The organism is Pantoea eucrina, from assembly GCF_002095385.1.
GTDB lineage: Bacteria > Pseudomonadota > Gammaproteobacteria > Enterobacterales > Enterobacteriaceae > Pantoea > Pantoea eucrina.
This window is the reverse complement of sequence record NZ_MIPP01000021.1, coordinates 1-57,671: the sequence shown is the minus strand read 5'-3', so window position 1 is coordinate 57,671 and position 57,671 is coordinate 1. Positions and strand designations below refer to the sequence as shown.

General features: G+C 55.9%; 52 protein-coding genes, 7 tRNA genes and 1 pseudogene (1 of these 60 running past the window's edge). 36 read left to right on the top strand and 24 right to left on the bottom strand.

Annotation, left to right across the window (positions count from 1 at the left end; all coding sequences use genetic code 11):
• The 6 genes from odhB to sdhC all read right to left on the bottom strand — a co-directional run.
• A protein-coding gene (gene odhB, locus HA43_RS10970; protein WP_039383234.1) for a 2-oxoglutarate dehydrogenase complex dihydrolipoyllysine-residue succinyltransferase crosses the window boundary here: on the bottom strand, positions 1-1,083 show its 5' portion. 132 nt of this gene lie to the left of the window's left edge; only the first 1,083 of its 1,215 coding nucleotides appear in the window; the start codon lies at positions 1,081-1,083; its stop codon lies beyond the left edge, outside the window.
• Between the two features lie 15 nt (positions 1,084-1,098).
• The gene (sucA, locus tag HA43_RS10965; RefSeq protein ID WP_039383231.1) at positions 1,099-3,906 is read right to left on the bottom strand and encodes a 2-oxoglutarate dehydrogenase E1 component; all 2,808 of its coding nucleotides are present in this window, start codon (positions 3,904-3,906) and stop codon (positions 1,099-1,101) included.
• A gap of 206 nt (positions 3,907-4,112) precedes the next feature.
• Positions 4,113-4,829, bottom strand: coding sequence for a succinate dehydrogenase iron-sulfur subunit (locus HA43_RS10960; protein WP_039383229.1), 717 nt, complete (start codon positions 4,827-4,829; stop codon positions 4,113-4,115).
• Between the two features lie 14 nt (positions 4,830-4,843).
• On the bottom strand, positions 4,844-6,610 hold the full coding sequence (sdhA, locus tag HA43_RS10955; RefSeq protein ID WP_039383226.1) for a succinate dehydrogenase flavoprotein subunit: 1,767 nt from the start codon (positions 6,608-6,610) through the stop codon (positions 4,844-4,846).
• A complete protein-coding gene (sdhD, locus tag HA43_RS10950) occupies positions 6,611-6,958 on the bottom strand; it encodes a succinate dehydrogenase membrane anchor subunit (RefSeq protein ID WP_071668989.1) in 348 nt (115 codons plus the stop codon).
• Positions 6,952-7,341, bottom strand: a complete 390-nt coding sequence (gene sdhC / locus HA43_RS10945; RefSeq protein ID WP_039383221.1) for a succinate dehydrogenase cytochrome b556 subunit — start codon at positions 7,339-7,341, stop codon at positions 6,952-6,954. The genes sdhD and sdhC overlap by 7 nt, the downstream gene beginning before the upstream one ends.
• Before the next feature lie 632 nt (positions 7,342-7,973).
• Between sdhC and HA43_RS10940 the strand changes: the two genes are divergently transcribed.
• Complete coding sequence (locus HA43_RS10940; protein WP_039383219.1) at positions 7,974-9,257, top strand: citrate synthase; 1,284 nt, start codon at positions 7,974-7,976, stop codon at positions 9,255-9,257.
• A gap of 71 nt (positions 9,258-9,328) precedes the next feature.
• Here the strand turns inward: HA43_RS10940 and nei are convergent, their stop codons facing one another.
• The 11 genes from nei to HA43_RS10885 form a co-directional block, all read right to left on the bottom strand.
• Positions 9,329-10,117 carry an endonuclease VIII gene (nei, locus tag HA43_RS10935; RefSeq protein WP_094111658.1) on the bottom strand — a complete coding sequence of 263 codons (789 nt, stop codon included), beginning with the start codon at positions 10,115-10,117 and terminating at the stop codon, positions 9,329-9,331.
• A 12-nt stretch (positions 10,118-10,129) separates the two neighbouring features.
• Positions 10,130-10,777, bottom strand: coding sequence for a pyroglutamyl-peptidase I (gene pcp, locus HA43_RS10930; RefSeq protein ID WP_094111657.1), 648 nt, complete (start codon positions 10,775-10,777; stop codon positions 10,130-10,132).
• A 7-nt stretch (positions 10,778-10,784) separates the two neighbouring features.
• Positions 10,785-11,801: a DUF979 domain-containing protein gene (locus tag HA43_RS10925; protein WP_094111656.1), complete on the bottom strand. Its 1,017-nt coding sequence runs from the start codon at positions 11,799-11,801 to the stop codon at positions 10,785-10,787.
• Positions 11,801-12,529 carry a DUF969 domain-containing protein gene (locus HA43_RS10920; protein ID WP_039383210.1) on the bottom strand — a complete coding sequence of 243 codons (729 nt, stop codon included), beginning with the start codon at positions 12,527-12,529 and terminating at the stop codon, positions 11,801-11,803. Before HA43_RS10920 ends, HA43_RS10925 begins: the two co-directional genes overlap by 1 nt.
• A 59-nt stretch (positions 12,530-12,588) precedes the next feature.
• A complete protein-coding gene (pxpA, locus tag HA43_RS10915; protein WP_094111655.1) occupies positions 12,589-13,326 on the bottom strand; it encodes a 5-oxoprolinase subunit PxpA in 738 nt (245 codons plus the stop codon).
• The gene (gene pxpC, locus HA43_RS10910; RefSeq protein ID WP_039383205.1) at positions 13,316-14,248 is read right to left on the bottom strand and encodes a 5-oxoprolinase subunit PxpC; all 933 of its coding nucleotides are present in this window, start codon (positions 14,246-14,248) and stop codon (positions 13,316-13,318) included. Before pxpC ends, pxpA begins: the two co-directional genes overlap by 11 nt.
• On the bottom strand, positions 14,242-14,901 hold the full coding sequence (gene pxpB, locus HA43_RS10905; RefSeq protein ID WP_094111654.1) for a 5-oxoprolinase subunit PxpB: 660 nt from the start codon (positions 14,899-14,901) through the stop codon (positions 14,242-14,244). Before pxpB ends, pxpC begins: the two co-directional genes overlap by 7 nt.
• Before the next feature lie 154 nt (positions 14,902-15,055).
• Positions 15,056-15,799 (bottom strand): type 2 GTP cyclohydrolase I, encoded by a 744-nt coding sequence (locus HA43_RS10900; protein ID WP_039383201.1) that lies wholly within the window; start codon positions 15,797-15,799, stop codon positions 15,056-15,058.
• 18 nt (positions 15,800-15,817) lie between these two features.
• Positions 15,818-17,245, bottom strand: coding sequence for a deoxyribodipyrimidine photo-lyase (gene phrB / locus HA43_RS10895; protein WP_094111653.1), 1,428 nt, complete (start codon positions 17,243-17,245; stop codon positions 15,818-15,820).
• Positions 17,246-17,257: 12 nt separating this feature from the next.
• Entirely contained in the window at positions 17,258-18,214 is a 957-nt protein-coding gene (locus HA43_RS10890) for a YbgA family protein (RefSeq protein WP_039383196.1), read from the bottom strand.
• A 149-nt stretch (positions 18,215-18,363) separates the two neighbouring features.
• Positions 18,364-18,564: a YbfA family protein gene (locus tag HA43_RS10885; protein WP_094111652.1), complete on the bottom strand. Its 201-nt coding sequence runs from the start codon at positions 18,562-18,564 to the stop codon at positions 18,364-18,366.
• A gap of 237 nt (positions 18,565-18,801) precedes the next feature.
• Between HA43_RS10885 and kdpE the strand changes: the two genes are divergently transcribed.
• The gene (gene kdpE, locus HA43_RS10880) at positions 18,802-19,476 is read left to right on the top strand and encodes a two-component system response regulator KdpE (protein WP_039383191.1); all 675 of its coding nucleotides are present in this window, start codon (positions 18,802-18,804) and stop codon (positions 19,474-19,476) included.
• A 39-nt stretch (positions 19,477-19,515) separates the two neighbouring features.
• Here the strand turns inward: kdpE and pgm are convergent, their stop codons facing one another.
• Positions 19,516-21,156, bottom strand: coding sequence for a phosphoglucomutase (alpha-D-glucose-1,6-bisphosphate-dependent) (gene pgm, locus HA43_RS10875; protein WP_039383189.1), 1,641 nt, complete (start codon positions 21,154-21,156; stop codon positions 19,516-19,518).
• Positions 21,157-21,181: 25 nt separating this feature from the next.
• Entirely contained in the window at positions 21,182-21,724 is a 543-nt protein-coding gene (gene seqA, locus HA43_RS10870; protein WP_039383187.1) for a replication initiation negative regulator SeqA, read from the bottom strand.
• 243 nt (positions 21,725-21,967) lie between these two features.
• Here seqA and ybfF point away from each other — a divergent pair, with 243 nt between their 5' ends.
• The 4 genes from ybfF (at position 21,968) to fur (ending at position 24,637) form a co-directional block, all read left to right on the top strand.
• A complete protein-coding gene (ybfF, locus tag HA43_RS10865) occupies positions 21,968-22,732 on the top strand; it encodes an esterase (protein ID WP_094111651.1) in 765 nt (254 codons plus the stop codon).
• 158 nt (positions 22,733-22,890) lie between these two features.
• Positions 22,891-23,166 (top strand): LexA regulated protein, encoded by a 276-nt coding sequence (gene ybfE / locus HA43_RS10860; protein WP_039383184.1) that lies wholly within the window; start codon positions 22,891-22,893, stop codon positions 23,164-23,166.
• A gap of 137 nt (positions 23,167-23,303) precedes the next feature.
• Positions 23,304-23,834, top strand: coding sequence for a flavodoxin FldA (gene fldA, locus HA43_RS10855; protein ID WP_039383182.1), 531 nt, complete (start codon positions 23,304-23,306; stop codon positions 23,832-23,834).
• A gap of 356 nt (positions 23,835-24,190) precedes the next feature.
• The gene (fur, locus tag HA43_RS10850; protein ID WP_094111650.1) at positions 24,191-24,637 is read left to right on the top strand and encodes a ferric iron uptake transcriptional regulator; all 447 of its coding nucleotides are present in this window, start codon (positions 24,191-24,193) and stop codon (positions 24,635-24,637) included.
• Positions 24,638-24,698: 61 nt separating this feature from the next.
• Here fur and HA43_RS10845 read toward each other — a convergent pair whose 3' ends face one another.
• The 3 genes from HA43_RS10845 to nagE form a co-directional block, all read right to left on the bottom strand.
• On the bottom strand, positions 24,699-25,094 hold the full coding sequence (locus HA43_RS10845) for a hypothetical protein (protein WP_094111649.1): 396 nt from the start codon (positions 25,092-25,094) through the stop codon (positions 24,699-24,701).
• A gap of 235 nt (positions 25,095-25,329) precedes the next feature.
• A complete protein-coding gene (glnS, locus tag HA43_RS10840) occupies positions 25,330-27,000 on the bottom strand; it encodes a glutamine--tRNA ligase (protein WP_039383178.1) in 1,671 nt (556 codons plus the stop codon).
• A 149-nt stretch (positions 27,001-27,149) separates the two neighbouring features.
• Positions 27,150-29,174, bottom strand: coding sequence for an N-acetylglucosamine-specific PTS transporter subunit IIBC (gene nagE / locus HA43_RS10835; protein WP_039385758.1), 2,025 nt, complete (start codon positions 29,172-29,174; stop codon positions 27,150-27,152).
• A gap of 340 nt (positions 29,175-29,514) precedes the next feature.
• Here nagE and nagB point away from each other — a divergent pair, with 340 nt between their 5' ends.
• From nagB to HA43_RS10775, 12 genes are all read left to right on the top strand, one after another.
• The gene (gene nagB / locus HA43_RS10830; RefSeq protein ID WP_071668986.1) at positions 29,515-30,315 is read left to right on the top strand and encodes a glucosamine-6-phosphate deaminase; all 801 of its coding nucleotides are present in this window, start codon (positions 29,515-29,517) and stop codon (positions 30,313-30,315) included.
• Positions 30,316-30,371: 56 nt separating this feature from the next.
• The gene (nagA, locus tag HA43_RS10825) at positions 30,372-31,520 is read left to right on the top strand and encodes an N-acetylglucosamine-6-phosphate deacetylase (RefSeq protein ID WP_039383172.1); all 1,149 of its coding nucleotides are present in this window, start codon (positions 30,372-30,374) and stop codon (positions 31,518-31,520) included.
• 7 nt (positions 31,521-31,527) lie between these two features.
• Positions 31,528-32,748, top strand: coding sequence for a DNA-binding transcriptional regulator NagC (nagC, locus tag HA43_RS10820; RefSeq protein WP_039383170.1), 1,221 nt, complete (start codon positions 31,528-31,530; stop codon positions 32,746-32,748).
• Positions 32,749-32,784: 36 nt separating this feature from the next.
• The gene (locus HA43_RS10815; RefSeq protein ID WP_039383168.1) at positions 32,785-33,537 is read left to right on the top strand and encodes an HAD-IIA family hydrolase; all 753 of its coding nucleotides are present in this window, start codon (positions 32,785-32,787) and stop codon (positions 33,535-33,537) included.
• 298 nt (positions 33,538-33,835) lie between these two features.
• On the top strand, positions 33,836-35,503 hold the full coding sequence (gene asnB / locus HA43_RS10810; RefSeq protein WP_039383166.1) for an asparagine synthase B: 1,668 nt from the start codon (positions 33,836-33,838) through the stop codon (positions 35,501-35,503).
• Positions 35,504-35,720: 217 nt separating this feature from the next.
• Positions 35,721-35,797, top strand: a tRNA-Met gene (locus HA43_RS10805).
• Between the two features lie 7 nt (positions 35,798-35,804).
• Positions 35,805-35,889: transfer RNA gene (locus tag HA43_RS10800), tRNA-Leu, on the top strand.
• Between the two features lie 21 nt (positions 35,890-35,910).
• Positions 35,911-35,985: transfer RNA gene (locus HA43_RS10795), tRNA-Gln, on the top strand.
• Positions 35,986-36,019: 34 nt separating this feature from the next.
• Positions 36,020-36,094, top strand: a tRNA-Gln gene (locus HA43_RS10790).
• 30 nt (positions 36,095-36,124) lie between these two features.
• Positions 36,125-36,201, top strand: a tRNA-Met gene (locus HA43_RS10785).
• Positions 36,202-36,207: 6 nt separating this feature from the next.
• Positions 36,208-36,282 (top strand) — tRNA-Gln (locus HA43_RS10780).
• Positions 36,283-36,310: 28 nt separating this feature from the next.
• A tRNA-Gln gene (locus HA43_RS10775) sits at positions 36,311-36,385 on the top strand.
• A gap of 103 nt (positions 36,386-36,488) precedes the next feature.
• Here HA43_RS10775 and ubiF read toward each other — a convergent pair.
• A complete protein-coding gene (gene ubiF, locus HA43_RS10770; RefSeq protein ID WP_039383164.1) occupies positions 36,489-37,661 on the bottom strand; it encodes a 3-demethoxyubiquinol 3-hydroxylase in 1,173 nt (390 codons plus the stop codon).
• Between the two features lie 238 nt (positions 37,662-37,899).
• On the opposite strand from ubiF, the gene miaB reads away from it, so the two are divergent.
• From miaB to HA43_RS18700, 9 genes are all read left to right on the top strand, one after another.
• The gene (gene miaB, locus HA43_RS10765) at positions 37,900-39,324 is read left to right on the top strand and encodes a tRNA (N6-isopentenyl adenosine(37)-C2)-methylthiotransferase MiaB (protein WP_071668984.1); all 1,425 of its coding nucleotides are present in this window, start codon (positions 37,900-37,902) and stop codon (positions 39,322-39,324) included.
• Positions 39,325-39,529: 205 nt separating this feature from the next.
• Complete coding sequence (locus tag HA43_RS10760) at positions 39,530-40,603, top strand: PhoH family protein (RefSeq protein ID WP_094111648.1); 1,074 nt, start codon at positions 39,530-39,532, stop codon at positions 40,601-40,603.
• Positions 40,600-41,073 carry an rRNA maturation RNase YbeY gene (gene ybeY, locus HA43_RS10755; protein ID WP_071668982.1) on the top strand — a complete coding sequence of 158 codons (474 nt, stop codon included), beginning with the start codon at positions 40,600-40,602 and terminating at the stop codon, positions 41,071-41,073. Before HA43_RS10760 ends, ybeY begins: the two co-directional genes overlap by 4 nt.
• Before the next feature lie 81 nt (positions 41,074-41,154).
• Positions 41,155-42,036, top strand: coding sequence for a CNNM family magnesium/cobalt transport protein CorC (gene corC, locus HA43_RS10750; protein WP_094111647.1), 882 nt, complete (start codon positions 41,155-41,157; stop codon positions 42,034-42,036).
• Positions 42,037-42,040: 4 nt separating this feature from the next.
• Positions 42,041-43,567, top strand: coding sequence for an apolipoprotein N-acyltransferase (lnt, locus tag HA43_RS10745; protein WP_039383154.1), 1,527 nt, complete (start codon positions 42,041-42,043; stop codon positions 43,565-43,567).
• A 404-nt stretch (positions 43,568-43,971) separates the two neighbouring features.
• Positions 43,972-44,865, top strand: coding sequence for a glutamate/aspartate ABC transporter substrate-binding protein (locus HA43_RS10740; RefSeq protein ID WP_039383153.1), 894 nt, complete (start codon positions 43,972-43,974; stop codon positions 44,863-44,865).
• Between the two features lie 160 nt (positions 44,866-45,025).
• Positions 45,026-45,766, top strand: coding sequence for an amino acid ABC transporter permease (locus HA43_RS10735; RefSeq protein ID WP_039383152.1), 741 nt, complete (start codon positions 45,026-45,028; stop codon positions 45,764-45,766).
• A complete protein-coding gene (gltK, locus tag HA43_RS18705; RefSeq protein WP_039383151.1) occupies positions 45,766-46,443 on the top strand; it encodes a glutamate/aspartate ABC transporter permease GltK in 678 nt (225 codons plus the stop codon). The genes HA43_RS10735 and gltK overlap by 1 nt, the downstream gene beginning before the upstream one ends.
• Positions 46,444-47,169, top strand: a complete 726-nt coding sequence (locus HA43_RS18700) for an amino acid ABC transporter ATP-binding protein (protein WP_039383149.1) — start codon at positions 46,444-46,446, stop codon at positions 47,167-47,169.
• Positions 47,170-47,227: 58 nt separating this feature from the next.
• Here HA43_RS18700 and HA43_RS10725 read toward each other — a convergent pair whose 3' ends face one another.
• The gene (locus HA43_RS10725) at positions 47,228-47,710 is read right to left on the bottom strand and encodes a zinc ribbon-containing protein (RefSeq protein WP_039383147.1); all 483 of its coding nucleotides are present in this window, start codon (positions 47,708-47,710) and stop codon (positions 47,228-47,230) included.
• 301 nt (positions 47,711-48,011) lie between these two features.
• On the opposite strand from HA43_RS10725, the gene leuS reads away from it, so the two are divergent.
• The 9 genes and pseudogenes from leuS to rlpA form a co-directional block, all read left to right on the top strand.
• Complete coding sequence (leuS, locus tag HA43_RS10720) at positions 48,012-50,594, top strand: leucine--tRNA ligase (protein WP_094111646.1); 2,583 nt, start codon at positions 48,012-48,014, stop codon at positions 50,592-50,594.
• Between the two features lie 14 nt (positions 50,595-50,608).
• Complete coding sequence (gene lptE, locus HA43_RS10715; RefSeq protein WP_039383142.1) at positions 50,609-51,208, top strand: LPS assembly lipoprotein LptE; 600 nt, start codon at positions 50,609-50,611, stop codon at positions 51,206-51,208.
• Positions 51,205-52,236: a DNA polymerase III subunit delta gene (gene holA / locus HA43_RS10710; protein WP_039383140.1), complete on the top strand. Its 1,032-nt coding sequence runs from the start codon at positions 51,205-51,207 to the stop codon at positions 52,234-52,236. Before lptE ends, holA begins: the two co-directional genes overlap by 4 nt.
• Entirely contained in the window at positions 52,229-52,897 is a 669-nt protein-coding gene (gene nadD, locus HA43_RS10705; RefSeq protein WP_094111645.1) for a nicotinate-nucleotide adenylyltransferase, read from the top strand. Before holA ends, nadD begins: the two co-directional genes overlap by 8 nt.
• Positions 52,898-53,008: 111 nt before the next feature.
• A complete protein-coding gene (gene rsfS / locus HA43_RS10700; protein ID WP_071668979.1) occupies positions 53,009-53,326 on the top strand; it encodes a ribosome silencing factor in 318 nt (105 codons plus the stop codon).
• A 3-nt stretch (positions 53,327-53,329) separates the two neighbouring features.
• A complete protein-coding gene (gene rlmH / locus HA43_RS10695) occupies positions 53,330-53,800 on the top strand; it encodes a 23S rRNA (pseudouridine(1915)-N(3))-methyltransferase RlmH (RefSeq protein ID WP_071668978.1) in 471 nt (156 codons plus the stop codon).
• 33 nt (positions 53,801-53,833) lie between these two features.
• Entirely contained in the window at positions 53,834-55,738 is a 1,905-nt protein-coding gene (gene mrdA / locus HA43_RS10690; protein ID WP_094111644.1) for a peptidoglycan DD-transpeptidase MrdA, read from the top strand.
• A gap of 8 nt (positions 55,739-55,746) precedes the next feature.
• Positions 55,747-56,859: a peptidoglycan glycosyltransferase MrdB gene (mrdB, locus tag HA43_RS10685; protein ID WP_039385756.1), complete on the top strand. Its 1,113-nt coding sequence runs from the start codon at positions 55,747-55,749 to the stop codon at positions 56,857-56,859.
• Positions 56,860-56,869: 10 nt separating this feature from the next.
• Positions 56,870-57,648, top strand: a pseudogene (gene rlpA, locus HA43_RS10680) (endolytic peptidoglycan transglycosylase RlpA); the annotation flags it as partial.
• Positions 57,649-57,671: the final 23 nt, after the last annotated feature.

Here is a 57,671-nt window from a genome sequence, read left to right as displayed (position 1 = left end):
CACCTGACCATTGACCGCCATTGGACGATCTTTAATGGCGTGCATGCCCAGAATGGCGCTCTGCGGCGGGTTAATGATTGGCGTTGACATCAGCGAACCAAACACGCCGCCGTTGGTGATGGTGAAGTTACCGCCGGTCAGCTCTTCAACTGTCAGCTTGCCATCACGGCCTTTCACCGCCAGCTCTTTAATTTTCTTCTCGATATCCGCCATGCTCAGCGCATCCACATCTTTCAGCACTGGCGTCACCAGACCGCGCGGCGTAGAAACGGCGATGCTGACATCGAAGTAGTTGTGGTACACCACATCTTCGCCATCGATAGAGGCGTTCACTTCCGGGAAGCGCTTCAGGGCTTCAACGACCGCTTTGATGTAGAAGGACATAAAGCCCAGGCGTACACCGTGACGTTTTTCAAACGCCTCACCATACTGCTTGCGCAGATCCATGATGGGCTTCATGTTGATTTCGTTGAACGTGGTCAGCATGGCGGTGCTGTTTTTCGCTTCCAGCAGACGCTCAGCCACGCGTTTGCGCAGGCGGGTCATCGGCACGCGCTTCTCGCTGCGGTTAGCAACCGGAGCCGGAGCCGCCGCTTCAGCAGCCGGAGCCGCTTTCGCTTCCGGCTTTTTCGCCAGGTGCTTTTCAATATCTTCGCGCGTCAGTCGGCCACCCACGCCGGTGCCTTTGATCTGGCTGGCGTCGAGATTGTTTTCCGCGATCAGACGGCGTACAGCAGGGCTCAGCGCGTCGCTGCTCTCTTCTTCCAGCGACGCGGACTGGCGCTGTGCCGGTGCAGATTCATTGCTCTCAACTTTCGCTGAGGTCTCTTTCCCGCCGCTGTTGCCCTCTTTCAGGCGACCAAGCAGCTGGCGCGAGGTGACGGTAGCACCCTCTTCTTCCAGCACGGCTTCCAGAATACCATCAGCAGCAGCAGGAACTTCCAGCACCACTTTATCGGTTTCAATTTCGACCAGCACTTCATCACGGCTGACTGCATCGCCAGGTTTTTTGTGCCAGGTTGCAACCGTTGCGTCCGCTACGGATTCAGGTAAATCGGGAACGAGAATTTCTACGCTACTCATTTTCTTTCCTTTTTATTAACCAAGGTTCAGCGCGTCGTTGACCAGGTCTTGCTGCTGTTGTTGATGTACGGACATATAGCCCACGGCCGGTGAAGCAGATGCCGGACGGCCTGCGTAACGCAGCGACGCACCAAAGGGAACCACTTCGCGGAAATGATGCTGACTGCAATACCATGCGCCCTGATTGAGCGGCTCTTCCTGACACCAGACGAAATCCTGGACATGGGCGTAATCTTTTAACGCTTCCTGTACCGCTTTGTGCGGGAAAGGATAGAGCTGCTCGATGCGCACAATGGCAACATCGCTCTGCTCGTTTTTGCGACGCTGTTCCAGCAGATCGTAGTAGACCTTACCTGAACAGAGCACCACGCGTTTAACCTGCTGCGGATCGAGCGCATCGATCTCGCCAATCGCCGGCTGGAAGCTGCCGTTTGCCAGATCGTCCAGGCTGGAGATCGCCAGCGGATGACGCAGCAGCGACTTCGGCGACATCACAATCAGCGGACGGCGCATACCGCGCAGCGCCTGACGACGCAGCATGTGGTAAACCTGAGCCGGGGTAGATGGCACGCAAACCTGCATATTCTGCTCAGCGCAGAGCTGCAGATAACGCTCCAGGCGCGCTGAGGAGTGCTCCGGACCCTGACCTTCATAGCCGTGCGGCAGCAGCATCACCAGGCCACACATGCGGCCCCACTTCTGCTCGCCCGAGCTGATGAACTGATCGATAACCACCTGTGCGCCGTTGGCAAAGTCACCAAACTGCGCTTCCCAGATGGTCAGCACGCGCGGCTCTGCGGTGGCGTAGCCATATTCAAACGCCAGTACCGCCTCTTCCGACAGCACGGAGTCCCAGACTTTGAACTCTCCCTGACCATTATGAATATGGTGCAGCGGCGTATAGGTAGAGCCATTCAGCTGGTTGTGGATCACCGCATGGCGGTGGAAGAAGGTGCCGCGTCCGGAATCTTCGCCAGAGAGACGCACCGGAATGCCTTCATCCACCAGCGTGGCGTAGGCCAGATTCTCTGCCCCGCCCCAGTCAAACGGTTTGTTGCCTTCCGCCATCTCTTTGCGGTCGTTGTAAATTTTGGCCACGCGCGACTGCACTTCAACCGCTTCCGGAACCGTGCTGATACGGCGCGCCAGCTCCTGCAGGCGTTTCAGCTCAACCGTTTCCGGGTAGCTCTCATCCCACTCGTGGTTGAGATAAGGGGACCAGGTAAACGAGTGCAGGCTCATCGGGCGCCATTCCGGCACCACGCACTCACCGGCATCCAGCGCATCGCGATAGAGGTTAACCAGTTCAGTGGCATCTTCCTGCGAGGCTACGCCCTGGCTCTGCAGGCGGTCGGCGTAAAGTTTACGCGGCGTCGGATGCTTTTTAATCTTCTGATACATCAGCGGCTGCGTTGCACTTGGCTCATCCGCTTCGTTATGGCCATGACGGCGATAGCAGACCAGATCGATAAAGACATCACGCTTAAAGGTGTTGCGGTAGTCGAGCGCCAGACGGGTAACAAAAGCAACGGCTTCCGGATCGTCCGCGTTCACGTGGAAAATAGGTGCCAGCACCATCTTACCGATATCAGTACAATAAGGCGTGGAGCGCGCATCTCTTGGATTTGACGTGGTAAAGCCAACCTGGTTATTGATCACGATACGCACCGTACCGCCAACTTCATAACCACGCGCCTGCGACATGTTCAGGGTTTCCTGCACCACACCCTGACCAATTACCGCTGCGTCACCGTGAATGGTGATAGGCAGAACTTTGTTACTGCCCGGCTCAGAGAGACGATCGAGGCGGGCGCGTACGGAGCCCATGACAACCGGGCTGACAATCTCCAGATGCGACGGGTTAAACGCCAGTGCCAGATGCACCAGGCCCCCTTCGGTTTCAACATCGGAAGAGAAGCCCATGTGGTATTTCACATCACCGGTACCCAGATGCTCTTTGTGCTTGCCGGCGAACTCATCAAACAGATCCTGCGGCTTTTTGCCCAGTACGTTGATCAGCACGTTCAGACGTCCGCGGTGCGCCATACCCAGCACCACTTCGCGCGTGCCGCTTTTCCCTGCGTGGCGAATCATTTCGCGCAGCATAGGCACCAGCGCATCGCCACCTTCCAGTGAGAAGCGTTTGGCGCCGGGGAATTTCGCCCCAAGATATTTTTCCAGACCTTCGGCTGCGGTCAGCTCTTTCAGGAAGCCTTTTTTCTCTTCCGCGCTGAATGAAGCCTGTCCAGCCACTGATTCAAGACGCTGCTGGATCCAGCGCTTCTCTTCAGTGTTGTTGATGTGCATATACTCTGCGCCAATCGACCCGCAGTAGGTCTGCTGCAGGGCGGCGTAGAGATCGGCCAGCTTCATCGTCTCTTTGCCAATCGCAAATGAGCCTACGTTGAAGCTTTCCTGAAAATCGGCGTCGGTCAGATCGTGAAAGGCCGGGTCGAGATCGGCCACGATATCCTGTTTCCACAGGCCAAGCGGATCAAGATTAGCGTGCTGATGGCCGCGGAAACGGAACGCGTTAATCAGCTGCAGGACTTTAACCTGTTTGGAGTTAGTAGCCGGATCGGTAACGGTAGAGGTGTAGCGGGTAGCATCCTTCGCCAGGCGGCGGAAATAGTCACGCGTCGTGGAGTGAAACTGCTCTGGTTTTACGCCGGTACCTGGCAACTGCTGGAACAGGTCGCGCCACACTTCATCAACAGAGTCAGGATCGGTCAGGAAATCCTCATAGAGTTGCTCTATGTAAGACTGGTTCGCGCCGGCCAGCCAGGAGGAGTCCAGCCAGGGTTTCATCGCGCTGTTCTGCATTGTGATCCCTTAAGCATTAAGCTGCTTTTTATGAGGTTTCATTTGTTGCCGCTTTCACGGCTTGCCGTAGTGAGTTCAGCGATACGAACCTGTGCGCTACCGGCGCCGGGCCCGTAAGGGAACCTTTATAAGCGTGGTCAGCACCGCGCTTATAGAGGCTTCCATACGCTGCCGGGAACCTGAGTTCCCGGCAGGACTTCTTAGCTTTACGCCCCGCGCTGCAGCAGCATCGACTTGATATGGCCGATGGCGCGCGTCGGGTTCAGCCCTTTCGGACATACGCTCACACAGTTCATGATGCTGTGACAGCGGAATACGCTGAAAGCATCACTCAGATTGTCGAGACGCGCATCCGTTTCCGTGTCGCGGCTGTCAATCAGGAAGCGATAGGCAGCCAGCAGACCGGCCGGACCGATAAACTTATCCGGGTTCCACCAGAACGACGGGCAGGAGGTTGAGCAGCAGGCGCAGAGAATACACTCATACAGGCCATCAAGGTGCTCACGCTCCGACGGGCTCTGCAGATGCTCACGCGCCGGCGGATTCTCACCGTTGTTCAGCAGGAACGGTTTGATTTTCTCATACTGCGTATAGAACTGGCTCATGTCGACCACCAGATCGCGCACAACCGGCAAACCTGGCAGCGGGCGAATCACGATCTTTTTACTGCCGTTACCCAGTGCTGAGACCGGAGTAATGCAGGCCAGACCATTTTTGCCGTTCATGTTCAGACCATCTGAGCCGCAGACACCCTCGCGGCACGAGCGACGAAACGCCAGCGTTGGATCCTGCTCTTTCAGCCGAATCAGCGCATCCAGCAGCATCATGTCGCGCCCGTCTTCCGACTCCAGGGTGTAATCCTGCATGCGCGGCTTGTCATCGACGTCCGGGTTATAACGGTAGATTGAAAATTCGAGTTTCATCATGACCTCCGCAATTAATAGGTACGCGCTTTCGGCGGGAAGGCCGCGCGCAGTTTCGGCTGCATGTTCACCTCACGGCGCGTCATGCTTTCCGTTTGCGGAACATAGAGACTGTGACACAGCCAGTTTGCATCATCACGCTCCGGATAGTCGAAGCGGCTATGTGCGCCACGGCTTTCAGTGCGGAAGTTTGCGGCAACCGCGGTTGCATAAGCGGTTTCCATCAGGTTATCCAGCTCCAGACATTCGATACGCTGCGTATTGAAATCGGGTGAGCGGTCATCCAGACGCGCACTCTTCAGACGCTCGCGAATCGCTTTCAGCTCGGCCAGGCCTTCACGCATGGCGTCACCTTCGCGGAACACCGAGAAGTTGTTCTGCATGCAGCGCTGCAGCGCTTTGCGGATTTCCACCGGATCTTCACCCGTGGTGTTATTTTCCCAGCGATTGAAGCGCGCCATCGCCGCATCGATCTCTTCCGCGGTAGCATCGCGCAGCTCGCCCTGCTCAGCGATACACTCCATCAGGTGCACCCCTGCCGCGCGACCAAATACCACCAGATCCAGCAGTGAGTTACCGCCCAGACGGTTAGCACCGTGCACCGATACGCAGGCGATCTCGCCAACCGCAAACAGGCCCGGGATCACTTCATCTTCGCCCTGTTCATTCACGCGCAGCGCCTGTCCGGTGACGCGGGTCGGAATACCGCCCATCATGTAGTGACAGGTTGGAATAACCGGAATTGGCTCTTTAACCGGATCGACATGCGCAAAGGTGCGCGACAGCTCAAGAATGCCAGGCAGGCGCGACTCAAGCACCTCAGCCCCAAGATGATCGAGCTTCAGTTTGATATGCGGACCCCACGGGCCATCGCAGCCGCGACCTTCACGGATCTCAACCATCATTGAACGCGCAACAACGTCACGGCCCGCCAGATCTTTGGCGTTAGGCGCATAGCGCTCCATGAAGCGTTCGCCATGTTTGTTCAGCAGATAGCCGCCTTCACCACGGCAGCCCTCGGTGACGAGTACGCCCGCGCCAGCAATGCCGGTCGGGTGGAACTGCCACATCTCCATATCCTGCATCGGAACACCCGCACGAATTGCCATGCCGACGCCGTCGCCGGTATTGATGTGCGCGTTGGTGGTGGACTGGTAGATACGTCCCGCGCCGCCGGTTGCCAGAATAGTCGCTTTGGCTTTGAAGTAGACGGTTTCACCGGTTTCAATGCAGATAGCGGTACAACCCACAATCGCACCATCTGCGTTTTTCACCAGATCCAGCGCATACCATTCGGAGAAGATGGTGGTTTTGTTTTTCAGGTTCTGCTGATACAGCGTATGCAGCAGCGCGTGACCGGTACGGTCAGCGGCCGCAGCGGTACGTGCGGCCTGCTCGCCGCCAAAGTTTTTGGACTGGCCACCAAACGGACGCTGATAAACGCGGCCATCTTCTAAACGGGAGAACGGCAGTCCCATATGCTCCAGTTCCAGAATCGCTTCCGGACCGGTTTTACACATGTATTCGATCGCGTCCTGGTCCCCGATGTAGTCGGAACCTTTTACGGTATCGTACATATGCCATTCCCAGTTATCGTCATGGGTGTTACCCAGCGCAACGGTAATGCCGCCCTGCGCCGATACGGTATGGGAACGGGTTGGAAAAACTTTCGATAACAGGGCACAGCTCTGGCCCGACTGGGAGATTTGCAGTGCCGCGCGCATACCCGCGCCACCTGCGCCGATCACCACGGCATCAAATTCTCTGACTGGCAAATTCATTTACACACCCCACACAACAACAGTGCCATAAACGGCATACGACAACAGCGCGACCACAATAACCAGCTGCAGCAACAAACGCGGCGCCAGCGCTTTCACGTAGTCAGTCAGTACCTGCCACATACCGATCCAGCCGTGAACCAGAATGGAGAACAGGGTCAGCAGCGTAAACACTTTGGTGAAGGAGGAGGCGAAAAAGCCGCGCCAGACATCATAGGTCAGCGTATCGGTCATGACGACGAAACCGAGCAGATAGATGATGTAGAGCGTAATCAGGATTGCGGAAGCACGGACCAGAAGCCAGTCGTGGATACCGTTGCGTCCTAAAGCAGAAGCATTGCTTACCATACGAGGACTCCAGCCAGAATTGAGAGCACGACAGTGATAACAAAAACCGCCTGCGCGGTACGGGTTCCCACCTGCAGGGTCTCTGCGGTAAAGCCAAAATCTGCCAGCATATGACGGATACCGCTTGCCGCATGATAGGCCAGCGCGGTCAGAATGCCCCACATAATGAATTTGGCAAAGAAGCTATCCATGATGGATGCCGCTTGCTGAAAACCTTCGGGAGAGGAGAGAGAGAGACCCAGCAACCAGAGCAGAATTCCGAGAGCGACAAACGTAATCACGCCGGAGACGCGGTGGAGAATGGACGATATTGCAGTAACGGGAAACCGGATCGTCGTGAGATCCAAGTTAACAGGTCTTTGTTTTTTCACGGTTTTGCCCACACAGCTCTTTTTTATTTTGCTTCCTCCGGTCCTGAGTTGCAGCAGAGCACTGAGCGTGTTCAGACAACAACCGCCACCAAAATAGCAACATCCAGTGTTAAATGAAGCGGGTAAAACGCTGGGTGGCTCCTGGTGTCAGGGTATTCCGGAGACCTGGCGGCAGTATAGGACGATCACATTCTGATTACAATTCCCCTACAATCTGTTTGGTCACATTTAAGCTGAACAGTGATCAGGGTCACGATTTTCACAAAATATACATTTTTAATTATCTGATTTGACAATAGATCAACATTTCAGTTACAAACAATCGCACTAAAGCCCTATGATGCACAAAAGTTATGGGGATACACTTTCCCCTAAGCTCAAGTTATGTAACATTGCCCTAACGAGCAACATAAACCGTCAGGTTATTGGTTACCAAGAAGTTATGTCGTGACAGGATCTTTAACATCTGCGATGAGCGCCATGTCATGTCCGAATATCCTTGCCCCGGATGCCTTAGTACTGCGTAACCTCATTACGTGCAGGTTATTGCCAGGTGATAATCTGAAGCGAGTGGTGTTACGCAACATGCGAACTATTCTGGTGTCTAAAGATCCTTACTTACCCAGGCGCTATGGAGACGAAAAATGACAGATAAAAAAGTGACGCTGACCCTACAAGACAACAACACGCTTGAACTGGATGTGATGCAAGGCACGCTGGGACAGGATGTTGTTGACGTCCGCGCCCTTGGCTCACAAGGCCTGTTTACATTTGACCCCGGCTTTACCTCTACCGCGTCGTGTGAATCCAAAATAACGTTTATTGATGGTGATGAAGGCATTCTGCTGCATCGCGGTTTCCCGATTGACCAGCTGGCGACCCACTCAAATTATCTGGAAGTCTGTTATATCCTGCTGTACGGCGAAGCGCCTACTCAGGAGCAGTTCAAAGAGTTCTGCACGACCGTTACCCGTCACACCATGATTCACGAGCAGATCACCCGTCTGTTCCACGGTTTCCGTCGTGACTCACACCCGATGGCCGTTATGTGCGGCGTAACCGGTGCGCTGGCCGCGTTCTATCACGACTCGCTGGATGTAAACATTGAGCGCCATCGCGAAATCGCTGCGTTCCGCCTGCTGTCGAAAATGCCTACCATGGCAGCCATGTGTTACAAATATTCTATCGGTCAGCCTTTTGTTTATCCGCGTAACGACCTCTCCTATGCCGGCAACTTCCTGCATATGATGTTTGCCACACCGTGTGAAGAGTACAAAGTGAATCCGGTGCTTGAGCGCGCGATGGATCGTATTCTGATCCTGCACGCCGATCACGAACAGAACGCCTCCACCTCTACCGTACGTACCGCAGGGTCATCCGGGGCTAACCCGTTTGCCTGTATCGCGGCCGGTATCGCTTCACTCTGGGGGCCGGCACATGGCGGCGCCAACGAAGCTACCCTGCGTATGCTGGAAGAGATCAGCACCGTAGAGCACATTCCGGAGTTTGTGCGCCGTGCTAAAGATAAGAATGACTCGTTCCGCCTGATGGGCTTTGGTCACCGCGTTTACAAGAACTACGATCCGCGCGCCACCGTGATGCGTGAGACCTGCCATGAAGTGCTCAATGAGCTGGGTATGAAAGATGACCTGCTGGAAGTGGCGATGGAGCTGGAACACATTGCGCTGAACGACCCCTACTTTATCGAGCGTAAACTCTATCCAAACGTCGATTTCTACTCCGGCATCATTCTGAAAGCGATGGGCATCCCTTCTTCAATGTTTACCGTAATCTTTGCGATGGCGCGTACCGTTGGCTGGATTGCACACTGGAAAGAGATGCACGATGAAGGCATGAAAATTGCCCGTCCGCGTCAGCTCTATACCGGTTATACCGAGCGTCCGTTTGAGTCAGCGCTGAAAAAATAAGCGCCGTCACGCCATAAAAAAGGGCAGATTCTTCTGCCCTTTTCTTTTGCCCGCAATCTGCCCACGTCTGGCTACAGCTGGCACCCCGGACACCAGTAAAAAGGACGTGATGAGAGCACGCCTTTCTCAATCAGCGTACCGCAGCGCCGGCACTTTTTGCCCTGCCGGTGAAAGACTTCAAAGCGAAACGCCGCCTCTTCATGATACTTCTTCATGCTGCCACGCATTTTGTAAGAGAGACGCGGGATCGCCAGCAGCGCGTCACTGAGCCTGTCGAGCTGAGCGTCATCCAGATCCTGCGCCCGGTGCTGCGCGCGCAGTCCGGCGTGCCACAGGATCTCCACCCGCAGATAGTTACCCAGCCCGGCCAGAAAAGCCTGATCCAGCAGCAGGCCGCTGAACTGCCGGCGCCGGAACCGCGGCGAAAGCAGGCGTTCGCGCACCTCCGCGACGGTCAGCGTGGCATCCAGCACATCCGGCCCGACGCGCTGCAGAAACGGGTGTGCACCGAGCGTGTCCGCATTCAGCAGTTCAATATCAGACGCGCTGTAAAGCAGAATGGCTTTATCGGCGCTCTCCAGCCGCACCCGCAGCTGCCGGGTGGTCGCGGGCTGCGTGCCTGCGGCAACGACCCGCCAGACGCCGTAGAGCTGATTGTGACTGTAAAGCGTCAGGCCATTAGAGAAGTGGGTCAGCAGCGCTTTACCGCGCGTTTCAATAGCGTTAACCGTTTCGCCCAGCAAGGCGGGCTCATAGGTTTTCAGCGATGGAAAAGCAAACCACACATCGGTAAGGGGCTTGCCCACGATAGCGGCTTCCAGCTGATCCGCCGCCCGGCGGATCTCCGGTCCCTCTGGCATACAGACTCCTGATTAGTGTGTTGCGCCACCCGCAACACGGATGTCGTCATGGGTGTTCATCATGACCTGAATGGCGATCTCCAGCGCCTGCGTCACGCTGCTAACGGACATGCTCGGCGCGCCAGGATGATTCACCGCCTGCTGCGGCATCCAGGGAATGTGCATAAATCCGCCGCGTGCCGGACTGCCGTGGGTGTGCAGCCAGTGCAGCAGAGAGTACATCACGCTGTTGCAGGTAAAGGTGCCGGCCGTTTGCGAAACCGAGGCGGGAATGCCTGCCTCCCGCAGCGAGGCGACTATCGCTTTAATGGGCAGCGTGGCAAAGTAGGCCGCCGGGCCTCCCGCTACGACCGGCTCATCCACCGGCTGCTGCTGCTGGTTATCGGGGATACGCGCATCGTGAATATTGATCGCTATCCGCTCCAGCGTAATATCGCAGCGACCGCCCGCCTGCCCCACGCAGAGAATGCCATCGGGCTGCAGCGTAGTCAGCGCGTCAGTCAGCACCGCACCGCAGGTTGCAAACACCACCGGCAGCTGGCGTACCACTACCCGCACGCCAGCCAGCATTTTACCGTCAAAGTCGCGCACCGCCTCCCAGGAAGGATTGAGACGCTCACCGCCAAACGGCTCAAAAGCCGTTAACAACACCGTTTTCATTACTGCCTCACAAAAACATCAGGAAGTAGAGCAGGAAAATATTCACTAACAAGAGTAGTACACCGGTAGGAACCTGAGCCTTGATCACCGCATTCCGATCCGGCAGCTCCAGCAGGCGCGCGGGCACGATGTTGAAGTTTGCTGCCATCGGTGTCATCAGCGTCCCGCAGTAGCCGGAAAACATGCCGATCGCCGCCATGACGGCCGGGTTTCCGCCATGCTGTAGCACCAGAATCGGGATGCCGACGCCGGCCGTCACAATCGGGAACGCGGCAAAGGCGTTGCCCATTACCATCGTCAGCAGCGCCATTCCTCCGGCATAGACCGCCACCGCAATCAGCCGGTTATCCACCGCCAGATAGTGTTCAGTGAGATGCGAAATCGCGCTGCCGACGCCGGCGCTGGTAAACAGCAACCCCAGCGTGGCGAGGATCTGCGGCAGAATAAACGCCCAGCCTACCGCATCCAGCAGGCGCCGTGTCTCCTGCATCGACTGCAGCGGCTTTTCCCGCGTAAACGCCAGTGCAATCAGCCAGCCCAGAATACAGCCCACCATCATTGAAAACAGCGTCACCAGCGTAGCGTGGTTGCCCGCGCCAAACACCTGCTCCTGCAGTCCGGGAATATGATTAAACGCCAGTACGCCAATCACCGTAACCAGCGGTATCGCCAGGGCGGGTAAGAACAGCTTATTGCCCAGCCGTCTGGCGCTGGCCTGTTTCTCTTCATCAGTACGCTGATGATAGCGCCCGAAGCGCACCCCACCACAGCCGGCGATCAGCGCCATTACAACCACGACCACCCCGGTGGCAATATGCAGCCAGCGGCGGCCCAGCTCAGCGTCGCCGGCCCACTGCCCTGCCAGCTGATAAGCGCCATCACCAATCAGAAAAATCAGGCCATAGAGCGCCCAGAAGAGACCGGTTGTCAGACGGCGCGGATTGGCGCGGTCTCCCCAGGAGAGCAGCGCAACCACCAGCAGAATCGCCCCTGCCAGCCACATCAGATATTGTTGCTGAAACATTACTTCTCCTCCCTGGCGTGCAGCGCCTGCTGATTCAGCGCACCCAGCTCGCGCGACAGCTGGCGATCCAGCCGCACCAGCCGGGCCGAGTGGATAAGAAAGGCGCACAGCGCGGTCGGGATGCCCCACAGCGCAATATGCAGCGGCTCGGTGGTAATGCCGGCTGATTCCTGCATAAAGTTATGCATAAAGATAATCGCGCCGAACGCGACAAAGATATCCTCACCAAAGAAAAGGCCGACGTTATCCGTTGCGGCAGACATGGCGCGCAGCCGGTGACGTATCTCCGGCGAAACCTCACCGTAGCGGTTTTCCGTCGCCCCTTCCGCCATCGGTGCCAGCAGCGGACGCACCATCTGCGGATGGCCGCCCAGGCTGGTCAGTCCCAGCGCAGCGGTTGCTTCGCGCACAAACAGGTAAACGATAAGCAGACGGCCGGCGGTGGCAGTTTTGATCTGCGCAATCCAGCTCTGGGCACGCTCTTTCAGCCCGTGGCGTTCCAGCAATCCGATTACCGCCAGCGGCAGCAGCAGGATCAGCGGCAGATTGCGCGTATTGAGAAAGCCGGAACCGAGTTTTTCCAGAATGTCGCCGAGCGGCATCTGCGCCGCGAGGCCAGTAACAAAGCCCGCGACGATCACCACCAGCACCGGATTAAAGCGTAATAAAAAGCCAATAATGATGGCCAGGATCCCCAGCAGGGGCCAGAGGTTGACAACGTTTTCCATGATTTTCCTCACTGAAAACAAAAAAGCCCGGCCGTAGCAGGCCGGGCGAAAAAGGGACGTTATGCGCTGCTGACGGCAATCTGCTCAGCAGCAAACGCGGCACGCAGCGTACGGGCAAACTGCAGCGCGTGTGCGCCATCACCGTGCAGGCAGACCGTCTCCGCGTTGACGGCGACCCACTCACCGCTCACGCTTTGCACCTGCTGCTGCTTTACCATAGCCAGCGTCTGCGCCAGCGCCTGGCCGGCATCCTCAATCAGCGCGCCTGGCTGGCTGCGCGGCACCAGCGCCCCGCTCGCCAGATAGCCGCGATCGGCAAACACCTCTTCGCGGGTGCGCAGGCCATACCGGGCACCTGCCGCAATCAGCTCGCTGCCCGCCAGGCCAACCAGAATAAGCTGAGCATCCACCGCCCGTACTGCCCGGGCAATCGCGTCAGCGAGCTGCGGATCGGCGGCGGCCTGGTTATAGAGCATGCCGTGCGGCTTAACGTGAAACAGCCGCGCGCCTTCACTTTCCGTCATGCTTTTCAGCGCGCCAATCTGATAGATCATCTGGGCATAGACTGTTTCCGGCGGCAGCTGCATCGCCGTGCGGCCGAAGTTCTCGCGGTCGGGAAAGCCGGGATGAGCGCCAATCGCCACCCCTGACGCATTGGCCCAGCGCACCGATTGCAGCATAGTCTGCGCATCACCGGCGTGAAAACCGCAGGCGATATTGGCAGAGCTTACCAGCGTCAGCAGTTCCCGATCGCTGCTGCTGCCTTCGCCGAGATCGGCATTCAGATCAATTTTCATGCGTAAGCCCCCAGGCTATCTGATCCAGCGCGCGCTGCTGCTGCTGTTTCGCCAGCAGCGCCTCCTCCAGCGTACACGGAATAAAGTGAATCGGTTCGCCGAGCCGGATTTGCGCCAGCTGATAAATATCCGCCTCGATGATGCAGGCGATCCGCGGATAGCCGCCGGTGGTCTGTGCATCCGCCATCAGCACAATAGGCTGGCCGTTTGGCGGCACCTGTACCACGCCAGGCACCAGACCATGTGAGAGCAGATCGCGCGTGGCGGTCCGCTGCAGGCTGTCGCCCTGCAGGCGATATCCCATGCGGTTACTCTGCGGGCTCAGTTTCCACGGGTTACGCCAGAATGCCTCCTGCGCCTCCTGGGTAAATTCGCTATATTCCGGACCCGGCAGCGCACGAATGCGGTTCCCCCACAGCAGCTGGCGCACACCCGCCGGCTGGCTGAAGCGGCGGGTTGGCTCGCCCAGCGGCAGACGATCGCCATCCTGCAGCCTGCGGCCCTGCCAGCCGCCAAATGCAGCTTTCAGATCGGTGCTGTGCGAGCCCAGCATTTCTGCTACCGCAAACCCGCCGTTTACCGCCAGATAACTGCGCATGCCGCTGGTTGGCATGGATAGCGTAAGAACCTGACCACGCCGCACCGGCAGGCGCCATCCGGTCCAGACCGGCTTGCCATCCAGCTCAGCGTTACAGGCGGCTCCCGTCAGCGCAAACCAGCCGTCGCGCTGAAACTCCGCCCTGAACTGACCCAGCACAATCTCCAGTACCGCGCTGTTCTCGCTGTTACCCACCAGCATATTTGCGGTACGCATGGAGGGCTCATCCAGCGCACCGCTCAGGCTGACGCCCAGCTGACGCCAGCCGTGCCGCCCGCGATCCTGTACCGAGGTCATTAACCCGGCGCGTAAAATATTCAGCATATGCCCTCCTTCTGCGGCATAAACCGAACGCGATCGCCGGGGCGCATCAGCGTGGGCGGCTGCTTAAGCGGATCAAACAGGCTGAGTGGCGTATGGCCAATCAGCTGCCAGCCGCCGGGGGCAGCCAGCGGATAGATACCGGTCTGACTGCCGCCAATCCCCACTGAACCAGCCGGGACGGCCACGCGCGGCTCGGCGCGACGCGGCGTATGCAGTCGCGTATCCAGGCCGCCCAGATAGGGGAAACCAGGCTGGAAGCCAAGAAAATAGACAATGTAGTCTGCGCTGCTGTGCAGCTCTACCACCTGCGGCGGCGTCAGCCCGGCGCGATCTGCCACTTCTGACAGATCGGGTCCGGCACTGCCACCATACACCACCGGGATCTCAATCAGCCGGGGATTATTCTGCAGCTGCTCTTCACCCTCTTCCCACCAGCGCTGCAGACGCTCAATGGCGTCCTGCGCATCAATTTGTGACTCGCGCAGTATCAGCGTGAGGTTGTTCATACCGGGGATCACCTCCTGCACCTGCTCATCCTGCTGCAGTCGTTCACATAATCCCCAGATGCGCTGCTGACTGGCGAGCGAAACCGGCGGCGCCAGTTCCAGTACAACCGCCCGCTCTCCCAGTAAATAACAACGTGCCTGTTGCAAAACCCACCTCCCGATCGTGAATAACGCGCGCCGGCAGACGTGCTGCGGCACGATAAACCTTTCACATAGCTGCTCAGGTTCAATAGGTTATGCAAAAGTGGCGGAGATGTGTCAACCAGTTTGCGCCCGGCGAGCGGACGCAGAGAGAGAAAAATCAGGCAGGATTGTCGATATCGATAAAGGTAACATCGAGGTGGTAATGCTGCGCCAGCCACTCACCCAGCGCTTTGATACCGTCGCGCTCGGTCGCGTGATGGCCCGCGGCGAAAAAGTGCAGCCCCTGTTCGCGCGCGCTGTGAATGGTCTGCTCAGAGACTTCGCCCGTAATAAAGGCGTCAACGCCGGCCGCGGCCGCGTTGTCGATAAAGCCCTGACCACCGCCGCTGCACCAGGCCACGCGTTTGATCAGCGCGGGTGCGTTATCACCGCAGTGCAGCGGCGTGCGTCCCAGACGCTGCGCGATTTTTTCTGCCAGGTCGCTGCCGCTGAGCGGCGTGCGCAGCTCACCCCAGGGCAGCAGCGGCTCGATTTCACCCCTGACGTCGATATCAAACAGGCGCGCCAGCTGCGCGTTATTCCCCAGCTGCGGATGCGCATCCAGCGGCAGATGCCAGCCATAGAGATTAATATCGTTAGCCAGCAGCGTGCGCAGACGCTGTCGTTTCATGCCTTTTATTGCCGGGGCTTCGTTTTTCCAGAAATAGCCGTGGTGTACCAGAACGGCATCGGCATTCCGCTTTACCGCTTCATCCAGCAGCGCCTGGCAGGCCGTAACGCCGGTAACCACTCTTCTGACTTCACTGCGTCCCTCAACCTGCAGTCCGTTAGGTGCATAGTCGCTAAACGCGCTGCTGTTTAGCTGCTGGTTAACGATCTTTTCCAGCTCAATGTTATTCATAAAGGCTCCGTCATCGCCTCAGGCCGCGCCGCGTGCGCGTTCAAAGGCGTCTAATGTCTTTTTGCGTGCCGCCTTATGTTCCACGATTGGCAGGGGATAATCGAGTTTCTTGTTATTTTTCTTCGCCCAGACGTGCGGCTGATGAATATCGCTGTCGGGCACATCTTTCAGCTCCGGCAGCCACTGCCGGATAAATGCGCCCTGCTTATCGAACCGTTCACCCTGGGTTGTCGGGTTGAAGATACGGAAATAGGGAACGGGATCGGTGCCGGTAGAGGCTGCCCACTGCCAGCCGCCGTTGTTAGCAGCGAAATCACCGTCAATCAGCTGTTCCATAAAGTAGCGCTCGCCCTGCCGCCAGTCGATAAGCAGATCTTTTACCAGAAAGCTGGCGGTGATCATGCGCAGCCGGTTGTGCATCCAGCCAATGCTGTTCATCTGGCGCATACCTGCATCAACGATGGGATAGCCGGTTTTGCCCGCTTTCCAGGCGTCAAAATGGGCGCTGTCTTTCTGCCAGCTGACGTGATGGGTCCAGTCGATAAACGGCTGATGTTTACAGAGCGCCGGATAGGCCACGATCAGATGGCGATAGAATTCCCGCCAGATCAGCTCACTGATCCAGGTAAAGGCTTTTCCTCCTTTCAGCGCATCAGCATGCTCTTTCACAATCCGATGCAGACACTGCCGGGGTGAGAGTACGCCGGTTGAGAGATAGGCTGACAGCTGGCTGGTCCCGTCGCTGGCAGGTGTATCGCGCTCTAAGGGATAATCCACTACCGGCTGTCTGGCGAAGGCGCGCAGGCGTTTTAACGCCGCCTGTTCGCCGGCCGGAAACAGCTTTTCATCGGGTTTTTCAGTCGGATAATCAAATGCGGGGATCTTTTTCAGGCTGTTCAGCGGCGCATCACCGCGCGCGGCAGGAGCGTTATGGCACTCCGGCATCCCCTGCTGCAGCCGTTTTACAAACGCTTTGCTGAACGGCGTGAAGACTTTGAACGTCGTATTATTGCCGGTCTGCACGCTGCCCGGCGGCAGCAGCAGGCTGTCATCAAATCCCTGACAGGTAATACCCTGCTCATCCAGCTGTTTTTCGACGGCAGCGTCGCGCTCGCGCTCGTTAATTTCATACTGATAGTTGTAAAACAGCGCATCCACCCGATGCGTTTTGCAGAAGTCGCTCAGGTAATTAACCGAAGCAGCAAAATCATCGCACTGATGAAAATGCAGCGGAATGCCGCGTTCCGCCAGCGCCTGCTGCAGCTCACACAGGTTCTGATGAATAAAGGTCGCCTGTTTTGCTGACATGCTATGCTGCCGCCACTGTTTCGGCGTGGCGATAAACAGCGCCATGACGTCAGCCTTTTTATCATGACACGCTGCCGCCAGCGCGCTGTTATCGTTAATACGCAGATCGTTGCGCAGCCAGAGCAGGTGTGTGGTCATGGGGCCTTGTCCTTATTGTCCGTAACGCAGGCGCAGTGCTTCCGGGTAGGGATCGAAATAGCGCTGCTGCGCCAGCCAGGGATGCGGATACTCAGCCATGTAGTGTTTCAGCATAGTAATAGGGGCCAGCAGCGGCTGAACGCCACAGCGATAGCGATCGATCAGCTGCGCCAGTTCCTGACGCTGAGGAGAGCTGAGTTTTGGCCGGAAATAGCCCTGTACATGCATCAGCACATTAGTGTGATTGCGGCGCGATGCGCGATGCGACATTAGCTGCATCAGCCGGTTACGGTACTCAAACGCATACTCTTCCAGCGACGCCCATTTATCCATAGCGGCCACAAAGCGTCCCAGTTCGCGATAGGCATCCTGCGCGTGCGACAGCAGCAGCAGTTTGTACCGGCTGTGAAAGGCGATCAGTTTGTGCCGCGTCAGTCCGCTGCGCCACATTTCGTTGAACTCATGCAGCGCAAATACGCGCCCGGTGAAGTTTTCGCGCAGAACCGGATCGTGCAGGCGGCCATCCTCTTCCAGCGGCAGCCAGGGCATCTCCTGCTGTAAAAAAGAGGTAAAGATGCCGATGCCCGATTTGCGATTATTGTTTGTGGCAGGATCGTAAACGCGCACCCGCTCCAGACCGCAGCTGGGTGATTTGGCGCAGAGAATATAGCCGCAAAGATGGTGCAGCGATTTGACGCGCTCCGCTGACCAGCTGCGCATTTCGCTGGTGACTTCCTGATTGTCATCTTTGCTGAAACAGATATGGATCTGATCGTCGCCCTGCTTCACCAGCCTCAATGCCGGACGCGGTGTGGGCAGGCCGATAGCCATTTCAGGACAGACGGGCTCATAGCGCACAAATTGCGCGAGTTCGTCCGTTGCAAAGGCAAAACGCTTGTGGCCGCCATCAAATCGGACGCTATCCCCGAGCAGGCAGGCACTGATGCCGACAGGAATTTTCTCGCTCATACTTGTACAACCTCCAGAATCTTGTAGAGGTTTAAGTGTAGCGCAAATGGTGATGAATGGCAGGATGTAGCAGGCGCTATAAGGAAAATTTTGTCAAAAAAAGCGGGCGCTTTGGGTAAAAGCGTCCGCCTCAGTCATAAAAAACTCTGTTACCAGTAAATACCGCCTGCCACCTCGGACTGCGCCAGCCATACCGGCTTAGTACTGGTTTTGCACCAGATACGGTGCAGGTAGCTATAAAAACGCGCACGATCGCGGCGAAATAGCATAAAAGGAAGCGCCGCAACGCCTGCAATCAGCACCAGCGTGCGCCGTATAACGATTTTTGGCAGTGAATAGCGTTTATCCATTGCGTTCCTCCTGAGCAATCTGTTGTAAAGTGTGATCTGCCGCAAATATTACTCCTGGCTGCTCACTTTTGCTACTCATCAGACCACTTATTCTGAACTTTTTTTGACCATTTTCCCGCTCCACAGAATGGCGTTACAACGGTGTGAATAACGGGTTATTTTATTGGGGTAAATCGCTGCGCGGACGCCGCTGCGGTTTATTGCTAAAGTAGAGAAAACCGTGTCGCAGGAGCCCACGTGACAACCATTTTGATTGTGGAAGATGAAAAAGAGATCCGCCGTTTTGTACGTCTGGCGTTAGAGAGTGAAGGCGTAAAAATTGTTGAAGCTGAACAGCTGCAGCGTGGTCTGATTGAAGCGGCAACGCGCAAGCCCGATCTGGCGATCCTCGATCTCGGCCTGCCTGACGGTGATGGCATCGCGTTTATTCGTGAAGTACGCCAGTGGAGCACTATGCCGGTTATTGTGCTTTCAGCCCGCAGTGACGAGCAGGATAAGATCGCAGCGCTGGACGCGGGTGCGGATGATTATCTGACAAAACCGTTTGGCATTGGCGAACTGCTGGCCAGGGTGCGGGTGGCTTTACGTCGTCATCAGGGCAGTCAGCCCGATGCGCGCGTGCTGTTTGGTGAAGTCTGCGTTGACCTGGCTGCACGCCGTATCACCCGCAGCGGTCAGGAAGTGCATCTGACGCCAACCGAGTTTCGCCTGCTCAGTCTGCTGCTGAATAACGCCGGCAAGGTGCTGACGCAGCGCCAGCTGCTGAATCAGGTCTGGGGCCCCAATGCGGTGGAACACAGCCACTATCTGCGCATCTATATGGGCCACCTGCGTCAGAAGCTCGAAGAAAACCCGACGCAGCCTGCTCACCTGCTGACGGAAACCGGTATCGGCTACCGTTTTATGCCATAAAAAAAGGCCGCAGCAGCGGCCCTTTTCACGGTATCACCCTCAGGCGTTCTTCAGAACTTCGCTGACAATTTCCACCGCTTCTTTCTCAATCAGCTCGCGATGCTCAGCGCCAAGGAAGCTTTCGCAGTAAATCTTGTAAGCATCTTCAGTGCCGGACGGACGCGCGGCAAACCAGCCGTTCTCCGTCATGACTTTCAGTCCGCCAATAGATGCGCCGTTACCCGGAGCAGCCGTCAGGCGTGCGGTAATCGGATCGCCCGCCAGCGTATCAGCGCTGACCATCTCTGGTGACAGCTTTGACAGCGCGGCTTTCTGTGCCGAGGTCGCAGACGCCTGCAGACGATTGTAGCTTGGCGCACCAAAGCGCTCCGCCAGCTCATCATAGTGCTGCTGCGGATTTTTACCGGTCACCGCCGTGATTTCAGCGGCCAGCAGGCAGAGAATAATGCCATCTTTATCCGTTGACCAGGCTGAACCATCAAAACGCAGGAAGGAAGCCCCCGCGCTCTCTTCGCCGCCAAAGCCAAAGCTGCCGTCGAACAGGCCATCAACGAACCACTTAAAGCCCACCGGTACTTCTACCAGCTTGCGCCCGATATCATTAACCACGCGGTCGATCATCGCACTGGAGACCAGCGTTTTGCCCACGGCAACATCACTACCCCACTGCGGACGATGCTGGAAAAGATAGTTGATAGCGACGGCCAGGTAGTGGTTTGGATTCATCAGGCCAGCTGGCGTGACAATACCGTGACGGTCATAATCGGGATCGTTGCCGAAGGCCAGATCAAACTTGTCTTTATACGCCAGCAGACCCGCCATCGCGCACTCTGATGAACAGTCCATGCGCACCACGCCATCTTTATCCAGATGCATGAAGCGGAAGGTCTGGTCGATAGCGTCATTAACGATGGTCAGATCGAGGTTGTAATGCTCAGCGATACGCTGCCAGTAAGCCATACCTGAGCCGCCAAGCGGATCTACGCCAATTTTCAGTCCCGCTTTCTGAATCGCCGGGAAGTCGATAACCTGCGCCAGTCCTTCAACATAAGGCTGAATCAGATCCTGCTCAACAATGTGGCCGCTCTGCCACGCCTGATCCAGCGGCAGACGTTTCACATCCTGCAGACCGCCTTTGATCAACTGGTTAGCGCGATCTTCCACCACTTTTGTGACGTTGGTATCAGCCGGTCCACCGTTTGGCGGATTGTATTTAATGCCGCCATCTTCCGGTGGATTGTGTGAAGGGGTGATCACAATGCCGTCAGCCTGCGCGCCGCCGCGTTTGTTATGCTCCAGAATAGCATTGGAGATAGCGGGCGTTGGCGTGTAGCCGTTATCCTGCTGCACGATGACATCCACACCGTTCGCCGCCAGCACTTCCAGTACTGACAGAATAGCGGGCTCAGAAAGCGCGTGCGTATCTTTGCCCACGTAGCATGGACCCGTAATACCGTTCTTTTTGCGCTCTTCGGCGATCGCCTGTGCGATAGCCAGAATGTGCTCTTCATTGAAGCTGTGACGTCCCGCGCTGCCGCGGTGGCCAGATGTGCCAAATTTCACCGCATGGTCCGGGTTAGCCGCATCCGGCTTCAGGACGTAATACTGCGAGGTTAATTGTGCAACGTTAATCAAATCGCTCTGCTGGGCAGGCTGCCCGGCACGGGGGTGATTGGCCATTGGCGCTTCTCCCTGACGCTTCAGTTTAAATGGTGCCGCAAACTTTCTCTGTCAGCTCCGGAGGGAACTGCATAGCCAGCATGATGTGCTCCACCATGCTGCATTTACGGCCTGTATTGGTGTTTGTGATGACCCAGTAAGGTGTACCTGGCACATGCTTAGGTTTGGTATGCGTGCCATTTTGCAGCAGCGTATGCTCATCACCGGCAAAATAGACGCGCGTACGTCCCTGCAGCGATGCGGTAGCATCGGCAAATGCATCAGGATCGAGACGATAGAGCGTTGACAAAATCAGCATAAAGCGGTTAACCGCTTTTTTCTGCTCGGCATACTCATCTGACAGCATCAGCTCGCGCATGGCACGCACGCGGTCCTGCGGACGCGCTTCAGGCTCTGCTGCTGCTGTCGCCTCTTTTACCGGGGCCGTTACTGCTGGCGCTGCTGCAGCGCGCGAGCTGGCGGTAAATTTCAGCATGCGACGCAGTATGTCTGAGGCGCTTTCACCGATGTGCTGCGTGTGGCTGGCAATATAACGGTAGAGTTCTTCGTCAACTTCAATCGTTTTCATCTTATTCCGTACGAGTCTGGCAACTAGCAGAATCCCGCATTCTGCAACGCCCTTACCGGTAGCGGGCACGCAGAGAGCCTGGGATCTGACATATTGATTATAAAGTTAAATCCGCAATAGCTGATAGCGCTGGCAACGTTTACGGGCAAAAGTCAGAATATGCCCTAATACCTGGCGACCGCCACCCGGACAGGTAGAATCATGATACCCTAACCCACGCTCTCAACTGTAAGAACTTTAGCCATGATTTTGAATGCCCGTCTGCAAACTGCACAATCTGATTCTCACAGCGCACCGGTTTTGCTTATCCATGGCCTGTTCGGCAGCCTGGATAACCTTGGCGGGCTGGCGCGTGGCGTAGCCGATGCGCGTACTACGCTGCAGGTGGATGTGCGCAACCACGGTTTATCGGCGCGCAGCAACAGCATGAGCTATGCTGCAATGGCGCAGGATATGGTTGATACGCTGGATGCGCGGCAGATCACGCAGGTTGATGTGATTGGCCACTCGATGGGGGGCAAAATCGCTATGGCACTGAGTGCGCTGGCGCCTGAACGCGTTGGCAAGCTGGTGCTGATTGATATCGCTCCCGTTGACTATCAGACGCGCCGGCACGATGAGATCTTTGCGGCGATTCGCGCGGTATCCGCAGCCGGCGTGACGCGCCGCAGTGAAGCCGCAGCGGTGATGCGACAGTTTATCCCTGAAGAGGGGATCATTCAGTTTATCCTGAAGTCCTTTGCTGAAGGAGAATGGCGGTTCAACGTGCCGGTATTATGGGATAACTACGCGACGATATCGGGCTGGGAACCTATTCCCGCCTCGGCTCATCCGGCGCTGTTTATTCGCGGCGGCGACTCTCCTTATCTGGATAATCACTATCGGGCCGCGCTGCTGGCCCAGTTTCCTGAGGCGCGGGCGCAGGTCATTGCCGGTGCCGGGCACTGGGTGCATGCAGAGAAGCCTGATGCCGTGTTACGTGCCGTGCGGCGCTTTTTTACGCTCTGAAAGCAAAAGCTTACTGCGCTATGTTTAAGATTGGCGTCGCGTCTGACGCTGGAGTATGATGTCGCGCTAAAATTTTGCCACGGTGGTCAGACACTGTGGCTGGCCGATAATGTGTTTAATCGCGCGGCGCCGTTCGCGCCCACTCAGTTTCGCAAATCATGGCAAAAGAACAGACAGACCGTACCACGCTTGATCTCTTTGCAGACGAGCGACGACCGGGCCGCCCGAAAACCAGCCCGCTGTCGCGCGATGAGCAGCTGCGCATTAATAAGCGCAATCAGCTTAAACGCGATAAGGTTCGTGGGCTACGGCGCGTGGAGCTCAAAATGTCCGGCGAAGCGGTTGACGCGCTCAATACGCTGGCTGAGCAGCAAAATATCAGCCGCAGCGAGCTGATTGAGCAGATGCTGCTGACGCAGCTCAAACTCATATAATTTATGCAGACCGCACACTGGAACACAAACTCTGCGCTTTGCGCGTTCCGCGCTTTTTCAGGGTCTGCTATCATTCGCTTATCTGTATAGTCTGTTGACTTACTCTCACATTCAGGATTTAAGAGGCTACCTAACCCATGGCAATCGTAGGCATTTTCTTCGGCAGCGATACCGGCAACACTGAAAACATTGCAAAGATGATCCAGAAACAACTGGGTAAAGATGTCGCCGAAGTGCATGACATTGCTAAGAGCACGAAAGAAGATCTGGAAGCGTTTGATATTCTGCTGCTGGGTATTCCTACCTGGTATTATGGTGAGGCGCAGTGCGACTGGGATGACTTTTTCCCGACGCTGGAAGAGATTGACTTCAATGGCAAGCTGGTTGCACTGTTTGGCTGTGGCGACCAGGAAGATTATGCCGAGTACTTCTGCGATGCGCTGGGTACGATTCGCGACATTATTGAGCCAAATGGCGCAATCATCGTGGGCCACTGGCCTGTTGAAGGTTACCACTTTGAAGCCTCCAAAGGTCTGGCCGATGAGAAGCATTTCCTCGGGCTCGCCATCGATGAAGATCGTCAGCCAGAGCTGACGAATGCGCGCGTCGAGGGCTGGGTGAAGCAGATTTTTGATGAGCTGCAGCTTAAAGAAATTATTGAGGCATAATGTGTTGCCGTTACCCGATGCAGGCACGGTTAACATCGGGTAACGGAATTGCCTATAAAAATAATAGCTACGCTTTTTTAACTTTTCCCTGCAATTCTGTAGAATACCCGCAACGGTTAACGGCTTATTCCTCTGTCAGCAGGCTGAGGCTGAGTGAACTGAGAACCCAGCACTGTATAATCCCGCCGGCGACAGCAAGAGCGTTACTCCCGCCTCTGGTGATTTCTTTAGCATTTGCCTGGTTTCTATTCGCCTGCCCCGGTTCTATAATGAGACGCAAATGAGAATGCGCGTTAACCACACATTCAAGGCTGTTAAGCCGCAAATGACTAGCAAAGTAACAGGACAATATCCGCATGACTGACAACAATTCCGCATTGAAAAAGGCTGGCCTGAAAGTCACGCTGCCCAGATTAAAGATTCTGGAAGTGCTTCAGGAACCCCAGTGCCATCACGTCAGCGCGGAAGATTTGTACAAACGCCTGATCGATATGGGCGAAGAGATTGGTCTGGCCACGGTATATCGCGTTCTGAACCAGTTTGACGACGCGGGCATTGTAACCCGTCATAACTTCGAAGGCGGCAAGTCCGTTTTTGAATTAACGCAGCAGCAGCATCACGATCATCTTATCTGCCTGGACTGCGGTAAAGTGATTGAGTTCAGCGATGAGTCGATCGAAACGCGCCAGCGCGAAATCGCGACCCGCCACGGCATTAAGCTTACTAACCATAGCCTCTATCTGTATGGTCACTGCGAAGTGGGTGACTGCCGGGAAGATGAAACGCTGCATAACGATAATTAACGTCAGCTACGCTGCAAAATAAAAAAACCGGTGCAGGCACCGGTTTTTTTGTTGCTGCAGTTCAGGCGACCAGTGTCTCCTGCAGATAGCGCCAGCGCGGATTTTCCGTTGTGCAGTCCAGCACCGCCAGCGAAATACGGCTGTGGCTCTCGCCGTTCAGTATCTGCAGTTCGCGATACTGAATGGTGACCTCTTTTTGCTGCTCAGAAATGATTGCATGTTCGCTGGTCGCGATGCGCACTCCTTCACGCTGTCCGCACAGGCGGCGAAAAAGATCTTCAACGTCATTCAGATTCAGCTGTCTGCCCTGTGGCGTAACCATCCGGAAATCAGGATGGAAATGCGACAGCAGCAGCCCCATGGTATCGTTGCTGACATCCGCATGATTAAAAATACGTTCAATGAGCTGATGTAAAACCACAACGCTATGTTTGGCTTCCTGAGCGAGGCTTGTCATTATTTTTCCCTTTTTGCTAGCCACAGACCAAGTCCGGAGTGCGCATAGCCTACCTGAAAAAAAGGATTTAACACGGTCAAATGCGTTAATTTTTTTAAAGTCAGACAAGTCGTAAACCCGCATACCAGCTCGATTTTATTTAACGCAGAATAAATGGTTGCCGGGAAGCAAAAGAGGATAATAAAAAAGGGCGAATGCTCGCCCTTATATAATTTTATGATGCCGGAAGCGGTTATTATTCGCTGCCGATCTTCGCCCAGGTATCACGCAGGCCTACCGTGCGGTTAAATACCAGCGCTGATGGCTGCGAGTAGACGCTGTCCGCGCAGAAGTAGCCCTCACGCTCGAACTGGTATGGCGAGGTTGCTGCCGCTTCGCGCAGTCCTGGCTCCACAAAGCCCTGCTTGATCTGCAGCGAGTCCGGATTCAGGGTCGCGAGGAAATCCTCTGCCGCGCCCGGGTTAGGCACGCTGAACAGACGATCATAGAGGCGGAACTCAGCGGGCAGCGCATGAATTGCGGAGACCCAGTGGATCACCCCTTTTACTTTGCGGCCATCAGCCGGGTCTTTGCTCAGCGTATCCACATCGCAGGTTGCATAGATGCAGGTGATGTTGCCCGCCTCATCTTTTGCCACGCGCTCAGCGCGAATCACATAAGCGTTACGCAGGCGCACTTCTTTACCCAGTACCAGACGCTTATACTGCTTGTTAGCTTCTTCACGGAAATCTGCGCGATCGATCCACACTTCGCGGCTGAAAGGCACGTCGCGCGTTCCCATCTCCGGCCGGTTGGGATGGTTTGGCATGGTGATGATCTCATCATGCCCGGCAGGCAGGTTTTCAATCACGACTTTAAGCGGGTCGAGCACGGCCATAGCACGCGGCGCATTTTCGTTGAGGTCGTCACGAATGCATGACTCCAGCGAAGCCATCTCAACGATATTGTCCTGTTTGGTGATACCGATGCGGCGGCAGAACTCACGAATTGATGCCGCGCTGTAACCACGACGGCGCAGGCCTGAAACGGTCAGCATGCGCGGATCGTCCCAGCCTTCAACCCGCTTCTCGCTCACCAGCTGCGTCAGCTTGCGCTTCGACATCACCGCATATTCCAGATTCAGGCGCGAAAATTCATACTGCCGCGGATGCACCGGAATCGTGATGTTATCCAGCACCCAGTCATACAGGCGACGGTTATCCTGAAACTCCAGCGTACAGAGCGAATGCGTGATCCCTTCCAGCGCATCGGAGATGCAGTGCGTGAAATCGTACATCGGATAGATGCACCACTTGTTACCGGTCTGATGGTGCTCGGCAAACTTAATGCGGTAGAGCACCGGATCGCGCATCACAATAAAGCTGGAGGCCATATCGATTTTGGCACGCAGGCACGCCTTACCCTCTTCAAAGCCACCATCGCGCATTTTCCGGAACAGCGCCAGGTTCTCTTCGACGCTGCGATCGCGATACGGGCTGTTTTTGCCCGGCGCCGTCAGCGTGCCGCGATACTCGCGGATCTGCTCGGGTGACAGTTCGTCAACGTACGCCAGTCCTTTGTTGATCAGCTCGACAGCATAATTAAACAGCTGATCAAAATAGTCGGATGAGTAACGAATGTTGCCGCTCCACTCAAAGCCCAGCCATTGCACATCATTTTTGATCGACTCGACGAACTCCATATCCTCTTTAACCGGATTGGTATCATCGAAACGCAGATTGCATTCCCCCTGATAATCCTGTGCGATTCCAAAGTTCAGGCAGATCGATTTTGCATGGCCAATATGCAGATAACCATTGGGCTCTGGCGGGAAACGGGTATGCACACTACTGTGCTTACCGCTCGCCAAATCTTCGTCGATGATCTGACGAATAAAGTTCGTTGGGCGGGCTTCAGCCTCACTCATCTCAAAATCCTCAAACAATAACGGGTGATTTTACCTCGAAGTAACGGAGTATGATCCACAAAGCGCTGAAGGGAAACAACCGTTTGTTGGCGCTTTTAAAACAAAAAAGGCAGGAATCGCTTCCTGCCTTATCGGTTAGACGCCCGGGGTTAGTTTTTCACCTCATAGAGCGGCGTTTCGCCGGCAACGACCGTGCCGGTTGCCAGCAGCGTAAGACCTGCGAAGTCGTCGCTGTTGCTGACCACCACCGGACTGATCATCGAGCGCGCGTGAGCGTTCAGATAGTCCAGATCCATCTCCAGGATCGGCTCGCCAGCGGTAACGGTCGCGCCCTCTTCCACCAGCCGGGTAAAACCGCGCCCTGCCAGCGCAACGGTGTCCAGCCCCATATGCACCACTATCTCAACGCCGCTCTCTGTTTCCAGACAGAAGGCGTGATTGGTATTGAAGATTTTCACTATGGTACCGGCAATCGGTGCCACCACGCGGCTATCCGACGGCTGAATGGCCAGGCCATCACCTACCGCTTTGCTGGCGAACGCTTCATCCGGCACCTTATCCAGCGCCACTACATGACCTGATACCGGTGCCAGCAGCGTGGCAATCGCCTTATGTGTAGCCGCGGGCGCAGGCGCTGCTGCTGCCACAACCGGTTTAGCCACAGGCGCAGCGCTGGCGGCCGCCACCGGGCCTTTGGTCAATACGGACTTCATCGCAGTAGCGATACTCTCCGCCTGCGTACCCACAATAATCTGCACGCTCTGCTTATTAAGACGAATAACGCCTGAAGCGCCGATACGTTTTGCCACACCTTCGCTGACCTGTGCGGAATCTTTCACGTTCAGGCGCAGGCGCGTGATACAGGCATCAATATGCGTCAGGTTTTCAGAGCCGCCGACGGCAGCAATATAGCGACGCGCCAGCGATTCAGTCGCCGTTTCACCGCTACTTTCAGGCGTGACATTCACATCATAACCATCGGTTTCATCATCCGCTGCCAGCTCGCGGCCCGGCGTCAGCAGATTAAATTTGCGGATAGTGAAACGGAAGACGACGTAATAGATCACGAAGAAGACCAGGCCCTGCGGGATCAGCATCCACCAGTGCACCGCCAGCGGGTTACGCGACGAGAGCACCATATCTACCAGGCCGGCGCTGAAGCCAAAGCCGGCAATCCACTGCATGCTGGCCGCAATAAACACGGAAATACCGGTGAGTACCGCGTGGATCACATAGAGCACCGGGGCCACGAACATAAAGGAGAATTCCAGCGGCTCAGTGATACCGGTAAAGAATGCGGCAAAAGCGGCTGCCAGCATAATGCCGCCCACTTTTGCCCGATTCTCAGGACGCGAGCAGTGATAGATAGCCAGTGCCGCACCCGGCAGGCCAAACATCATGATCGGGAAGAAGCCTGCCTGGTAGCGACCCGTAATACCCGGAATGCCGCTGCCGTTAGCAATAGACTGCGCGCCGCCGAGGAATTTTGGAATGTCGTTAATACCCGCAACATCAAACCAGAACACGGAATTGAGCGCGTGGTGCAGGCCAACCGGGATCAGCAGTCGGTTAAAGAAGGCGTATACCCCCGCCCCGACAGAACCCAGTTTCTGGATATGTTCCCCAAAGCTTACCAGACCACCGAAGATCACCGGCCAGACGTACATCAGGATAAACGCCACGACAATCATCAGGAAGGAGACCAGAATCGGTACCAGGCGACGCCCGCTGAAGAAAGAGAGCGCTTTAGGCAGTTCGACATGGCTGAAGCGGTTATACATCTCCGCCGAAAGGATACCCACCATGATACCGACAAATTGGTTTTCAATTTTGCCAAACGCCGCAGGCACCTGCTCAAGCGGCATTTTCTGGATCATAGCGACTGCAGCAGGCGAACAGAGCGTGGTCACCACGAGAAAGCCAACAAAGCCGGTCAGGGCCGCTGCGCCATCTTTATCCTTAGACATACCGTACGCGACACCAATCGCAAACAGTACCGACATATGGTCGATAATCGCGGAGCCTGACTTTATCAGCAGTGCCGCCAGTGCGTTACCTGCCCCCCAGCTGTCGGGATCGATCCAGTAGCCTACCCCCATCAGGATAGCGGCCGCCGGCAGCGTGGCCACCGGCACCATCAGCGCACGGCCGACTTTTTGTAAATAGCCTAATATACTCACCTTGTTCTCCCCCTATGAGACTGGCGTATCCCCTGGTACGGGTTGGTTTTATTATCCCGGCACCTGGCGTGTTGATAAGACGATTCTCTGCGAGATGCAGTGTAAAGATAAATTAATTCGCCTCGCAAATTAAAACCGCTCCAGTTGTGACTTTTATCACCTTAATAGCCAATATAAGTCGCTTAATACTGGTCACTGCCACAAACTTATTTTATGATAAAAAATATCAACCGCTCTTTTTCGCTGTAGCCTGCTGATAAACGCGTTAACCTCATTCACACTTGATCACGGCTGCTACAGCATATTCTTTTTATCTGTTTAACCGAGGTGCACTATGAGACTGATTCCGCTGGCTACACCTGCTCAGGTTGGCAAATGGGCAGCCCGCCATATCGTCAACCGGATTAACGCCTTTAACCCAGGCCCTGAGCGTCCCTTTGTTCTGGGATTGCCTACGGGCGGCACGCCGCTGGAAGCTTACAAGCATCTGATTGAGATGCACAAAGCGGGCCAGGTCAGCTTTAAGCATGTTGTCACATTCAATATGGATGAGTATGTCGGTCTGCCGAAAGCGCACCCGGAAAGCTATCACAGCTTTATGTATCGCAACTTTTTCGATCACGTTGATATTCCGTCAGAAAACATCAATCTTCTGAATGGCAATGCGGAAGATATTGACGCAGAATGTCGCCAGTATGAAGAGAAGATTCGTGCGTTTGGTAAAATCCACCTGTTCATGGGTGGTGTAGGCAATGATGGCCATATTGCGTTTAATGAACCCGCCTCCTCGCTCTCATCGCGTACACGTATAAAAACGCTGACGCATGATACGCGTGTCGCTAATTCACGCTTTTTCGATGGCGATGTCAGCCAGGTTCCTAAATATGCGCTGACCGTTGGCGTGGGTACGCTGCTTGATGCCGAAGAGGTAATGATCCTGGTGACAGGCCACGTCAAAGCGCTGGCGCTTCAGGCCGCGGTAGAAGGCAACGTAAACCATATGTGGACCATCAGCTGTCTGCAGCTGCATCCAAAAGCGGTTGTGGTATGTGATGAGCCAGCGACAATGGAACTGAAAATTAAAACGGTAAAATATTTCCGCGAGCTTGAAGCGGAAAATATGCAGGGCGTCTGAGAGCACGATGTAGAAGCCTGCTGTCGTTGACAGCTGGCGCAGCCGGGAGAGAGATAATGTACGCATTAGTAAACGGTCGGATTTTTACCGGCTATGACATTCTGGACGATCACGCGGTAGTTATCGCGGACGGTATTATTGATCGGGTTTGCCCGCGCGCCATGCTGGATGCAGCGCTACCGCAACAGGATATGGCCGGCGCGTTTATCGCTCCCGGCTTTATCGACCTGCAGCTCAACGGCTGCGGCGGTGTGCAATTCAACGATTCGCCTGAAGCGCTGAGCGTGGAAACGCTGGAGATAATGCAGCGTGCTAATGAAAAGTCAGGCTGTACCAGCTTTCTTCCAACGCTGATTACCAGCAGTGATGAACTGATGAAGCAGGCGGTGGAAACCATGCGCGCCTGGCTGACAACGCGCCAGAATCAGGCGCTGGGTTTGCACCTTGAAGGTCCGTGGCTCAACCGGGAGAAAAAAGGAACGCACAATCCGGCTCTGATACGCCAGCCCGATCCCGCACTGGTCGACTACCTTTGTGCCAACGCGGATGTCATTACTAAAGTCACGCTGGCGCCTGAACAGGCAGGCAGCGAGGTTATTCGTCAGCTCAGCGCAGCCGGTATCATCGTTTCTGCCGGTCACTCTAATGCGACCTATGCCGAGGCAAAAGCCGGCTTCAGCGCCGGCATTACCTTTGCGACCCATCTTTATAATGCGATGAGTCCTTTTAGCGGCCGTGAACCTGGACTGGTCGGTGCGCTGTTTGATTCGCCTGATGTATACTGCGGCATCATTGCAGATGGCTTACATGTCAATTACGCTAACGTGCGCATGGCAAAACGTCTCAAAGGCGAACGGCTGATTCTGGTTACTGACGCGACTGCGCCGGCAGGTGCTGCGATTGATAAATTCATTTTTGCAGGTAAAACAATATACTATCGCAATGGTCTGTGCGTGGATGAGCATGGAACCCTGAGCGGTTCAGCACTGACAATGATTGAAGCAGTGCAGAACAGCGTAGAGTATTGCGGCATTGCCCTGGATGAGGCGTTACGTATGGCAACGCTTTATCCGGCAAGAGCCATGGGCGTGGAGAAACAGCTGGGCACGGTAGCAGCAGGAAAAGCCGCCAACCTCACTGTTTTTACCCGCGATTATCAAATCATCAAGACGTTCGTCAATGGAGAGAGCGTCCTCAGCGAGTAAGCATTGAATGACCACTGGCGGCCAGACTCAAATAGGAAATGTCGATCTTGTCAAACAACTCAATAGCGCAGCCGTTTATCGGTTGATCGATCAACAGGGGCCGATTTCGCGCATTCAGATTGCCGATCTCAGCCAGCTTGCGCCCGCCAGTGTCACTAAAATTACCCGTCAGCTGATTGAACGCGGTTTGATCAAAGAGGTCGAGCAGCAGGCCTCTACCGGCGGTCGCCGCGCCATCTCCATTATCACGGAAACCCGTCATTTCCATACCATCGGCGTCCGTCTCGGACGCAACGACGCCACGCTTACCCTGTTTGATCTAAGCGGCAAATCGCTGGCGCAGGAAGATTATCCGCTACCGGAGCGCACGCAGGAGACGCTGGAGAACGCGCTGTTTAACGCTATCAGCGCGTTTATTAACGTGCATCAGCGGAAAATTCATGAGCTGATCGCTATTGCCGTCATCCTGCCCGGGCTGGTCGATCCGGTTAAAGGGATTATCCGCTATATGCCGCACATTGCCGTCAGCCACTGGCCGCTGGTTGCCAGCCTGCAGCAGCGGTTCAGCGTGACCAGCTTTGTAGGGCATGATATCCGCAGTCTGGCGCTGGCTGAGCACTACTTCGGTGCAAGCCGCGACTGCGCTGACTCGATTCTGGTGCGGCTGCATCGTGGAACCGGTGCCGGCATTATTGCTAACGGACAGATTTTTCTCGGCAGTAACGGTAACGTGGGTGAAATTGGCCATATCCAGGTCGATCCGTTAGGCGAACGCTGCCACTGCGGCAACTTCGGCTGTCTGGAAACCATCGCCGCAAATGGCGCGATTGAAAACCGCGTACGCCATCTGCTGAATCAGGGATATCCAAGTACGCTGTCGCTGGATAACTGCCTGATGCCGCAAATCTGTCACGCTGCTAATCAGGGCGACGCGCTGGCGTGTGAAGTGATTGAGTATGTGGGGCGTTATCTCGGCAAAGCGATTGCCATTGCAATCAACCTTTTTAACCCGCAAAAGGTGGTGCTGGCGGGCGAAATCACCGACGCCGACAAAGTGTTGTTTCCCGCCATCGAGAGCTGTATCAATACGCAGGTGCTGCGTGAGTTTCGTAAAAACCTGCCGGTGGTGCGCTCACAGTTGGATCATCGCTCCGCGATTGGGGCGTTTGCGCTGGCAAAACGCGCTATGCTGAATGGCATTCTGCTGCAGCATCTGCTGGAAGATTAATTGTAACCTGCCTGAGCAGGCCTGACGGGATCTTGTATGACCATTAAAAGCGTAATCTGTGATATCGATGGCGTGTTGATGCATGACAACACGGCCGTGAAAGGGGCTAATGAATTTCTGCAGCGTATCCTGGAAAAAGGCATGCCGCTGGTTGTGCTGACTAACTATCCGTCGCAGACTGCTCAGGATCTGGCCAACCGTTTCTCCAACGCCGGCGTCGACATTCCTGACTCAGTGTTTTATACCTCAGCCATGGCCACCGCTGATTTCCTGCGGCGTCAGGAGGGGAAAAAAGCGTATGTGATCGGAGAAGGTGCGCTGGTTCATGAACTCTACAACGCCGGCTTTACCATTACTGACGTCAATCCTGATTTTGTTATCGTCGGTGAAACCCGCTCGTTTAACTGGGATATGATGCATAAAGCCGCGTTTTTTGTGGCTAACGGCGCGCGCTTTATTGCGACCAATCCGGATACCCACGCGCGTGGATTTATTCCCGCCTGCGGCGCCCTCTGTGCCGGTATCGAAACCATTTCGGGCCGTAAGCCTTTTTATGTTGGCAAGCCCAGCCCCTACATTATGCGGGCGGCGCTGAACAAAATGCATGCGCACTCTGAAGAGACAGTGATCGTGGGTGATAACCTGCGCACCGATATTCTGGCGGGCTTCCAGGCGGGACTGGAAACTATTCTGGTGCTCTCTGGTGTTTCCACCCTGAGCGATATCGACGCAATGCCATTCCGCCCCGACTGGATTTTCCCTTCCGTCGCCGATATCGATCTGTTCTGACCGGCGCCGTGCACCTGCTGACGCCCTGCCCACCTGCCGGTGTGCGGGGCGTTACTGTTTTTGGCGCCTGATGATAAAAAGAGCTAAACCGGCAAATTATTAGATACCATCTAAAAAAACAGCCTTTATTTTGGTGTATATTCAATTTATTCACCTGTGCAACACTCTATTTATCATAAAAACGTTATTTTGCTTGCGCAACCACCATCAATTAGCGCATTTTCTTATACATCACGCAGCGCAGGCTGCCGGACAAATGCAAAATAACATCGCCACAGGGTGAGATCAGGAGTCAGTTATGTGTTCGATTTTTGGTGTGCTGGATCTGAAAAGCGATCCTGTTGAACTGCGCAAGAAAGCGCTGGAGTCTTCCCGTCTGATGCGTCACCGCGGCCCGGACTGGTCCGGGGTGTTTGCAGATGATAAGGCTATCCTGGTGCATGAGCGCCTCTCAATCGTTGACGTTAACAACGGCGCGCAGCCGCTGTATAACGCTGACCACACTCACGTACTGGCCGTGAACGGCGAAATTTATAACCATCAGGCGCTGCGCGCTGAGCTGAGCGATCGTTATGCGTTTCAGACCGGCTCCGACTGCGAAGTGATTCTGGCGCTCTATCAGGAAAAAGGCGTCGATTTCCTTGATGACCTGCAGGGTATGTTCGCTTTCATCCTGTGGGACAGCGTTAAACAGCAGTACCTGATTGGTCGCGATCATATCGGTATCATTCCGCTCTATATGGGCAATGATGAGCACGGTAACCTTTACGTGGCGTCTGAAATGAAAGCGCTGGTTCCGGTCTGCCGCTCTATTAAAGAATTCCCGCCGGGAAGCTTCCTCTCCAGCACTGACGGTGAAATCCGTCGTTACTGGCAGCGCGACTGGATGGATTTTGCGGCGGTTGCGCAGAACACCACCGATGCTGCAGGCCTGAAACATGCGCTGGAAGAGTCAGTAAAAAGCCATCTGATGTCTGATGTCCCTTACGGCGTGCTGCTCTCAGGCGGACTAGACTCTTCAATCATTTCGGCCGTTACCAAGCGTTTTGCGGCTAAACGGGTGGAAGATGCTGATAAGAGCGACGCCTGGTGGCCACAGCTGCACTCGTTTGCTGTGGGCCTGGAGGGTTCACCCGATCTGAAAGCTGCGCAGGCGGTCGCCGATCATCTCGGTACCGTACACCACGAAATTCATTTCACGGTACAGGAAGGCCTGGACGCGATCCGTGACGTGATTTACCACATCGAAACGTATGATGTCACCACGATTCGCGCCTCAACGCCGATGTATCTGATGTCACGCAAAATCAAGGCGATGGGTATCAAGATGGTGCTTTCTGGTGAGGGCGCAGATGAAGTATTTGGCGGCTATCTCTACTTCCATAAAGCACCAAACGCCCGTGAGTTCCATGAGGAGAACGTGCGTAAGCTGCTGGCGCTGCATATGTTTGACTGCGCGCGTGCGAACAAAGCGATGTCAGCCTGGGGCGTAGAGGCACGCGTGCCGTTCCTGGATAAAAAATTCCTGGATGTGGCAATGCGCATCAACCCGGAAGATAAACTGTGCGGCAGCAACGGGAAGATGGAAAAGCACATTCTGCGTGAATGCTTCTCATCGTATCTGCCGGAGAGCGTGGCGTGGCGTCAAAAAGAGCAATTTTCTGATGGGGTCGGTTACAGCTGGATCGATACGCTGAAAGAAGTGGCGGCGAAGCAGGTCAGCGATCAGCAGCTGGCAACCGCACATTTCCGCTTCCCGCACAACACGCCTGGCTCAAAAGAAGCGTATCTCTATCGCGAAATCTTTGAGGAGCTGTTCCCGCTGCCGAGCGCAGCAGAGTGCGTGCCTGGCGGACCTTCTGTGGCCTGCTCTTCTGCTAAAGCGATTGAGTGGGATGAGGCGTTCAAATCCATGGACGATCCTTCCGGCCGTGCCGTTGGCGTACATCAGTCCGCTTACAAATAAGCGCATCGCCGGATAGAGTAAGGGACCCGCTGCGGTCCCTTTTTAGTTGCAACTGACGCGGATGTGATCGAAAATTGCTGAATAAAGCGCCAGCCTGGTTACAAGCCAGACAAACAGGCGCCGCAAGGTAAAAAACGGCAAAAAAACTGTTGACGCTACAAAGCTCAATACGCATAATGCGCCCCGCAACGCCGTTGAAGGTAACGCGAAAAAAGATGGCTACGTAGCTCAGTCGGTTAGAGCACATCACTCATAATGATGGGGTCACAGGTTCGATTCCCGTCGTAGCCACCATCTTTTTGCGGGAGTGGCGAAATTGGTAGACGCACCAGATTTAGGTTCTGGCGCCGCAAGGTGTGCGAGTTCAAGTCTCGCCTCCCGCACCATTTCAGTCTTCGGCAGCCGGATGGGGTATCGCCAAGCGGTAAGGCACCGGTTTTTGATACCGGCATTCCCTGGTTCGAATCCAGGTACCCCAGCCAATCCGATATGTTTTCGTGGATACGCGTTAACAGATGGGATATCGCCAAGCGGTAAGGCACCGGTTTTTGATACCGGCATTCCCTGGTTCGAATCCAGGTATCCCAGCCAGCATCGGGAAAAGCAGTAAAGCAGTATTATGGCTACGTAGCTCAGTCGGTTAGAGCACATCACTCATAATGATGGGGTCACAGGTTCGATTCCCGTCGTAGCCACCAGATAATTGGGGTGTCGCCAAGCGGTAAGGCACTGGTTTCTGATACCAGCATTCCGGGGTTCGAATCCCTGCACCCCAGCCATACAAAGACAATTTGATCAAACACCTATTGGGGTGTCGCCAAGCGGTAAGGCACTGGTTTCTGATACCAGCATTCCGGGGTTCGAATCCCTGCACCCCAGCCAAATTGCACAACAGGCCCGCTTTTGCGGGCTTTGTTGTTTCTGACGTTCTGAAACGGCAGGGCTTTCTGCCAGCGCGCCGCGCCAGCAGTAAGCGTGGGTGAGGTCAGAGTCCCAGCGCGTAGCGCAGCGCACGACGCTTCAGGCCGCCGGCACGCTCTGCCGCCATCAACCCCAGATTACGCGCCAGACGCAGCGGCGGCAGTGAGTTGCTGAACGCAAAATAGAACAGATCCATGCCGCCCTGCATCAGCAGATTATCGCGATAGCGTTCACGCTGATAGCGCTGCAGCACCGCCATTCCTGACCACGTCTGCGCCTGACTGCGCGCCTCAGTCAGCACGGTAATCAGCGCATCCACGTCGCGATAGCCCAGGTTAACGCCCTGCCCCGCCAGCGGATTAATCGTATGCGCAGCATCGCCCACCAGCGCCAGCCCCGGCATGACGTAGCGCGTGGCATGACGCCGGACCAGCGGAAACGACGCCGCGCTCTTTATCTGAAAACGGCCGAGACGGGCCGGGAAATTCAGCTTTACCTCTTTCTCCAGCTGGCTCAGCGGCAGCGCCTGCAGCTGACGGATACGCGCGGGTGCGTCATACCACACCAGCGATGCATGCTGGTCAAAAAGCGGCAGAAAAGCTCGCGGCCCCTGCGGCGTAAACTGCTGCCAGGTAGCATCACCCGCCGGATGCTCACACTCGGTACTGATAAGCATGCAGGATTGCGCATAGTTCCAGCCGTGCACGCCAATGCCTGCCAGCTGCCGCACCCGCGAGTTAGCGCCATCCGCGCCAACCACCAGCCGGGCATCAAGCGGTGCGCCCTGGTCCAGGGTGATGTGCCAGCCGCCGCTATGCGGCTGCAGATCCTGCAGCGTTGCCGGGCACAGCAGCGCGACGCCATCCTGCTGCATCTGCTCCCACAGCGCCCGCTGCAACACGCGGTTTTCTACCATATAGCCAAGCACCGGCAGCCCCAGCGATGCTGCATCAAACGTGACGTGCGCGCTCTGCCACTCCCAGGTTTCCAGTTTGCGATAGGGCGCACTGCGCATCGTCTCTACGCGCGCCCAGGCGCCCAGCTGCTGCAGTAACGCAACTGAAGAAGCACCAATCGCGGAGATGCGGATATCAGGCTCGCAGCTGCTATCAAACGGCTCAGGTTCTGCACGCTCAATGACAGCGACGCGGAACTGCTGCTGCGCCAGCCCGCACGCCAGCGCCGCCCCCACCATGCCACCTCCGACGATGACCACGTCATACTGTCTCTCCTGCATCAATCCTCACCTTTCCTGTTGCCCTGACGCCCCACGGCGTTTGCTGATAAACAAAGTGTACCGGAAATCATCCGGAAGGGGGCTGAGCCGCTGCCACATCTTTTTGTGTCCGCGCTGCCTGCAGCAGCCTGGCTGTCACGCTGGTGCGCGAAGTATGACAGGTACGCTGGTCACATCCCCCCCAAAGCATTACACTATGCCCCCTGCACTTCCCTGCTCAGATTCAATGGCTGGTTCAATGACCAAAAAACTGCATATCAAAACCTGGGGCTGTCAGATGAATGAGTATGATTCATCCAAGATGGCTGACCTGCTGAACAGCACGCACGGCTACACTCTGACGGAGGAAGCCGAAGACGCAGATGTTCTGCTGCTTAATACCTGCTCTATCCGTGAGAAAGCGCAGGAGAAAGTCTTTCACCTGTTAGGGCGCTGGAAAAAGCTCAAAGCGGCCAATCCCGATCTTATCATCGGCGTGGGCGGCTGCGTGGCGTCGCAGGAAGGCGATAAACTGCGCCAGCGTGCACAGTGTGTTGATATCGTCTTTGGACCACAGACGCTGCATCGCCTGCCGGAAATGATCAATCAGGTACGCGGGAATAAAAGCCCGGTAGTTGACGTCAGCTTCCCGGAAATTGAAAAATTTGACCGTCTGCCGGAACCGCGCGCTGAAGGCCCGACGGCTTTTGTCTCCATCATGGAAGGCTGCAATAAATATTGCACTTTCTGCGTGGTGCCGTATACCCGCGGCGAAGAAGTCAGCCGTCCCTGCGACGATATCCTGCTGGAAATCGCTCAGCTGGCCGCTCAGGGTGTGCGCGAGGTCAACCTGCTGGGTCAGAACGTCAACGCCTATCGCGGCGCAACCTTTGATGACCAGATCTGCACGTTTGCTGAGCTGCTGCGCCTCGTCGCCGCCATTGATGGTATCGACCGCATCCGCTTTACCACCAGCCATCCGATTGAGTTCACCGATGACATCATTGATGTCTATCGTGATACGCCAGAGCTGGTGAGCTTCCTGCATCTGCCGGTCCAGAGCGGCGCTGACCGTATTCTGACGCTGATGAAGCGGGCGCACACTGCGCTGGAGTACAAAGCGATTATTCGCAAGCTGCGCGCAGCACGTCCTGATATCGAAATCAGCTCTGATTTTATCATCGGTTTCCCGGGTGAAACTCAGCACGACTTCGAACAGACCATGAAGCTGATCCACGACGTTAACTTTGACACCAGCTACAGCTTTATCTACTCCGCCCGTCCGGGTACGCCTGCGGCTGACCTGCCAGACGACGTGCCGGAAGAGGAGAAAAAGCAGCGCCTTTATATTCTGCAGGATCGTATCCAGCAGCAGGCGATGGCGATCAGCCGCCGTATGGTGGGTACCGTTCAGCGTATTCTGGTTGAGGGTACATCACGTAAAAATGTGATGGAACTGACCGGCCGTACTGAAAATAACCGCGTGGTAAACTTTGAAGGCTCGGTGAACATGATTGGCAAATTTGTCGATGTTGAAATCGTTGATGTCTATGCCAACTCACTGCGCGGCGTGGTCGTACGCACTGAAGATCGCATGGGACTGCGCGTGGCGCAGAGTCCGGCGGCCGTCATTGCCCGTACCCGCAAAGAGGATGAAACCGGCGTCGGCCTGTATCAACCCTGACAGTTAATCACTGTGCGGCAGCACGCAGCGTGCTGCCGCCTGTTTCATCCGCCACCCCTTGCATTCTGCAGCGGTCGCCCAAATATCTTTCCCTGCGCTTGCGTCCTGGTGCTGTCCCATAAATAATTTTGTCATACGCTTATGACGCGCACGCGCGGCATCTATACACCTTTTCAACTGGCCCTGTGTGACCCAAAGGATTCAATTGAATATCGAAACTCGTGAAATCGCCCTGGAACCCGCCGATAACCAGCGTCTGATGAGCCTGTGCGGTCCGTTTGATGACAATGTGAAGCAGCTGGAACGCCGTCTGGGCATCGAAATCAACCGCCGCGACAACCATTTCAAACTGGTGGGCCGCGCGCTCAGCGTGGAGGCCGCCGCGCATATTCTGCGTACGCTGTACGTGGATACTGCCCCGGTACGCGGTCATATTCCGGATATCGAACCGGATCACATCCATCTGGCCATTAAAGAGAGCCGGGTGCTGGAGCAGACCGCTGAAAGTGTGCCGGAGTATGGCAAAGCGGTAAACATTAAAACCAAACGCGGTGTGATTAAGCCGCGCACGCCGAATCAGGCGCAGTACATCGCCAACATCCTCGACCACGATATCACCTTTGGTATCGGCCCGGCGGGTACCGGTAAAACCTATCTTGCGGTTGCCGCCGCGGTTGATGCGCTGGAGCGCCAGGAGATTCGTCGTATCCTGCTGACCCGCCCGGCGGTAGAAGCGGGTGAAAAACTGGGCTTTCTGCCTGGCGATCTGAGCCAGAAGGTTGATCCCTATCTGCGCCCGCTTTATGACGCGCTGTTTGAGATGCTCGGCTTTGAACGGGTTGAGAAGCTGATGGAGCGCAACGTGATTGAGGTCGCACCGCTCGCCTATATGCGCGGTCGTACGCTGAATGATGCGTTTGTGATCCTTGATGAAAGCCAGAACACCACCATTGAACAGATGAAGATGTTCCTGACGCGCATCGGCTTTAACTCCAAAGCGGTGATCACCGGTGACGTGACGCAGATTGACCTGCCGCGCAGCACCAAGTCGGGTCTGCGCCACGCGATTGAAGTGCTGGCTGACGTCGAAGAGATCAGCTTTAACTTCTTCCACAGCGAAGATGTGGTACGCCATCCGGTAGTGGCACGTATTGTGAACGCTTATGAAGCCTGGGAAGAGGCGGATCAGAAGCGTCGTGATAAACTGGCGGAAGAGCGTAAACGGGAGTCGCTGGCCGCACAGGCTGTGCACTCCACACCACCACAGGAGCCGTCATGAGTACGGTAGTACTGGATTTACAGCAGGCCTGCGCCGACGCGCACGGCCTGCCGGAAGAAACCGCTTTTCAGCGCTGGCTGGAAGCGGCCGTTACCCCCTTTCAGCCAGAAAGTGAGGTCACGATTCGCCTGGTTGATGAAGCGGAGAGTCACGAGCTAAACCTGACTTATCGCGGCAAAGACAAGCCGACCAACGTGCTCTCTTTTCCTTTTGAAGCGCCGCCAGGAATTGAGCTGCCGCTGCTGGGTGATTTAATTATCTGTCGCCAGGTGGTTGAGCAGGAAGCGGCTGAACAGGGTAAAAGCACTGAAGCACATTGGGCACACATGGTCGTACACGGCACGCTGCATCTGCTGGGCTATGACCATATTGAAGACAGTGAAGCCGAAGAGATGGAGGCGCTGGAGACTGAGATAATGCTTGCTCTTGGTTATCCTGACCCGTACATTTCGGAGAAAGAAGACGCCTGAGCCGTGGGTTCAGGCTACTGTGCTGCCGGCGGGACGCGGGCAGCTATCCTTATCTAACAGCGAGATCGTAATTAAAACGCCATGAGCGACGACCATTCTCAAAACAACGACGCCCCCAGTAGTAAAAAGGGCTTCTTTTCCCTGCTGCTTAGCCAGCTGTTTCACGGTGAACCTAAAAATCGTGATGAACTGCTGGGTCTGATCCGTGATTCTGAACAAAAAGAGCTGATTGACCAGGATACCCGCGACATGCTGGAAGGGGTGCTCGACATCGCCGAACAGCGCGTACGCGATATCATGATCCCACGCTCACAGATGATCACCCTGAAGCGCAATCAGAGTCTGGAAGAGTGCCTGGCCGTGATTATTGAATCTGCGCACTCCCGTTTTCCGGTCATCAGCGAAGATAAAGATCACGTTGAAGGCATTCTGATGGCGAAAGATCTGCTGCCGTTTATGAGCAGCAGCGCTGAGCCCTTCAGTATGGAAAAGGTGCTGCGTCCTGCGGTAGTGGTGCCGGAAAGCAAGCGCGTTGACCGCATGCTGAAAGAGTTCCGCTCGCAGCGCTATCATATGGCGATTGTTATTGATGAATTTGGTGGCGTATCCGGCCTGGTGACCATCGAAGATATTCTGGAGCTGATTGTCGGCGAAATCGAAGATGAGTATGACGACGAAGAAGATCGCGACATCCGTCAGCTGAATCGCCATACCTACACGGTACGCGCGCTGACGCCGATTGAAGATTTCAACGAGGCGTTCGGCACCGATTTCAGCGATGACGAAGTGGATACGATTGGCGGTCTGGTTATGCAGGGCTTTGGCCACCTTCCGGCTCGCGGCGAGAGTATCACTATTGATGGCTACCACTTCAAAGTCGCTATGGCGGACAGCCGTCGTATTATTCAGGTGCATGTGAAAATTCCGGAAGATTCTCCACAACCGCAACTCGAAGACGAATAACTTTATGGCATCTGCCTCTCTTTTTTCCCGCCAGCGGGTGCGTCTGCTGCTGGCGCTGATAGCGGGTGCCACCGGCACCCTTGCCTTTTCTCCTTACGATTTCTGGCCTGCGGCGCTTATCTCCCTGGCGGGTTTGCAGGTATTACTGCTAAACCGTCGTCCTGCCCAGGCTGCAGCGCTTGGCTTTACATGGGGCTTTGGCCTGTTTGGCAGCGGCATTAACTGGGTCTATGTCAGCATCGCTACCTTTGGCGGTATGCCCGGGCCGGTAAACGTCTTTCTGGTGCTGCTGCTGGCAGCATATCTGGCGCTCTATCCGCTGCTGTTTGCCGTGGTGCTCAACCGCTTCTGGCCGCGCGCTACTCTATGGCGGCTGGCGCTGGCGGCGCCGGCGTTATGGCAAATCAGTGAGTTTCTGCGCGGCTGGGTCCTGACGGGTTTCCCCTGGCTGCAGTTTGGCTACAGCCAGATTGACGGTCCGCTGAAAGGTATTGCGCCGCTTGCGGGCGTAGAGACCATTACCTTCCTGCTGATGATGATTGCCGGCCTGCTGGTCTTTGCCCTGCATCAGCGCAGTCTGAAAAGCCTGATTGTTGCCGCAGCCCTGCTGCTGCTGCCGTGGCCGCTGCGTATGCTGCACTGGTATCAGCCGCTGCCGGCACGCAGTGTGGACGTGGCGATGGTACAGGGTAATATCCCGCAATCGATGAAGTGGGATCCGCAGCAGCTGCGCGACACGCTGCGCGTCTATACCAGCTACAGTCAGCCCTATATCGGCAGTGCGCCGCTGATTATCTGGCCTGAATCAGCTATTACCGATCTTGAAAGTAACCAGCAGCCCTTTTTACAGGCGCTGGACGCGGAACTGCGCGCGCGCGGCAGCAGTTTGATCACCGGCATTGTTGACTCACGCGTTGAGGGTGATAACCGCTATCACGACTATAACTCCGTCATCGTGCTCGGTGGCAAACAGCCTTATAACTACCAGAGCCGTAACCGCTATCAGAAAAATCACCTGGTGCCGTTCGGCGAGTTTGTGCCGCTGGAGAGCCTGCTTCGTCCGCTGGCGCCGTTCTTCGATCTGCCCATGTCCTCTTTCAGCCGCGGTGCTTACATCCAGCCACAGCTGAACGTGGCGGGTTATAACCTCACCAGCGCCATCTGCTATGAAATCGTTCTGGGCGAACAGGTACGTGCCAACTTCCGGCCAGATACCAACTTCCTGCTGACGGTTTCAAATGATGCCTGGTTCGGCCACTCGATCGGTCCGTGGCAGCATTTTCAGATGGCGCGCATGCGTGCGCTTGAGCTGGGACGCCCGCTGCTGCGCTCGACAAACAATGGCGTTACGGCCGTGGTCAACGCCGACGGCGACGTTGAAAAGATGATCCCGCAGTTTACCCGCCGGGTACTGGAGGCGCGCGTAACGCCTGCTGCAGGCGAAACGCCCTATGCGCGCAGCGGTATCTGGCCGGTCTGGTTACTGACGCTGGCAGCGATCACCGCCGCCATTGCACGCCGGCGCGTCTGACGCTCGCGTCTCCCTGAAAGCGAAGCCACGGCTTCGCTTTTTTTTTGTCTTTCCGCTGAAACATTCTCCTGCAATGCTGCGTAATGTGGCACAAAGCTTGCTGTTAACCATAACGACAGCGGCGAATCCCGGCAGCAGGCTTGCTGTCGTGAATTTCACGCACTGTTAACGGGCATGATTGCGCACTGAAACAGCGCAAGGCAGCTACATTGCCTTGTAATGGTGCGGAGCGGCTCGCAAAAAACAAACTTTTTTGTTTCATTGCGTTAACATTTCGCTATGTTAGTCCCCTATCCTGCGCGCAGTTGCGCTAAAGGATTATTAAAAAAGCAGCAGGACACAGACATAACATCACGCTCTGCGCAGTTTTATTCTGCGCGACATTCACACGAAGGAGTTGGAACATGCAAATGCGCAAAGTGGCCTTATCACTTCTGCTGTTGGGAGCAGCAGCGGGCGCGGCTCAGGCAGAAGATTTCACCGGCACGCTGAAAAAGATTAACGACAGCGGCGTTATTGTCGTCGGCCATCGTGAGTCATCCGTTCCCTTTTCTTATTATGACAACCAGCAAAAAGTCGTCGGCTATTCGCAGGACTACTCCAGCGCCATTGTGGCAGCGATCAAAACCAGACTGAATAAACCCGATCTGCAGATCAAGATGCTGCCAATTACCTCGCAGAACCGTATTCCTCTGCTGCAGAACGGCACCTACGATTTTGAATGTGGTTCCACGACAAACAACGTTGAGCGTCAGCAGCAGGCGGCCTTCTCTGACACCATCTTTATCATCGGCACCCGTTTACTGGTGAAAAAAGGCGGTGACATTAAAGATTTCACCGATCTGAAAGGCAAAACGGTTGTGGTCACCTCCGGTACCACCTCTGAAATTCTGCTGCGCAAGCTGAATGATGAGAAAAAGCTCGATATGCGCATTATCAGCGCTAAAGATCATGGCGATTCGTTCCGCACGCTGGAAACCGGACGTGCCGTCGCCTTTATGATGGATGATGCCCTGCTGGCCGGTGAGCGCGCCAAGGCGAAGAAGCCTGATAACTGGGAGATTACGGGTACCGCGCAATCCAAAGAGGCTTACGGCTGCATGCTGCGTAAAGACGATCCACAGTTCAAACAGCTGCTGGATGAAACCATTGCTAAGGCACAGACCTCCGGTGAAGCGACCAAATGGTTTGATAAATGGTTTAAACAGCCTATTCCGCCAAAAAACCTCAATCTGAATTTTGAACTCTCCTCCGATATGCAGGCCCTGTTTAAATCACCTAACGACAAGGCGCTGTAACGTAACAACGATAACAAGGGCGGCCAGGCTGCCCTCCTGATTGCTGAACATGCGGTACGGACAGACAGACTGCTGCGGGTCGTTCCCCTGCGGCAGGAAAAAAGAGACCGCTCAACAATCTTATGGGTAGCCTGGCTACCCTTTTTTACCGGAGCTCGTTATGGGTATCGACTGGAACTGGGGCATCTTTTTACAGCAGGCTCCGTTCGGCAATACGACCTACCTTGGCTGGCTGTGGTCCGGATTTCAGGTGACCGTCGCGGTCTCCTGCTGCGCCTGGATTATCGCCTTCCTGGTGGGATCGCTGTTTGGCATTCTGCGTACCGTACCGAATCGCCTGCTGGCTGCGATTGGCACCTGCTATGTAGAGCTGTTTCGTAATATCCCGCTAATTGTGCAGTTTTTCTTCTGGTATCTGGTGGCGCCGGAACTGGTTGGTGAGAAGCTCGGCATGTGGTTTAAGGCGGAGCTTGATCCAAACATTCAGTTCTTCCTCTCCTCCATGATCTGTCTCGGACTTTTTACCGCAGCGCGCGTCTGCGAGCAGGTGCGGGCGGCGATTCAGTCGCTGCCGCGCGGACAGAAAAATGCCGGACTGGCTATGGGGCTGACGCTGCCACAAACCTATCGTTATGTGCTGCTGCCTAACGCCTACCGGGTGATTGTGCCGCCGATGACCTCGGAAATGCTGAACCTGGTCAAGAACTCCGCCATCGCCTCCACGATTGGCCTGGTCGACCTGGCTGCCCAGGCGGGCAAGCTGCTCGACTACTCGGCGCACGCCTATGAGTCCTTTACTGCGATTACGCTCGCCTATGTCGGCATCAATCTGGTGATTATGCTGGTCATGGGTCTGGTAGAACGCAAAATTCGCCTGCCCGGCAACCTGGGAGGGAAATAATGTACGATTTTGACTGGAGCTCTATTCCGCCCAGCCTGCCCTACCTGCTTAATGGCATGGTGATTACGCTTAAAATTACCGCCGTAGCGGTGGTGTTCGGCATTATCTGGGGCACCATTCTGGCCGTTATGCGCCTCTCAACGTTTGCCCCGGTACGCTGGTTTGCAAAACTCTACGTCAACCTGTTCCGTTCAGTCCCTTTGGTGATGGTACTGCTGTGGTTCTATCTGGTTGTGCCGAGTTTTCTGCAGCAGGTGCTGGGCCTGTCGCCGCAGACGGATATTCGTCTTATCTCTGCCATGGTGGCCTTTGCGCTGTTTGAGGCTGCTTATTATTCGGAAATTATTCGCGCCGGTATCCAGAGCATCTCTCGCGGACAATCAAATGCCGCACTGGCGCTCGGCATGACGCAGTGGCAATCAATGAAGCTGATTATTCTGCCGCAGGCGTTTCGCGCCATGGTGCCGCTGCTGCTTACTCAGGGCATTGTGCTGTTCCAGGATACCTCACTGGTCTATGTACTGAGCCTGGCTGATTTTTTCCGCACCGCCTCTACCATTGGCGAGCGCGATGGTACCCAGGTAGAAATGGTTCTGTTTGCCGGTCTGGTCTATTTCGCGATCAGCCTGAGCGCGTCGTTGCTGGTTAGCTATCTGAAAAGAAAAAGGACAGTTTAAATGATTAGCCTGAAAAATGTTTCTAAGTGGTATGGGCACTTTCAGGTGCTGACCGACTGCTCAACCGAGGTAAAAAAAGGAGAAGTGGTGGTGGTCTGCGGGCCCTCGGGCTCGGGCAAATCCACGCTGATTAAAACCGTCAACGGACTGGAGCCGGTTCAGCAGGGCAGCATTCAGGTCAACGGCACTGAAGTGAACAATAAAAAGACTAATCTGGCCAAACTGCGCAGTCAGGTCGGCATGGTGTTTCAGCACTTTGAGCTGTTTCCTCATCTGAGCATTATCGATAACCTGGTGCTGGCGCAGGTAAAAGTACTGAAGCGCGATAAAACGGCGGCGCGAGATAAAGGACAAGCCCTGCTGAAGCGCGTGGGGCTCTCTGCTCACGCGGAGAAGTTTCCGGGGCAGCTTTCAGGAGGCCAGCAACAGCGTGTGGCCATCGCCCGTGCGCTCTGCATGGACCCGATCGCCATGCTGTTTGATGAGCCCACCTCCGCGCTCGATCCGGAGATGATCAATGAAGTGCTGGATGTCATGGTTGAACTGGCAAACGAAGGCATGACGATGATGGTGGTGACGCACGAAATGGGCTTTGCGCGTAAGGTGGCTAATCGCGTTATCTTTATGGATGAAGGAAAAATTGTCGAAGATACCCGCAAAGATGACTTCTTTAATAATCCGCAGTCCGGGCGCGCGAAAGAGTTCCTGGCAAAAATTCTGCACTAAACGCTGAACCATGCGCGCCGCCTGCACACACGCAGCGGCGCGCTGTTAACGCAATCTGTCAGGGTTCAAACGGCTGGCGCTGAAACTGATCGTGATTGCACTCAGGGCAGCGCGTCAGGCTTTCAGGCGTATAGATAGCGCGCGTAAATCCGCAGTTTTCGCACACCAGATTACCCAGCCCCACCACCTCACCGCTCTGATAAACGCCGTGATGATGCAGGTCTTTAAACACCTCACGCCACTCCAGCTGACTCTTATCTGTGATATCCGCCAGCTCTTTCCACAGGCTCTCACGGATCACACGTAAAAAGACCGAATCTTCCAGCGCGCTTTCCGCTTCGGGATAGCTGCGGGAGAATTCGTAAAGATCGCGTCGCACCGCACGCATTACTTCATCCACTTCAGAAGATGAGAGACTCTCGTCGGTCAGCAGATCCTGACGCGCTTCCGCGACCAGCGCGTCGATATCGCGTTCACCGTGCTCCAGTCGCTGGGTTAACGTTGCTACCGTGGTTCGATACGCCTGCGCCACGTTATTCATTTTATTCTCCTTTCTGCTGTGAGGGCTGCTGTAAGTTTAGCCGCTTTATCGCAAAAGCTCTGACGGTCATCGCGGAAATTGCAAAAGCGCGGAAGCCGCAACGCATTCCGCAGAAAAGCGGCGGAGAGGGACGGTGAAATGTTGTTGAGGGCGGGGCTTATGGGTATGCTATGCGGATCATAAATAGACAAACCCGGCCTGTCCGATGCGGCGGTCAAGCCATCAGGCGACGATGTCAGCGGCTCTGCTGCTGCACCAGACGGTCCGGGAAAACGATTTTTACTAAGGATCACAGGCAGCCATGCAAGAGCAATACCGCCCGGAAGAGATAGAATCCCGCGTCCAGCAGCACTGGGACGAAAATGAAACCTTCAAAGTCACCGAGCAGGAAGGCAAAGAGAAATATTACTGCCTTTCGATGCTGCCCTATCCTTCTGGCCGCCTGCACATGGGCCACGTGCGTAACTACACCATTGGCGATGTTATTGCCCGCTATCAGCGCATGCTGGGCAAAAACGTTCTGCAGCCGATTGGCTGGGACGCTTTTGGTCTGCCCGCTGAAGGCGCTGCGGTAAAAAACAATACTGCGCCGGCGCCATGGACCTACGACAACATCAACTACATGAAGAACCAGCTGAAGCTGCTGGGCTTTGGCTACGACTGGAGCCGTGAACTGGCGACCTGTCAGCCAGAGTACTATCGCTGGGAACAGTGGTTCTTCACCAAACTTTACGAAAAAGGCCTGGTGTACAAAAAGACCTCGGCGGTGAACTGGTGCCCGAACGATCAGACCGTGCTGGCTAATGAGCAGGTAATCGATGGCTGCTGCTGGCGCTGCGACACCAAAGTTGAGCGCAAAGAGATCCCGCAGTGGTTTATCAAAATCACCGACTACGCTGAAGAACTGCTTAACGACCTCGACAAGCTGGATGAGTGGCCGGAGCAGGTTAAAACCATGCAGCGCAACTGGATCGGCCGTTCAGAAGGGGTTGAAATCACCTTTGACGTTGCGCACAGCGACGAAAAGGTCACGGTTTACACCACCCGTCCCGATACCTTTATGGGCGCGACCTACGTCGCCGTGGCGGCGGGTCATCCGCTGGCGCGACAGGCTGCCGCAGGCAATCCGGTGCTGGCCGATTTCATTGCCGAGTGCAGTACGACTAAAGTCGCAGAAGCGGATATGGCCACGATGGAGAAAAAAGGCATGGCGACCGGCCTGTCTGCTATCCATCCGCTGACCGGTGAAGCCATTCCGGTATGGGTCGCAAACTTTGTACTGATGGAATATGGCACCGGTGCGGTGATGGCGGTACCTGGTCATGACCAGCGCGACTGGGAGTTTGCGACTAAATATGGCCTGAACATCAAGCCTGTTATCCGCAACCTCGATGGCACAGAACCCGATCTGAGCAGCGGTGCCATGACTGAAAAAGGCACGCTGTTTAATTCCGGTGAGTTTGACGGTCTGGATCACCAGGCGGGCTTTAACGCAATCGCCGACGCGCTGACGGCAAAAGGCGTTGGCGTACGCAAAGTTAACTACCGTCTGCGCGACTGGGGCGTTTCGCGTCAGCGCTACTGGGGTGCACCTATTCCGATGGTCACGCTGGAAGATGGCACGGTCGTCCCTGCGCCAGAAGATCAGCTGCCGGTTATCCTGCCGGAAGATGTGGTCATGGATGGTATCACCAGCCCGATCAAAGCGGACCCGGAGTGGGCTAAAACTACCGTGAATGGTCAGCCAGCACTGCGCGAAACTGATACCTTTGACACCTTTATGGAATCTTCCTGGTACTACGCGCGCTATACCTGCGCTAACTACAACGAAGGCATGCTGGATCCGGCGGCGGCCAACTACTGGCTGCCGGTAGACCAGTACGTAGGCGGTATCGAACACGCCATCATGCACCTGATGTACTTCCGCTTCTATCACAAGCTGCTGCGTGACGCGGGCCTGGTTAACTCCGATGAGCCAGCAAAACGCCTGCTGTGTCAGGGCATGGTGCTGGCGGACGCGTTCTACTATGTTGGCGTTAACGGCGAGCGCAACTGGGTCTCTCCGGTTGATGTTACCGTTGAGCGCGATGATAAAGGACGTATTACCAAAGCAGTGGACAATCAGGGCCGCGACGTTATCTACGCCGGCATGAGCAAAATGTCGAAGTCGAAAAACAACGGCATCGATCCACAGCTGATGGTTGAGCGTTACGGCGCCGATACCGTACGCCTGTTTATGATGTTTGCATCGCCGGCAGATATGACCCTGGAGTGGCAGGAGTCTGGTGTGGAAGGCGCTAACCGCTTCCTGAAACGCGTCTGGAAACTGGCTTACGATCACGTAGCGAAAGGCGCAACTGTCGCGCTGGATGTCAGCGCACTGAATGATGAACAGAAAGCGCTGCGTCGCGATCTGCATAAAACCATTGCGAAAGTCGCAGATGACATTGGTCGTCGCCAGACCTTTAACACCGCTATCGCTGCTATCATGGAGCTGATGAACAAGCTGCTGCGCGCGCCGCAGGAGAGCAAACAGGATCGCGCACTGATGCAGGAAGCGCTGGTCGCCGTTACGCGCCTGCTCTATCCGTTCACGCCGCACGCCAGCTATGTCCTGTGGCAGGCGCTGGGTGGCGAAGGCAGCATTGATAATGCGCCGTGGCCGGTAGCGGATGAAGCCGCAATGGTCGACGATTCAATGCTGGTTGTCGTTCAGGTTAACGGTAAAGTACGCGGTAAAGTCACCGTGGCAGCAGATGCCACTCAGGAGCAGGTGCAGGCGCGAGCCGCACAGGAGCCACTGGTGGCAAAATATCTGGACGGCGTCACCCTGCGAAAAGTGATTTATGTCCCTGGCAAACTGCTTAACCTGGTCGTGGGTTAAGTTCAGGAGGAACTGTGCGACAACTAGTTATCAGGCTGTTTGTCCTGTTTGCGGTGCTGGTCACCGCAGGCTGTGGATTTCATCCGCGCGGCACCACTCAGGTGCCACCGGAGATGAAAACGCTGATTGTACAGAGTGGCGATCCTTACGGCCCGCTGGCGCGTACCGTGCGTCAGCAGCTGCGCATCAACGATGTAAACATCATTGAGGACAGCAAAGAGGCCAGCGCAACCTACCCGACGCTGCGTCTGGGAGGCGTGCGGCAGGCGCGTGACACGGCTTCAGTGTTTATCAGCGGTACCACGGCAGAATATTCGCTGGTGATGACGCTGACCGCACAGGTCGTGCTGCCCGGCAAAGGGATTTACCCTATCAGCACCACGGTCTACCGCTCGTTCTTCGACAACCCTAACGCCGCACTGGCAAAGGATGCGGAACAGGATATGATCCTGCAGGAGATGCGTCAGCGTGGAGCAGAGCAGCTGGTGCGTAAACTGCTGACGGTCCATGCCGCGCAGCTCAATAATAAAGAGACGCTGCCGGAGCCGGAGATCATCGCCCCGGGTTCTGATTCACCGGAAGTGCCCTCCTCTTCCGCCACCAGTCTGCAATGATCAGGATTTATCCTGAGCAACTGCGCGCGCAGCTTCGTGAGGGGCTGCGCGCCTGCTATTTTCTCGCCGGTAATGAACCCCTGCTGATCCAGGAGAGTGCGGATGCTATCCGCGCTGCTGCCGGCAGTCAGGGATTTGAAGAGCACTTTTCGGTCACGCTGGATGCCCAGACTGACTGGCAGGCGCTTTTTGCCAGCTGTCAGGCGCTGAGCCTGTTCACCCTGCGCCAGACGCTGACGCTGACGCTGCCGGAAAACGGCCCGAATGCTGCGATGGCTGAGCAGCTGGTTACCCTCTCTGCCCTGCTGCATAGCGATATCCTGCTGGTGCTGCGTATGACAAAGCTGACCAAAGCGCAGGAAAACAGCGCCTGGTACAAAGCGCTGAGTCCGCAGGCGGTGCTGGTGCCGTGTCAGACGCCGGAACAGGCACAGCTGCCGCGCTGGGTCGCCGCGCGGGCCAAAGCGATGCAGCTCAGCGTCGATGAGGCAGCGGTTCAGCTGCTGTGCTACTGCTATGAAGGCAATCTGCTGGCGCTGGCTCAGGCGCTGGAGCGGCTGTCGCTGCTCTGGCCTGACGGCAAACTGACGCTGCCGCGCGTGGAAGCAGCAGTCAATGATGCGGCCCATTTTACGCCATTTCACTGGGTGGATGCGCTGCTGGCGGGGAAAGGCAAGCGGGCGCTGCATATCCTGCATCAGCTGCAGAAAGAGGAGAGCGAACCGGTGATCCTGCTGCGCACCCTGCAGCGCGATCTGCTGACGCTGCTGCATCTGCAGCGCAATCAGGCTAAGCAGCCTCTGCGCACGCTGATGGATCAGCAGCGCATCTGGCAAAACCGGCGCGCGCTCTTCACCGGGGCGCTGCAGCGGCTGGACGCCGAACGACTGCATCAGGCGGTACACCTGCTGGCTGAGCTGGAGCTCACCATGAAGCAGGATTATGGCCAGAACCTCTGGCCGCAGCTGGAAACGCTCTCGCTGCTGCTCTGTCAGCGTCACTTTCCGTCAGGATTACATTATGTCTGAACTCTGCGCCCTGTTTGGCGGCACGTTTGATCCGGTGCATTATGGTCATCTGCGTCCGGCAGAGGCGCTGGCGCAGCAGGTCGGACTGAAAAAAGTCACGCTGATGCCCAACAATGTTCCCCCCCACCGGCCACAGCCGGAAGCGAGTGCCGCACAGCGGGTGGCGATGCTGCAGTGTGCGATTGCCGACCGGCCGCTGTTTGATATCGACACGCGCGAACTGCAGCGTCAGACCCCTTCCTGGACAGTGACTACGCTGGAAGCACTGCGCCAGGAGCGCGGCCCGCGGCAGCCGCTGGGCTTTATCATCGGTCAGGATTCGCTGCTGTCGCTGCATAAATGGCATCGCTGGCAGGAACTGCTGTCACTCTCCCATCTGCTGGTTTGCAAACGGCCGGGCTATGCGACGGAAATGGGTTCGCCTGAGATGCAGCGGTGGCTGGAGCAGCATCAGACGCAGGACAGTGCGGCGCTGCATCAGGCACCGGCAGGCCATATCTGGCTGGCGGAGACGCCGCTTTATGCGATTTCTGCCACCGAGATCCGCCAGCGGCGCCATCAGGGAGAATCCTGCAGCACGCTGCTGCCGCCAGCGGTGATCGACTATATTGATCGCGCTGGCCTCTATCTGGATGCTCCGCCCGCCGGCGCGGGTAAATAACCCGGATATATATCTCCTCCGGTTGTAGCATGCTATACTGCGCCGCTTAATTTTTGGCTGCATTTCCGGGCATTCAGCCAGCCCGCATTACCTGTTTTTAAGGGGAACCTTTTGCAAGGCAAAGCACTCCAAGAGTTCGTTATTGATAAGATTGATGATCTGAAAGGCCAGGATATCATTGCGATTGATGTCCAGGGCAAATCCAGCATCACCGATTACATGATCATCTGCACCGGCACCTCAACCCGCCACGTCTCCGCTATTGCCGATCACGTTATGCAGGAGTCCCGCGTAGCTGGCCTGACTCCGCTGGGCGTGGAAGGTAAAGCAGCGGCAGACTGGGTTGTCGTCGATCTCGGTGACGTCATTGTGCATGTAATGCAGGAAGAGAGCCGTCAGCTTTATGAGCTGGAAAAGCTCTGGAGCTAAGCAGTGAAACTGCAACTTGTAGCCGTTGGCACCAAAATGCCCGACTGGGTTCAGACCGGTTTTATGGAGTATCTGCGGCGCTTTCCGAAAGATATGCCGTTTGAGCTGACTGAAGTTCCGGCCGGGAAACGCGGCAAAAACGCTGACATCAAACGCATTCTGGAAAAAGAAGGTGAAGCGATGCTGGCGGCAACAGGCAAAGGCAACCGTATTGTCACGCTCGACATTCCCGGACAGCCGTGGGAGACCCCGCAGCTGGCGCAGCAGCTGGAGCGCTGGAAGCTGGATGGTCGTGATGTCAGCCTGCTGATTGGTGGTCCTGAAGGCCTGGCTCCGGCGTGTAAAGCCGCTGCTGAACAGAGCTGGTCGCTGTCGGCGCTGACGCTGCCTCATCCGCTGGTACGCGTGCTGGTTGCTGAGAGCCTATACCGCGCCTGGAGTATCACCACGAATCACCCTTATCATCGTGAATAAACGCCCGACAACCTCCAGATAAAAACGCAGCGGATGAAACTACAGAGCAACGCTTTTCGCGATTACACTGCCGAACAAAAACTGTTTGTCCGCCGCGCCCTTGTGGCGTTCATCGGCATTCTGCTGCTCTCCTGCGTGCTGGTTTTCAACCTCTATCATCTGCAGATCCTGCGCTTTGATGATTACAGCACCCGCTCAAATGAAAACCGTATCAAGCTGGTGCCGGTCGCCCCGAGTCGCGGCATCATCTACGATCGCAACGGCGTTCCGCTGGCGCTGAACCGCACGATTTACCAGGCTGAACTGGTGCCGGAAAAAGTTGACGACCTTAAGCAGACGCTGCAGGCGCTGCGACCAGTGCTGGATCTGACTGACGACGATATCGACGCTTTTGAAAAAGAGCGCAAGCGCTCGCGTCGCTTTACCTCTATTCCGGTAAAAACCGGCCTGAATGAAGTACAGGTCGCACGTTTTGCCGTAAATCAATACCGCTTTCCCGGCGTGGAAGTTAAAGGCTACCAGCGCCGCTATTATCCTTATGGTCAGACGCTGACCCACGTTGTGGGATACGTATCGAAAATCAACGATCGTGACGTAAAACGCCTTGATGAAGAGGGCAAGTGGCCTAACTATGCCGCCACGCATGATATTGGCAAGCTCGGTATCGAAAACTACTACGAAGATGTGCTGCATGGCAAAACCGGCTATGAAGAGGTTGAGGTCAATAACCGCGGACGCGTGATACGCCAGCTGCATGAGCAATCCCCGCAGGCGGGCCGCGATATCTGGCTGACCGTTGACCTGCGGCTGCAGCAGTACATTGAAACGCTGCTGACCGGCAGCCGGGCGGCGGTAGTCGTCAGCGATCCGCGCACCGGTGAGATCCTGGCGCTGGTCTCCACGCCAAGCTACGACCCCAACCTGTTTGTCGATGGGATCTCCAGTAAAGATTACAAGGCGCTGCTCAGTGATGAAAACCGGCCGCTCTATAACCGTGCGCTGCAGGCTGCCTATCCGCCCGCCTCAACGGTAAAACCTTACGTAGCGGTATCAGCGCTGAGCGCGGGGGTCATTAACCGTAATACCAGCCTGTTTGATCCTGGCTGGTGGCAGCTGCCCGGTTCTGAAAAGCGTTATCGCGACTGGAAAAAGTGGGGCCACGGCCGTCTCAACGTGACCAAATCGCTGGAAGAGTCAGCCGATACGTTCTTCTATCAGGTCGCCTACGATATGGGCATCGATCGCCTCTCCGAGTGGATGACTAAATTTGGCTATGGTCATCGCACCGGTATCGACCTGCCGCAGGAGAGCGCCGGTAACATGCCGACGCGCGACTGGAAAATGAAGCGTTTTAAAAAGCCCTGGTATCAGGGTGACACCATTCCGGTCGGCATCGGACAGGGTTACTGGACCGCTACGCCGGTACAGATGAACAAAGCGATGATGATCCTGATTAATGACGGCGTGATCAAAGTGCCGCATCTGCTGCGCGCTACGCGTGAGGGCAGCGCCATGGTGCCTTATCGTCAGCCGCCTGATGCGCCGATTGGCGATATTCACTCCGGGTACTGGGAGATTGCCAAAGATGGCATGTATGGCGTCGCCAACCGGCCTAACGGGACTGCGCACAAAAGCTTTGCTGATGCGCCCTATAAGATTGCTGCCAAATCAGGTACCGCCCAGGTATTCGGTCTGAAAGAGAATGAGACCTATAACGCGCATAAAATTGCCGAGCGCCTGCGCGATCACAAACTTATGACCGCGTTTGCGCCGTACGACAAACCGCGGGTGGCCGTGACCATCATTCTGGAGAACGGCGGTGCCGGTCCGGCGGTGGGAACCGTGATGCGCCAGATCCTCGATCACATAATGCTGGGTGACAATAATACGGTGCTGCTTGAAGCCGCCCCGACGCCGCCCGGCTACGAAGGTGAATAATCATGTCGATGAACGATAGTCCGCAGAAAAGGACGATCTGGACGCGTATCCATATCGACCCGCTGTTTATGTTAATTATTCTCGCGCTGCTGACCTACAGCGCCATTGTGATCTGGAGCGCCAGCGGGCAGGATCCGGGCATGATGGAGCGTAAGCTGGGTCAGATTGCCATGGGCACGGTGATTATGCTGGTCATGGCGCAGGTTCCGCCGCGCGTTTATGAGAGCTGGGCGCCCTATCTCTATATTGTCTGCGTGATTTTGCTGATAGCCGTTGACGCCTTTGGTCATATCAGTAAAGGCGCACAGCGCTGGCTGGATCTTGGATTCGTCCGCTTTCAGCCGTCAGAGATCGCCAAAATTGCCGTGCCGCTGATGGTTGCGCGCTTTATTAACCGCGACGTCTGTCCGCCCACGCTGAAAAATACCGGCATCGCGCTGGTGCTGATCTTTATGCCCACGCTGCTGGTGGCCGCACAGCCCGACCTCGGCACCTCTATTCTGATCGCCGCTTCCGGCCTGTTTGTGCTCTTCCTGTCCGGTATGAGCTGGAAACTGATTGGCGTTGCGGTGCTGCTGGTTGCGGCCTTTATTCCGGTGCTGTGGTTTTTCCTGATGCATGACTACCAGCGCGATCGCGTGATGATGCTGCTCGATCCCGAAAGCGACCCGCTCGGCGCGGGGTATCACATTATTCAGTCCAAAATAGCTATCGGCTCAGGTGGGCTGCGCGGTAAAGGCTGGCTGCACGGCACGCAGTCACAGCTGGAGTTTCTGCCGGAGCGCCATACCGACTTTATCTTTGCCGTGCTGGCAGAGGAGCTGGGCCTGGTCGGCGTGCTGCTGCTGCTGCTGCTCTATCTGCTGCTGATTATGCGCGGCCTGATCATCGCCGCACGGGCGCAAACCACGTTTGGTCGCGTGATGTCAGGCGGATTAATGCTGATTCTGTTTGTTTATGTTTTCGTTAATATTGGCATGGTAAGTGGTATCTTACCGGTGGTTGGCGTACCGCTGCCGCTGGTCAGTTACGGCGGGTCGGCGCTGATCGTATTAATGGCGGGGTTCGGCATTGTCATGTCGATCCATACTCATCGAAAAATGTTGTCTAAAAGCGTTTAAGAGGCTGCACATGCGTAAGGACTGGCTTGGGGTTGCACTGGCGTCACTGGTATTAAGTGCCTGTACCACACAGGAACCGCAAACAAATACGCCGCCGCCACAGCCGGCGTATAACGGTCCGGTAGTGGAGATCCCGGGCGTGAGCCGCATTATGAACCGATTAATCCGGCTACCAGCCAGGATTACAGCGTGAATGGCAAAACCTGGCGCGTGGTCAAAAATCCATCTGACTTCAGCGAAGTGGGCCTGGCAACCTGGTATGGCGATGAGGCTAAAGGCAACCGTACCGCTATCGGTGAAACTTACGATCCTGATGCACTGACCGCTGCGCACCCTACCCTGCCGCTGCCGAGCTACGTACGCGTTACCAATATGGCGAACGGCCGGCAGATTGTGGTGCGCGTTAACGATCGCGGTCCCTACATGCCCGGGCGCATTATCGATCTGTCACGCGCCGCCGGCGATCGTCTGAACATTTCCAATAATACCCGTGTGCGGGTCGATTTTATCAACGTTGCGCCTGATGGCTCACTCTCCGGCCCTGGTACAATTGGCACCAGGGTGGCGAAGCAGAGCTATGCGCTGCCTGCCCGTCCCGATCTCAGCGGCGGCAATGTGATGAACGGCGGCAGTGCGCCGCAGCCGACAGAATCAGACGTACGCGAGGTTGATAACCGTTCGCTGCAGGGCGACGACAGCCTGGGTGCGCCGGTACAGAGCAGCGGCTTTCTGGGCGCGCCGCAGCCGTTAGCAACCGGCGTGCTGGAGGACAGCGAGCCGTCGCCGGCCCTGCGCCAGCACCCGCGGTAGCG

What these genes read in the sequence shown, in the direction of transcription:
- sucA (WP_039383231.1), bottom strand. Translation starts at nt 3,906, where the DNA reads ATGCAGAACAGCGCGATGAAACCCTGGCTGGACTCCTCCTGGCTGGCC.
- lnt (WP_039383154.1), top strand. Translation starts at nt 42,041, where the DNA reads ATGGCATCTGCCTCTCTTTTTTCCCGCCAGCGGGTGCGTCTGCTGCTG.
- HA43_RS10740 (WP_039383153.1), top strand. Translation starts at nt 43,972, where the DNA reads ATGCAAATGCGCAAAGTGGCCTTATCACTTCTGCTGTTGGGAGCAGCA.
- HA43_RS10890 (WP_039383196.1), bottom strand. Translation starts at nt 18,214, where the DNA reads ATGAGCGAGAAAATTCCTGTCGGCATCAGTGCCTGCCTGCTCGGGGAT.
- pcp (WP_094111657.1), bottom strand. Translation starts at nt 10,777, where the DNA reads ATGAAAACGGTGTTGTTAACGGCTTTTGAGCCGTTTGGCGGTGAGCGT.
- HA43_RS10845 (WP_094111649.1), bottom strand. Translation starts at nt 25,094, where the DNA reads ATGACAAGCCTCGCTCAGGAAGCCAAACATAGCGTTGTGGTTTTACAT.
- HA43_RS10885 (WP_094111652.1), bottom strand. Translation starts at nt 18,564, where the DNA reads ATGGATAAACGCTATTCACTGCCAAAAATCGTTATACGGCGCACGCTG.
- fldA (WP_039383182.1), top strand. Translation starts at nt 23,304, where the DNA reads ATGGCAATCGTAGGCATTTTCTTCGGCAGCGATACCGGCAACACTGAA.
- HA43_RS10940 (WP_039383219.1), top strand. Translation starts at nt 7,974, where the DNA reads ATGACAGATAAAAAAGTGACGCTGACCCTACAAGACAACAACACGCTT.
- ybfF (WP_094111651.1), top strand. Translation starts at nt 21,968, where the DNA reads ATGATTTTGAATGCCCGTCTGCAAACTGCACAATCTGATTCTCACAGC.
- nadD (WP_094111645.1), top strand. Translation starts at nt 52,229, where the DNA reads ATGTCTGAACTCTGCGCCCTGTTTGGCGGCACGTTTGATCCGGTGCAT.
- HA43_RS18700 (WP_039383149.1), top strand. Translation starts at nt 46,444, where the DNA reads ATGATTAGCCTGAAAAATGTTTCTAAGTGGTATGGGCACTTTCAGGTG.
- HA43_RS10900 (WP_039383201.1), bottom strand. Translation starts at nt 15,799, where the DNA reads ATGAATAACATTGAGCTGGAAAAGATCGTTAACCAGCAGCTAAACAGC.
- nagA (WP_039383172.1), top strand. Translation starts at nt 30,372, where the DNA reads ATGTACGCATTAGTAAACGGTCGGATTTTTACCGGCTATGACATTCTG.
- nagC (WP_039383170.1), top strand. Translation starts at nt 31,528, where the DNA reads ATGACCACTGGCGGCCAGACTCAAATAGGAAATGTCGATCTTGTCAAA.
- HA43_RS10920 (WP_039383210.1), bottom strand. Translation starts at nt 12,529, where the DNA reads ATGGAAAACGTTGTCAACCTCTGGCCCCTGCTGGGGATCCTGGCCATC.
- ybfE (WP_039383184.1), top strand. Translation starts at nt 22,891, where the DNA reads ATGGCAAAAGAACAGACAGACCGTACCACGCTTGATCTCTTTGCAGAC.
- sdhA (WP_039383226.1), bottom strand. Translation starts at nt 6,610, where the DNA reads ATGAATTTGCCAGTCAGAGAATTTGATGCCGTGGTGATCGGCGCAGGT.
- pxpA (WP_094111655.1), bottom strand. Translation starts at nt 13,326, where the DNA reads ATGAAAATTGATCTGAATGCCGATCTCGGCGAAGGCAGCAGCAGCGAT.
- miaB (WP_071668984.1), top strand. Translation starts at nt 37,900, where the DNA reads ATGACCAAAAAACTGCATATCAAAACCTGGGGCTGTCAGATGAATGAG.
- HA43_RS10925 (WP_094111656.1), bottom strand. Translation starts at nt 11,801, where the DNA reads ATGTTTCAGCAACAATATCTGATGTGGCTGGCAGGGGCGATTCTGCTG.
- phrB (WP_094111653.1), bottom strand. Translation starts at nt 17,245, where the DNA reads ATGACCACACACCTGCTCTGGCTGCGCAACGATCTGCGTATTAACGAT.
- pxpC (WP_039383205.1), bottom strand. Translation starts at nt 14,248, where the DNA reads ATGCTGAATATTTTACGCGCCGGGTTAATGACCTCGGTACAGGATCGC.
- glnS (WP_039383178.1), bottom strand. Translation starts at nt 27,000, where the DNA reads ATGAGTGAGGCTGAAGCCCGCCCAACGAACTTTATTCGTCAGATCATC.
- sdhD (WP_071668989.1), bottom strand. Translation starts at nt 6,958, where the DNA reads ATGGTAAGCAATGCTTCTGCTTTAGGACGCAACGGTATCCACGACTGG.
- HA43_RS10725 (WP_039383147.1), bottom strand. Translation starts at nt 47,710, where the DNA reads ATGAATAACGTGGCGCAGGCGTATCGAACCACGGTAGCAACGTTAACC.
- holA (WP_039383140.1), top strand. Translation starts at nt 51,205, where the DNA reads ATGATCAGGATTTATCCTGAGCAACTGCGCGCGCAGCTTCGTGAGGGG.
- ubiF (WP_039383164.1), bottom strand. Translation starts at nt 37,661, where the DNA reads ATGCAGGAGAGACAGTATGACGTGGTCATCGTCGGAGGTGGCATGGTG.
- seqA (WP_039383187.1), bottom strand. Translation starts at nt 21,724, where the DNA reads ATGAAAACGATTGAAGTTGACGAAGAACTCTACCGTTATATTGCCAGC.
- HA43_RS10815 (WP_039383168.1), top strand. Translation starts at nt 32,785, where the DNA reads ATGACCATTAAAAGCGTAATCTGTGATATCGATGGCGTGTTGATGCAT.
- corC (WP_094111647.1), top strand. Translation starts at nt 41,155, where the DNA reads ATGAGCGACGACCATTCTCAAAACAACGACGCCCCCAGTAGTAAAAAG.
- ybeY (WP_071668982.1), top strand. Translation starts at nt 40,600, where the DNA reads ATGAGTACGGTAGTACTGGATTTACAGCAGGCCTGCGCCGACGCGCAC.
- gltK (WP_039383151.1), top strand. Translation starts at nt 45,766, where the DNA reads ATGTACGATTTTGACTGGAGCTCTATTCCGCCCAGCCTGCCCTACCTG.
- HA43_RS10735 (WP_039383152.1), top strand. Translation starts at nt 45,026, where the DNA reads ATGGGTATCGACTGGAACTGGGGCATCTTTTTACAGCAGGCTCCGTTC.
- pgm (WP_039383189.1), bottom strand. Translation starts at nt 21,156, where the DNA reads ATGGCCAATCACCCCCGTGCCGGGCAGCCTGCCCAGCAGAGCGATTTG.
- nagB (WP_071668986.1), top strand. Translation starts at nt 29,515, where the DNA reads ATGAGACTGATTCCGCTGGCTACACCTGCTCAGGTTGGCAAATGGGCA.
- HA43_RS10960 (WP_039383229.1), bottom strand. Translation starts at nt 4,829, where the DNA reads ATGAAACTCGAATTTTCAATCTACCGTTATAACCCGGACGTCGATGAC.
- mrdA (WP_094111644.1), top strand. Translation starts at nt 53,834, where the DNA reads ATGAAACTACAGAGCAACGCTTTTCGCGATTACACTGCCGAACAAAAA.
- fur (WP_094111650.1), top strand. Translation starts at nt 24,191, where the DNA reads ATGACTGACAACAATTCCGCATTGAAAAAGGCTGGCCTGAAAGTCACG.
- nei (WP_094111658.1), bottom strand. Translation starts at nt 10,117, where the DNA reads ATGCCAGAGGGACCGGAGATCCGCCGGGCGGCGGATCAGCTGGAAGCC.
- asnB (WP_039383166.1), top strand. Translation starts at nt 33,836, where the DNA reads ATGTGTTCGATTTTTGGTGTGCTGGATCTGAAAAGCGATCCTGTTGAA.
- mrdB (WP_039385756.1), top strand. Translation starts at nt 55,747, where the DNA reads ATGAACGATAGTCCGCAGAAAAGGACGATCTGGACGCGTATCCATATC.
- leuS (WP_094111646.1), top strand. Translation starts at nt 48,012, where the DNA reads ATGCAAGAGCAATACCGCCCGGAAGAGATAGAATCCCGCGTCCAGCAG.